Genomic DNA, 56577 nt, shown 5'->3' on the forward strand with positions numbered 1-56577 from the left:
GTCGACCACCCCGGCACGGGCGCGCGGCGCCGTCTGACGTACGCGGAGCTGGACGCGGCGGCCAACCGCGTCGCGCACCACCTCGTCGCCGCCGGGATACGACCGGGCGAGCACCTCGGGCTGCACCTGTACAACGGCGTCGAGTACCTCCAGACCGTGCTGGCGTGCCTGAAGGCGCGGATCGTCCCGGTGAACGTCAACTACCGGTACGTGGAGGAGGAGTTGACCTACCTGTACCGGGACGCCGATCTGGTGGCGCTGGTCTTCGACGCGGAGTTCACGGACCGGGTGGCGGCGGCGCTGCCCCGGGCCCCGAAGCTGCGGCACCTGCTGCGGGTGGGAGAACCGGGAGCCGAGACGTCCCAAGCCGCTGTGAACGCGGTGCCGTTCGCGGAGGCGGAGGCTTCGGGGTCGCCCGGGCGCGGCTTCCCGGCGCGCTCGGGCGACGACCAGTTCATCATCTACACCGGCGGGACCACCGGCATGCCCAAGGGGGTGATGTGGCGTCAGGAGGATCTGTTCTTCTCCGGGCTCGGCGGCGGGGCGCCGACGGGCGAGCCGGTGCACAAGCCGCAGGAGCTCGCCGAGCGCGTCGCGGCCGGCGGCTCGGGCATCACCTTCTTCCCCACTCCCCCGCTCATGCACGGCACCTCCACCCTCACGGCGTTCATCGGCTTCAACTTCGGTCAGCGCATCGTGCTGCACCGCAAGTTCGTGCCCGAGGAAGTGCTGCGCACGGTCGAGACGGAGCGGGTCACCAGCATGTCGCTGGTCGGTGACGCCATGCTGCGCCCGCTCATCGACGCGCTGAGCGGCCCCATGAAGGGCACGGACTGCTCCTCGATGTTCAGCGTGTCGTCCTCGGGCGCGATCATGTCGGAGACCGTGCGCCGGCAGTTCCTCGCCCTCGTCCCGAACGTGATGCTCCTGAACAACTTCGGCTCCTCCGAGTCCGGCTTCAACGGCACCGCGACCGCGGACTCCGGCCCCGAACGCGGCTTCCGCATCCGGGTCAACTCCCGTACCCGGGTCGTCGATCCGGCGACGTACGAGTCCATCGCCGTCGGTGAGACCGGCCGGGTCGCGCAGTGCGGACACGTGCCGCTGGGCTACTACAACGACCCGCGGAAGACCGCCGAGACGTTCTTCGAGAAGGACGGCGAGCGGTGGGTGCTGCTCGGCGACATGGCGACCGTCGACGAGGAGGGCGTGGTCACCGTCCTCGGCCGCGGCTCGCAGTGCATCAACACCGGTGGCGAGAAGGTGTATCCGGAGGAGGTCGAGCAGGCGCTCAAGTCCCATCCGGACGTGTACGACGCGCTGGTGGCCGGGGTGCCGGACGTCCGCTGGGGCAACCACGTGGCGGCCGTGGTGGAGCTGCGCACGGGCGCGGTGCGGCCGTCCCTGGAGGACATCCAGGCCCACTGCCGCACCCACCTCGCCGGGTACAAGATCCCGCGCCAGCTGGTGATCGCCGACACCATCCGGCGCTCACCGAGCGGCAAGGCCGACTACCGGTGGGCGCGGGAGGTGGCGGTGGTCCAGGACCGCTGACGGCACCGGCCGCCGCGCCGAGGCCGGCGGCGGCGCGCACGGGGGCCGCCGGGACGGGCGGGCCCGCTCACACGTGGCCGTCGAAGCGCTCCCGCAGCTCCCGCTTGAGGATCTTCCCGCTGGCGTTGCGCGGCAGTCCCTCCACGAACAGCACCCGCTTCGGCGCTTTGAAGGAGGCGAGCTTGTCGCGGGCGTGGGCGATGAGTTCGGCCTCGGTGACCTCGCCGCGCGGGACGACGACCGCGGTGACCGCCTCGATCCAGCGCTCGTCGGGCAGGCCGACGACAGCGACCTCGGCGACCTGCTCGTGGGTGTACAGCGCGTCCTCGACCTGGCGGGAGGCGACCAGCACGCCACCGGAGTTGATGACGTCCTTGACCCGGTCGACGATGGTGAAGTAGCCGTGGGCGTCGCGCACCGCGAGGTCGCCGGAGTGGAACCAGCCGTCGCGGAAGGCGTCGGCCGTCTCCTCGGGCTTGTCCCAGTAGCCCTCGCACAACTGCGGTGAGCGGTAGACGATCTCACCGGGGGTGCCGTCGGGGACGTCCTTGCCGTCCTCGTCGACGACCCTGGCGTCCACGAAGAGGACCGTACGGCCGCAGGAGTCCATCCGGCCCTTGTGCTCGCCGGGGGCGAGGACCGTGGCCAGCGGGCCGATCTCGCTCTGGCCGAAGCAGTTGTAGAAGTCCAGCTTCGGCAGGCGCTCGCGCAGCCGTTCCAGGACCGGGACCGGCATGACCGACGCCCCGTAGTAGGCCTTGCGCAGGCCGCCGAGGTCGCGGGTGGTGAAGTCGGGGCGGTCGGCCAGGCCGATCCACACCGTCGGCGGCGCGAACAGGCTGTCCACGCTCCCCGCCTCGATCAGGTCGAACAGCGTGTCGCCGTCCGGCGCGTCGACGATGACGTTCGTCGCGCCGACCGCCAGGTAGGGCAGCAGGAAGACGTGCAGCTGCGCCGAGTGGTAGAGCGGGAGGGAGTGCACCGGGCGGTCGCCCGCGCTCAGGTCGAGGGCCGTGATCGCGCTCAGGTACTCGTGGACCAGGGCGCGGTGGGTCATCATCGCGCCCTTGGGCAGGGCCGTCGTGCCCGAGGTGTAGAGCAGCTGGACCAGGTCCTCGGCCCGCGGCTCCGGGCCGTCGTAGGCCGGTGCCGCCGCCTGCCGTGCCAGCAGGGAGTCGTCGCTGTCGCGCAGCGCGAGCGTACGGACTCCGGCGGGCAGCCGCCCGGCCAGGTCCGGGTCCGTCAGGACCAGCGCGCTGCCCGACTGAGCGACGAGGTACGCGAGGTCGTCGCCGGTCAGGTTCTGGTTGACCGGCACGTGCACCAGACCCGCGCGGGCGCAGGCGAGGAAGGCGATCAGGTAGGCGTCGGAGTTGTGGCCGTAGGCGCCGACCCGGTCGCCGGGGGCGAGTCCCTCGTCGAGCAGGACGCTCGCCGCGCGGGAGACGGCCGTGTCGAGTTCGTCGTAGGTCCAGGCGCGGTCGCGGTAGTTCACCGCGACGCGCGCCGGGGTGCGACGGGCGCTGCGCCGCAGCACCCCGTCGACCGTGCTCCCGTGTCCAGACGTCATGGGACCTGATCCTGCGTGCGCGGAAGAAGGAGGTCAAGCGGCTCGTCACACCGCCCGGGTCCGGCCCTCCCAGTAAGGATCGCGCAGCCGTCGTTTGTAGAGCTTGCCGTTGGGGTCGCGGGGCATCTCCGTGACGAAGTCGACCGTCCTCGGTCGTTTGTAGCCGGCGAGCCGTCCGGCGCAGTGGCCGAGGATCGCGGCGGCGAGGTCCGGGCCGGGTTCGTGTCCGGGGGCCGGTTCGACGACCGCCTTGACCTCCTCGCCCCAGTCGTCGTGCGGGATGCCGAAGGCGGCGGCGTCGGCGACGGCGGGGTGGGCGAGCAGCGCGGACTCGATCTCGGCCGGGTAGATGTTGACCCCACCGGAGATGATCATGTCGATCTTGCGGTCGCGCAGGAAGAGGTAGCCGTCCTCGTCGAGCAGGCCCAGGTCACCGACGGTGAAGAAGTCACCGATGCGGTTCTTGCGCGTCTTGGCCTCGTCCTTGTGATACGAGAAGCCGCCGGTGTTCATCTTCAGGTAGACGGTGCCGAGTTCACCGGGCGGGAGCCGGTTGCCGTCGTCGTCGAAGATCGCCAGTTCGCTGATGGGCCACGCCTTGCCGACGGTGCCGGGCTTCTTCAGCCAGTCCTCGGCGGTGGCGAAGGCGCCGCCGCCCTCGCTGGCCGCGTAGTACTCCTCCACGCAGTGGCCCCACCAGTCGATCATGGCGCGTTTGACGTGGTCGGGGCAGGGCGCGGCGCCGTGGATGGCGTGCCGCATGGTGGAGACGTCGTAGGACCGCCTGATGTCCTCGGGCAGCGCGAGCAGCCGGTGGAACTGGGTCGGGACCATGTGCGTGTGGGTGCACCGGTGGGCGTCGACGATCCGGAGCATGTCCTCGGGCGTCCACCGGTCCATCAGCACCAGGCGGTGGCCGATGTGCAGGGAGGCGCCCGCGAACTGGAGGACGGCCGTGTGGTAGAGCGGCGAACAGACGAGGTGGACGTTGTCGTCGTGGGGCCTGATGCCGAAGATGCCGAGGAAGCCGCCGAGGTAGGACTCCTCGGGGAGCTTGTCCGGCAGCGGGCGGCGGATGCCCCGGGGCCGTCCTGTGGTGCCCGAGGTGTAGTTCATGACCCACCCGAGGGTGCGGTCGGCGGGCGCCGACTCCGGTTGCCCCGCGAGGAGTTCGCCGTACGGGCGGAAGCCCTCGACCGTGCCGACGGCGTACCGGCGGCCGGCCGGCAGTCCGGCCTCGTCGGCGGCCCGGCGGGCGGTGTCCGCGAACCGTTCATGGGCGATCAGCACCTTGGCGCCGGAGTCGGCGACGATCCAGGCGATCTCGGGGGCGACGAAGTGGTGGTTGACGGGGACGAGGTAGAACCCGGCCTGGGTGGCGGCCAGGTAGGCGGTGAGGAACTCGGCCGAATTGGGCAGGACGACCGCGAAGGAGTCGCCGGGTCCGAGTCCGGCCGCGCGCAGTCCGTGCACCAGGCGGTTGGCGGCCGCGTGCAGGCGTCCGGCGGTCCACTGCTCGCCGTCGGGGGCGACGAGGACCGTGCGGTCGGGTTCGGCGGCGGCCTGGGCCCAGAATCCGGCGGGGGGTGTGCTCACGACTGTCCGCTCCTTCCGGCGATGCGGTTGATGCGGTCGACGGCCTGCTCGAAGCCGCGGGTGAGGTCGTCGAAGACGGCCTGGACCGGGCGTTCGCTGTTCATACGGCCGACGATCTGGCCGACGGGTGTACCGAGCAGGGGGTCGATCTCGTACTTCTGGATGCGGGAGACGGCGTCGGCGACCAGCAGGCCCTGGAGGGGCATGGGGAGGGTGCCGGGCCCGTCCGGGGCATCCCAGGCGTCGGTCCACTCGGTGCGGAGCTGGCGCGCGGGCTTCCCGGTCAGGGCCCGGGAGCGGACGGTGTCGCCGGAGCCTGCGGCGAGCAGTTTGCGGGTCAGGGCGGGCGAGGAGAGGTCGGCCTCGGTGGTGGTGAGCCACAGCGAGCCCAGCCACACGCCCTGGGCGCCGAGCGCGAGGGCGGCGGCGATCTGCCGGCCGCTGCCGATGCCGCCGGCGGCGAGGACCGGCAGCGGGTCGACGGCCTCGACGACCTCGGGGGTCAGCACCATGGAGGCGATCTCCCCGGTGTGACCGCCGCCCTCGTAGCCCTGGGCGACGACGATGTCGATGCCGGCGTCCTGGTGCTTGCGGGCGTGCCGGGCACTGCCGGCCAGCGCGGCCACGAGCACGCCCCGGTCGTGGGCACGCGCCACGACGTCCGCGGGCGGCGAGCCGAGGGCGTTGGCGAGCAGCCGGATGGGGTGCTCGAAGGCGACGTCGAGCTGGGTGCGGGCGACCTGCTCCATCCAGCCGGTGATGCGCCAGCCGGACGCCTCGCCCTCCGCGAGCTCGGGCACCCCGTACTTGGCGAGGGTGTCGGTGACGAACCGCCGGTGCCCCTCGGGGATCATCGCCTCGACGTCGGCCTCCGTCACGCCCTCGACCTTCTTCGCGGGCATGACGACATCGAGGCCGTAGGGCCTGCCGTCGAGATGGGCCTCGATCCAGTCGAGGTCGCGCTTGAGGTCGTCCGGGTCGGTGTAGCGGACCGCGCCGAGCACGCCGAAGCCGCCGGCCCGGCTGATGGCCGCGGCGACGGCGGGGAACGGCGTGAAGCCGAAGACGGCGTGCTCGACGCCCAGTTTCCTGCTCAGCTCCGTCTGCATGGGCGCAGGATGCCGCAGCCGTCCCGCCGACGGAAGACCTTTTCTGATGCTCCGTCAGATTTCTGGCCGCGGGTCCGCGCGGACCAGGGTGTGCAGATGGCCTTCGACGGGGAAGGCCGGCGGAGCCGCGGGCTGCGCAGCGGCGAAGGCGAACCCGGCCTTCACCGCGACGCGGCAGGATGCGGCGTTGTCCTGCCGGTGCAGGAGGTCGAGCCGGGTCAGCCCGTCGCCGGCGAAGGCGGTGAACGCCCAGTGCGCGAGTGCGCCCAGGGCCCGCGGGGCCACCGACCGGCCCCGGGCGTGCGCCGCCGTCCAGTAGCCGACCTCGGCGCACGGGGCGCCGGCGACGGGCCGCTTCAGGACCACGTGTCCCGACGGCCGTCCGTCGGCGCCGTCCGTCCCCGCCTCCAGGACAGCGAACGCGAACCGGTCACCCGCCGCCCACCCCCGTTCCTGCGCCCGGACCCAGCGCGCCGCGCCCTCCTCGTCGTCCACCGCCCCGCTGGTCCAGCGGCGCAGCGCCTGGTCGCGGTACACCTCGACCAGGCCGGGAGCGTCGGACCGGTCCCACGGGCGCAGGCGCAGGGCCGGCGCCGTGGGCGTGGCGGGCGCCTCCAGTCGTACGGCTGTCATGTCCATCGGCCGATCGTAGGCGCGCGGACGCCAGGACCCGATCAGCCGCACGTCCTCCGCCGCGGCCGGCCCGCGTCCCGTCGACGGTCAGTCCTCGCCCTCCTCCAGCACGGCCATCGCCGCGTTGTGTCCCGGCACCCCGCTGACCCCGCCGCCGCGCACCGCGCCGGCCCCGCAGAGCAGCACGTTGGCATGCCGGGTCTCCACACCCCAGCGGCCGGTGCCCTCCTGGACGTACGGCCAGGACAGGTCGCGGTGGAAGATGTTGCCGCCGGGCAGCCGCAGGTCGCGCTCCAGGTCCAGCGGGGTCTTCGCCTCCAGGCACGGGCGGCCGTCGGCGTCGGTGGCGAGACAGTCGGCGAGGGGTTCGCCGAGGTGGGCGTCGAGCTGGGCCAGCGTCGACTTCAGCAGCTCCGCGCGGACGGCGTCGTTGTCGCGGGCGAACAGGCGGGCCGGGGTGTGCAGACCGAAGAGGGTGAGGGTCTGGTAGCCCTGCCGGACCAGGTCCGGGCCGAGGATCGTCGGGTCGGTGAGGGAGTGGCAGTAGATCTCGGAGGGCGGCGCGGTCGGCAGGTCACCCGCGGCCGCCTGGGCGTGCGCGGCGCCCAGTTGTTCGTAACCCTCGGCGATGTGGAAGGTCCCGGCGAACGCCTCGCGCGGGTCGACGGAGCTGTCGCGCAGCCTCGGCAGCCGCTTGAGCAGCATGTTCACCTTGAGCTGTGCGCCCTCCGCCGGAGCGGGCGGGGTGTCGCCGGTGAGGGCGGCCAGGTGCTGCGGGGAGGCGTTGACCAGGACGTGCCGGGCCTCGGCGACACCCTCTCCGTCGGCCGTGCGGTAGATGACCTCGGCGGTGCGCCCGTCCGTGTCGATCCGCAGCGCCTCGTGCCCGGTCGCGAGGACGGCACCGGCCTGGCGCGCCGCGGCGGCCAGGGCGTCGGTCAGGGCGCCCATGCCGCCGACGGGGACGTCCCAGGCGCCGGTGCCGCCACCGATCACGTGGTACAGGAAGCAGCGGTTCTGCTTCAGCGAGGGATCGTGGGCGTCGGCGAAGGTGCCGATCAGCCCGTCGGTGAGGACGACACCGCGGACCAGGTCGTCGGCGAAGTTCTCCTCGACGGCGACTCCCAGGGGCTCCTCGAACAGCATCCGCCAGGCGTCCTCGTCGTCGACCCGGCGGCGCAGTTCCTCGCGGGTCGGCAGCGGTTCGGTCAGGGTCGGGAACACGCGTTCGGCGACCCGGCCCGTCATGGCGTAGAAGCGCTGCCACGCCTCGTACTCGCCCGGGCCGCCGGTGAGTCGCGCGAAGGCCTCCCGGTTGCGCCGTTCGCCACTGGCGACGAGCAGGCCGGTGGGCCGTCCGTCGCGTTCCACGGGCGTGTACGAGGAGATCGTCCGCCCGCGTACCCGGAAGTCCAGGCCCAGATCGCGCACGATCTTCTTCGGCAACAGGCTGACCAGGTAGGAGTAGCGCGACAGCCGTGCGTCGACGCCGGCGAACGGTCGGGTGGAGACGGCGGCGCCGCCAGTGCGCGCCAGCCGCTCCAGCACCAGCACGGAGCGTCCGGCACGGGCCAGATAGGCGGCGGCGACCAGGCCGTTGTGCCCTCCGCCGACGATGACGGCGTCGTAACCGCGGTGTCCCTCATGAGCAGGCATGGTCCTTGGTAACACGAAGTGATCTAGGTCGGCCAGAGGGCGGACGCCGGGGTCAGCGGCCGCCCGACGTCCGCTGCTGCCGCAGCACCGCCACCCTGCGGTACAGCTCGACCGCCTCCGCGCCGCGGCCGAGTTGTTCCAGGCAGTGGGCCTCGTCGTTGCGGCTGGCCAGGGTGTCGGGGTGGTCGGCGCCCAGCACCCGCTCACGGGCCGACGCCACCCTCCGGTACTCGGCCAGCGCGTCCGGCCAGCGGCCGAGCCAGCCCAGACCGACGGCGACCTCACGCCGGCTGACCAGGGTGTCCGGATGGTCCGCGCCCAGCACCCGCTCGCGGATCGCGCACACGTCACGGGACTCGGCGAGGGCCTCCTCCCAGCGGCCGAGGCGGCCGAGGTTGACGCCGAGTCCGTGCCGGGCGCGCAGCGCCTCGGGGTGGCTCGGGCCGTGGACGCGGGTGCGGTCGTCGACGAGGTCGCGGTAGAGGGTGAGCGCCTCCGCGCTGCGGCCCAGGCGGCCGAGGCTGATGCCGGTCTCATGGCGGGCGGCGAGGGTGTCGGGGTGGTCCGGGCCGAGGGCCCGGGCGCGGGCCTCGGCGACCTCGCGGTACGTCTGGAGCGCCTCCGGCCAGCGGCCCAGCTGACCGAGCGCGTAGGCGACCTCGTAACGGGTCACCAGGGTGTCCGGGTGCTCGGCGCCGAGCACCCGGCCGCGGGCGACGGCCACCTCGCAGGCCATGCGGTACGAGTCCTCCAGGCGCCCGAGCCTGCTGAGGTTGAAGGCGAGGTTGTGGCGGCAGCGCAGGGTGTCGGGGTGGTCGGGGCCCATGGTGTGCTCCCGGGCGGCGAGCACCGCGCTGTAGACCTGGTGCGCGTCGAAGTGGCGGCCCAGCTGTCCCAGCACGTAGGCCATCTCCTGGCGGACGGCGAGCGAGTCGGGGTGGTCGGCGCCGAGCGCCTGGGTACGGGCCGCGGCGACCTGCTTGTACGCGCGCAGCGCGTCGGCGGCGCGCCCGGTGCGGCTGAGGGTGAAGGCGACCTCGTAGCGGCTGGCGAGCGTGTCGGGGTGGTCGGGGCCGAGGAGGTGTTCGCGTTCGGCGGCGACCGCGCGGTGCACCTCGCCGGCCTCGCTCCAGCGGCCGAGGCGGCCCAGGCTGAGCCCGGCGTTGTGCCGTCCGGCGAGCGCGGTGAGTGTTCCCGGGCCGGGGGCGGGCGGCGCGTCCGGCCGGGGCCGCGCGGGCCCGCCGGTGGCCGGGCGCGCGATCCACTCGCCGGTGAGCGCGGCTCCGGCGTCCGGGGGCGTGGCGCGCGGCCCGGCGTCGGCCGCCTTGTGACCGGTGGTCATGCCCCGGGTCCAGGACGGCAGGCGTGGCTCGCGGGCGGCCGGCTCGGACGGCCGCGGTGCGGGCCGGGAGGTCACCACGGTCGGCACGTACGTCGGTGTGGTGCGGCCCGCGCTGATCCGGCGGCCCAGCTCGCGGGCGTCGTACGGTCGTTGCTCGGGCTGCTTGGCGAGCAGGTCCAGGATGATCCGCTCGAAGTACTCGGGCAGTTCGGCGCGGTGGCTGCGCGGCGGCCGGGGCGGGGTGTCCCGGTGGCCGATCAGGACCGCCCAGGCGTCGTCGAGGTCGAACGGCGGAGCCCCGGTGGCGATCTCGTACAGCACGCAGCCGAGCGAGTACAGGTCGCTGCGCTGGTCGACCTCGGTACCGCCGATCTGCTCCGGCGACATGTAGTGCGGGGTGCCCATCGCGATGCCGGTGCCGGTCAGCCGGGAGGTGAAGCCGATGTCGTGGCCCAGACGCGCTATGCCGAAGTCGCAGATCTTCGCCGTCCCGTCGGTGAGCCGGACGATGTTGGCGGGCTTCAGGTCGCGGTGCACGATGCCCTGCCGGTGCGTGTAGGCGAGCGCGGCGGCGACCTGGTCGGCGATCTCGACCACGTCCGCGACGGGCAGCGGGTGATTCTTGTTGTCCTCCAGCAGCTGACAGAGGTTGCGGCCCTCCAGCAGCTCCATGACCAGGAACAGGACACCGTCGAACTCGCCGAAGTCGTGGACCACGGTCACCCCGCGGTGCTGGAGGCCCGCGGCCACCCGGGCCTCGCGCCGGAACCGCTCCCGCAGCACCCGGGTGAAGGACTGGTCGTGCGACGGCCCGATCGGCTTGAGGCACTTCACGGCGACCTGCCTGCCCAGGGACTCGTCGCGCGCCCGCCACACCTCGCCCATGCCACCGCGCCCGATCAGGTCGAGCAGCCGGTACCGGCCCTGGATCAGCCTGCTCTCCGCCATGTCGTACGGTCGCCCCCGTTCGCCCCGCCCTCCCCTGGCTCGTCCAGTATGGCGACCTATCGCCCGGCTTTGTACGGTGCGGGGCGAGCGTCGGGGCCGAGCCGTGCCATCGCGCGCAGGATGTGTTTGGGCGGGAGTTGCCAGCGCAGACGTGCGGGAACGCAGCGCAACAGGGTGCCGGTGGCACGCAGCCGGCGGGTGACCGTGTCGGCCGCCGGGGCCGGTCTGCCGTACAACGTGTGGGCGTACGGCGGCAGAGCGGCGTACGCCAGCTGCGCCACGCGCCGCCACAGCACCTCGCGCGCCGGGACGAGGAGAGGGTGCGTCGGCGGGCGGAGCAGGAAGTCGTCCACCGCGTGCGCCTCGGGCCCGGCGGCGAGTCGGGGGCGCGTCTTCTCGAAGTAGGCCGCCATCTCGGCCCGATTCGCGGGGACGGCGTCCGGGTCGAGGCCCACCAGGCGCGCGCCGACGCGGTGTTCGGCCAGATAGCGGTCGGCCTGGGCGTCGGTGAGCGGGTAGCCGGAGCGCCGCAGGACGTGCAGATAGGAGTCGACCTCGGCGCAGTGCACCCACAGCAGCAGCTCGGGTTCGTCGACTCCGTAGCGCTCCCCGGTCTCCGGGTCGGTCGCCGACAGCATGGTGTGGATCTTCCGGACCCGGGCGCCCGCCCGCTCGGCGGCCTCGGTGGTGCCGTACGTCGTCGTGCCGACGAAGTTCGCGGTGCGCATCAGCCGGCCCCATGCGTCCCGGTAAAAGTCGGAGTTCTGCATGACCCCGCGCACCGCGCGCGGATGCAGCGCCTGGAGGTACAGGGCGCGGATCCCGGCGACCCACATCATGGGGTCGCCGTGCAGCTGCCAGGTCACGGATCCCGGGCCGAACAGCCCGGGGTCGGGTGTGGATCGGGACTCCATGCCCGCAGGCTAACGCCGTACCCGGGGCATACCCAGCCCTATCCACGAGATGATCTCCCGCTGGATCTCGTTGTTGCCGCCGCCGAAGGTGAAGATCACCGCCGAGCGGTAGCCGCGTTCCAGTTCGCCGTGCAGGACCGCGCCCGCCGAGCCGTCCTGGAGCGCGCCCGGGGCCGCCACGATCTCCAGGAGCCAGGCGTAGGCGTCCCGGCGGGCCTCGGAACCGTAGACCTTGACGGCGGAGGCGTCCTGCGGGGTGAGGGTGCCGTTCTGGACGGCGGTCACCATCTGCCAGTTCAGGAGCTTGAGGGCGTCCAGCCGGACGTGGGTCCGTGCGAGCAGACGGCGCACCCACGGCAGGTCGACGACCCGGCGGCCGTCGGCGAGCTTGGTCTCCGTGGCCCAGCGCTGGACGTCGTGCAGGGCGCGGACGGCCATGGTGCCGTGCGCGGCGAGGGTCACGCGCTCGTGGTTGAGCTGGTTGGTGATCAGCCGCCAGCCCTGGTTCTCGGCGCCGACGCGGCGGGAGACGGGGACGCGGACGTTCTCGTAGTAGCTCGCCGTCGTGTCGTGTCCGGCGAGGGTGTTGATGAGGGTGCAGGAGTAGCCGGGGTCGGTGGTCGGCACCAGCAGCATCGTGATGCCCTTGTGGGGCGGGGCGCCGGGGTCGGTGCGCACGGCGAGCCAGACCCAGTCGGCGGTGTCGCCGTTGGTGGTCCAGATCTTCTGGCCGTCGACGACGTACTCCTCGCCGTCGCGCACCGCGCGCGTGCGCAGGGCGGCCAGGTCCGTGCCCGCGTCGGGCTCGCTGTAGCCGATGGCGAAGTCGATCTCGCCGGACAGGACGCGCGGCAGGAAGTAGGACTTCTGCTCCTCGGTGCCGAACTGCATGATCGTCGGGCCGACGGTGTTGAGGGCCATCAGCGGCAGCGGCACGCCGGCCTGGGCCGCCTCGTCGAAGAAGATGAACTGCTCCATCGCCGTCAGGCCGCGCCCGCCGTACTCCTTCGGCCAGCCCACTCCGAGCCAGCCGTCCGCGCCGAGCCGCCGGACGGTCTCGCGGTAGAACCGCTTCTGGGCGGCCGGGTCGGTGTGCCGGGTGGAGGCGTCGTCCGGCACCAGTCCGGCGAAGTAGGCACGCAGTTCGGTACGCAGCCGCTGCTGCTCGGGCGTGTGATCGAGGTGCACGGCGCCTCCAGGGTCCCTGTGACCGGTCCTGACGGCGCACACCGTAGAACGTGTTGCAGAAATTGGGAACCGTGCTCACGGCACGCGTGGCCGCGCGCGGGACGCGGGACAGGGGCTCAGGCCGGCGCGGCCCTCGAGCTCACGTCGGCACCCTCGGGCTCAACGTCGGCGGGGCCACGGAACTCACGTCGACACGGCCACGAAGCTCACGTCAGCGTGGCCATGAAATCCGTGCAGGCCCGGGCGCACGCGCGGCAGGCCGCCGCGGCTCCCTCCGCTCCCGGCTGCTCGTCGAACAGATGCGCGCACTCCAGGCACACGGTCCGGCACCACTCCAGCTGGATCCGGATGCCGGGCTCGTCCACGTCGCCGTTCTGCTCGGCCAGCAGGCGGCAGGTGGCGTCACACACTTCCGCGCACATGATCCCCTTACGTCGTACGAGTTCCCGCTCCACGCTTCCGCCCGGATCGACCAGACTCGCGCTCAGGGCACAGGCCCGGGCGCACTCCGCGCACGCCTGCGCACACGCGAACCGGTCCTCCAGGAAGCGGAACAGCTCCTGCTGGGATGTCGTCGAGGTCACCCCCTGCGGGTAGCCGCCGCGGTCGCCGTCAAACACGGCACCCCGGAGGCTGTTCCGAAATGCGTGATTCGCCCCGTCTTCATGGGGTATTCGGACTACATGATGGATACCGCAACCATGCAGATAGCGGAACAAAGCGGGTGGCTCACCCTCGGACCGTTCCTGGCGGGTGTGGTGGTCGTGGCCATGCTGCTGGGCGGGTTCTGGATGGGCTACATCGTGCGACGGCGCGAGTCGCCTCCGCCGCGCCCCGAGGAACAGCCGCACCTGCCGCCGGGCGGCGCGGTGCGCGAGGTCCAGGAGAACCGAGAACCCGACGAGATGCCCCAGGGCACAGGCCGGGTACTGCCGCACGATCTGCACGGCTTCGGCAACCTCGGCACCCGTCCCAGCGCGTCCACGACACGCCCCCGCTGGAGCAGGGGCACCAGCGGGTCCTTCGGCGGCGGCGGACTGGGCGGGCACTGACCTCCGACATCTGCGCCGGGCAGGCCGGGAAACCCTCTCCGGGGTCTCCCGGCCTGCTGGGCACGCAGGGCAGACGCGGTCTCCTGGGCAGCACCCAGCACCGCCTCCGGGTGCGGGCAATCCGAACAGGTCCAGCGGCGCCAGACCGGTCCCCCGGTGGTCGCCGTGCGGCGCCCCCCCAGCACGTCGCCGTTCCACAGGTCGCCGTGCGGACTGGTGGGCTGCTCGGCGGGCTCCGCGAGGTCGGGCAGCCAGGCGCAGACCCGCTCGATCGCGCCCGCGTCGGCCCGGTCCGGGGTCCCGTCGTCGACCGCCGCCCGCAGACAGGGCAGCACCCGGTGCCCGGCGTACCACCGCGGCCGGTCGGCGCCGGTGACGTCGCGCGTCGGGGCGAGCCCGATGTACGTGTCTTCGGGGCCCCCGGGCGGCGCGGCACCGAAAAGAGCGGGCGCTCCGGCCGCGTGCAGCACGGCCGGGCCTCGGCCGAACCGGGCCGCCGCCGCGCGCGCTCGGCCGTCCGGCCAAGACCGGGTCTGTAACCAGCCACTGGCCGGCATGGCCGTGCACGGCCGTGACGCGGACCACTCCCGCGTCCGCCGGACGGCGCAGTCCGGCCGCCTCGGCCCGTACCGCGCCGGGGTCGTCGCCACGTGCCCGTCGTCGAGGACGACCTCGGTCAGCGTTCCGCCGCGGCCGCCCGCCGCCCAGTGATCCGGTCCGCCACGGTGCCAGGACCGTCGCCGGGACCGGCCCTGATGCGCCGGTGCGGGAGGCGCGCGGGGCGGGGATACGTACGGGAGCAGCTACGACCGGTCCGGCGCCGGGCCGGACCGGATCCTCCGGGCTTCGGCACCGTGCTGAGAGGCACAAGGCACGAGCCGCAGGGCGCCGCGCCGCCGTCCGTGGGCGCGGCAGCCAGGCCTGCGCACCGCGATCCGACCGCGCTGGTCACGTCGGCCCCCGCGGGGCACGGGCGTCCGCTCGGGTCACGACCGTCACGCGGGTCGCGACCGTCCGTGTGCGCCGCGCCGTGCGTGTCGTCCGGCGGCGCGGATCTTCTACGGGTGTTCCCTAGACTTCGAGCGTCCGGCGCACCGGGGCGGGACGCCCCGGGGCCGTCCGGCGGTGAGGCGTCAGGGTGCCGGTCGGCCGAATGGCGCGCAGCTCGTCGAGGGGAAGTCGCGGTATGGCCGACAACGAAGCGGCGAAGCTGCCGCGCAAGACGTACGAGCGGGAACTGCTGCGGCTCCAGACGGAGTTGGTGAGACTCCAGGAGTGGGTGCGGGCGGAGGGCGCCCGGCTGGTCGTCGTCTTCGAGGGGCGGGACGCGGCAGGCAAGGGCGGCACCATCAAGCGGATCTCGGAGCACCTCAACCCCCGCGGCGCCCGGATCGCCGCGCTGCCGAAGCCGACCGAGCGCGAGCGCACCCAGTGGTACTTCCAGCGGTACGTGGAGCACCTGCCGGCCGCCGGCGAGATCGTGCTGTTCGACCGGTCCTGGTACAACCGAGCCGGTGTCGAGCAGGTGATGGGGTTCTGCACCAAGGAGGAGCACCAGCTCTTCCTGCGCCAGTGCCCGATCTTCGAGCGGATGCTCGTCGAGGACGGGATCCTGCTGCGCAAGTACTGGTTCTCGGTGAGCGACACCGAACAGCAGGAGCGTTTCCGGCGCCGGCTGGAGGACCCGCTGCGGCGCTGGAAGCTCTCCCCGATGGACCTGGAGTCGATCAGCCGCTGGGAGGCGTACTCCCGGGCCAAGGACGAGATGCTGGTGCACACCGACGTCCGGGAGGCGCCCTGGTACGTCGTCGAGAGCGACGACAAGCGCCGGGCCCGCCTGAACACCATCGCCCATCTGCTGAGCACCCTGCCGTACCGCGACGTTCCGCCGCCGGTCCTGGAGCTCCCGCCGCGGCCGCCGTCGACCGGTTACACGCGGCCGCCGCGCGATCTGCAGACCTACGTCCCGGACCACACGGCGAGCCTGTGACCCCGGCCCACCCGGTCGTCGACTACGGACAGGTTCGGGCAGCGGACGGACAGTAAGCGACAACCCGGCACGAGGGCGGCCGGAAAGCGCTGGGATGTCCTGAACCGTTGCGCAGGATGGGGTGGTGGGACGTGGCCGACCTGGTGGAGGCTGAACCGGCACGGACGGCGGGCGCGGCACGGCAGAAACGGTGCCGCTGCGACACCCCGGCAGGTGAGGACGGGGCCGAGGAGCGGTTCCGGGGACTGCTGGAGGCCGCGCCCGACGCCATGGTGATCGTCGACGACAGCGGGGCCATCAAGCTCGTCAACGCCCAGACCGAGGCCCTGTTCGGCTACCACCGCAAGGAACTGCTCGACCACCCCGTCGAGTTGCTGATCCCGCAGCGCTTCCGGGCCCAGCACACACAGCACCGCGGGGGCTACACGGCCAACCGGCAGGTGCGTCCGATGGGGGCCGGGCTCGAACTGCACGGGGTGCGCAAGGACGGCACCGAGTTCCCCGTCGAGATCAGTCTGAGCCCACTGGAGACCGAGGAGGGACTGCTGGTCTCCGCCGCGGTGCGCGACGTCAGCGACCGCAAGGCCGCGGAGGCGCGCATCAACGAACTCGCCGCGCTCGTCGAGTCGTCCCAGGACGCGATCCTCGCCAAGACCCTCGACGGGTACATCACCTACTGGAACGCGGCCGCCCAACGGCTGTACGGGTACACCGCGGAGGAGGCGATCGGCCGGCACGTGTCGCTGCTGGCCCCGTCCGAGCGGGAGGACGAGATCAGCGCGCTGCTGGAGCGGCTGCGCCACGGTGAGAAGGTCGAGCACTTCGAGACGCTGCGGGTGACCAGGACTGGCGGACTGCTGGACGTCGACGTCACCCTCTGGCCCACCCGGGACACCCACGGCACGGTGGTCGGCGCCTGCGCCATCGTGCGGGACATCAGCGACCGCAAGCGCGCCGAGGCCGAGCTGACCGCCCTGTACGAGCAGCAGCGGCACATCGCGCTCACCTTGCAGCGCAGCCTCATGGGCACCCCGCCCGCCCTCCCCGGGCTGGCCACGGCGAGCCGCTACCGGCCGGCCACCCAGGGCGCCGGCGTCGGCGGCGACTGGTTCGACCTCATCCCGCTGGGCGCCGACCGGGTCGGCGTGCTGATCGGCGACGTGATGGGTCGCGGTCTGGAAGCGGCCGCGGTCATGGGCCAGTTGCGCTCGGCGGCCCACGCGCTGGCCAAGACCGGTATGCAGCCCCGTCAGCTCATGCAGGCCCTGGACACCTGTGTGGCCGACCTGGACGTGCCCGACCAACTGGTCACCTGCTGCTACCTCGTCATCGCCCCCGACGCGGGCACCGTCACCGTCTGCTCGGCCGGCCATCTGCCGGTCCTCGTCGCCGGGACGGGGGACGGGATCCGCGAACTCCCCTCGCCGGTCAACGCGCCGCTCGGGGTGGGCGGCATCCTCTACGAACAGTCCAGCAGCGAGATACCGCCCGGGGCCACCCTGGTGCTCTACACGGACGGCCTGATCGAGACGCCCGGCAGCGACATCGAGGTCCGGGTGGGCGAACTGACCGTCGTACTGGACCGGTTCTTCGACGGGACGCCGTGTCTGGAGGCCGCGGCGGACCATGTGCTCGCGAGTCTGCTGCCGGACGCCGAGAGCCACAACGACGACGTCACGCTGCTGCTGGCGCAGTTGCCGGCCGCGCCGCTCGCGGCCCTCGCCACCGATCTGCCGGCCGAGGCGGCTTCGGTGCCCGAGGGCCGTGCGTTCCTGCACAAGGCGCTGACCTCGTGGAACTGTACGGCGAACGCCGACGACGCCCTGCTGCTGCTGTCGGAGACCCTCACCAACGCCGTCCAGCACGCGGAGGGCCCCCTCGGGGTGCATCTGCACCGCACCGTCACCGACCTCACCGTCGAGGTCAGCGACCGCAGCCCGCAACTCCCCCAGCCCCGGCTGGCGGCCGAGGACGAGGAGTCCGGCCGGGGCCTGATCCTCGTCCGCACCCTCGCAAACGACTGGGGCGTCCGGCCGACCGACCAGGGCAAGACGACCTGGTTCTCGCTGAAGCTGTGAGGCGGGGGCCCGGCGCGGTCAGGCGGAGAGCTGGCTCCCCCGGTCCAGGACCCCTCGCGCCGGGTGCGGCAGGATGCGGCGCTCCCCGCGGGCCACGGCCAGGGCGTCCAGATGGGCCTGGATGTACGGCACGGCCACGGTCTCCAGCTCGCCTTCCACGAAGGCGGGCTGGACGTTCACCTCGAAGACGACCCCGCCGTTCTCCACCGCCAGGTCGACGCCCGCGAAGGGCAGCCCGACCGACTCGGTGGCGGCGACGGCCAGTTCCGCGAGGCGCGGCGGAAGCTCCCGTGGAGTCAGATGGACGGGGGTGGCGCCCCGGCAGGTGTTGCAGGGCGTGTCGGGTTCGGGCTGGAGGTGCTCGCGGGCGTGCACGATCCGGCCGTCGAGGACGAACACCCGGAACTGGTGCCGCATGCCGTCGGCGGTGATGTTCCCCGCGTCACGCGACAGCAGCCAGTCGGAGTCGCGCCGGACGTAGAAGTCGGCGGCGCTCTCCAACTGGGCCTCGGTGGTGATGTGGAAGGTGTCGTTGCCGCCGGTACCGACGACGGGCCGGGCCCAGACATCGCCACCGAGCCGGTCGAACACGGCCGCCGCCTCGGACCTGCCCGGCCGGGACAGGACGACGGTCTCCATCTGGGCGACGCCGTCACGGGCGAAGCGTTCCACGGTGAGGTTCTTCTCGGTGGCCGTCCGCCAGGCGGCCGGCCCGGTGCCGAGGGTCACCACCTCGTGCTCCTCCAGCAGGTCCTGGAACGCGGCGAGTTCGTGGCGGCGGTGGGGCTGGATCTCGTAGAGCACGACCACGTCGGGAAGGACGTCCGTCGCCTCCTCGGGGACCCGCAGCCGTAAGCGGCCTCCGTCGAGGCTGCCGCGGCCCGTTCCGCCGGTCCCGAAGTGCCGGGCGTCGATCCGGACCGGCGGGGCGCCGGTGAGCAGTTCCACGGCCTGTGCCAGGTACTCCCGGCAGCCTTCGGTGGACGTGGGGTCGGCGATCAGGGCGATGCACGGTCGGGACACAGCGGCCTCCAGGGACTCTCGACGCGCGCTCGTACCGCGGGACACCCGGCTGCGCGGCACGAGCGGATTCACGGGGGTGGTGCCTGTCGCGCGGGTGGTCGTGGGCACCCTCCGCTCCGAAGGGCCGCCGCGTGCCGGTGTGCGGGCCGCGGGCCCGCCCGGTCGGCGCCGCGCCGGGATGGCCGGTGACCACGTGGTGGGGCTGGGCTCTGCCGTATCCCCGTCACAGAGCCGTGGGGCGACACTGTAGGCGCCCGGCGAGAGGCCGTACCAGGGCGCACGGGATTACCGCCCCCTGCTCCCGCCTCTGCGCCGTCCGCACCCACCCGTGCGCCCTGTCGTACCGCGATGACGGGGCCGGGAGCGGCGGCGCCGCTCCCGGCCCGGTCGACTCAGCCGTCCCACGTCCAGTCGGCGACCTCCGGAAGGTCGGTGCCGTGTTCACGGATCCAGTCGTGGTGGCGCTGGCGCACGTCCACCATCCGCTGGCGTACGGCCGCCGCCCGCACCGCGAGCCCCGGGACGCGGTCGATGACGTCCATGACCAGGCGGTAGCGGTCGAGGTCGTTGCGGACGACCATGTCGAACGGTGTGGTCGTGGTGCCGATCTCCTTGTATCCCCGTACGTGCAGATGCCGGTGGCCGGTACGGCGGTAGGCGAGCCGGTGGATCAGCCACGGGTAGCCGTGGTAGGCGAACACCACGGGCCGGTCGGCGGTGAACAGGCCGTCGTACTCGAAGTCGGCCATGCCGTGCGGGTGTTCCTCACTCGGCAGCAGCCGGGCGATGTCGACGACGTTCACCACGCGCACCGCCAGCTCCGGCAGGTGACGGCGCAGCAGCCAGGCCGCCGCCAGCACCTCCTGGGTGGGCACGTCCCCGGCGCAGGCGAGCACCACGTCGGGCTCGCGGGACCCGTCCTCGGTGCCGGCCCACTCCCAGATGCCGGCGCCGCGGGCGCAGTGGACGCGGGCCTGCTCCATCGACAGCCAGTCGAAGCAGGGCTGTTTGCCTGCCACGATCACGTTGACGTAGTCGCGGCTGCGCAGCGCGTGGTCCGCGACCGACAGCAGGGTGTTGGCGTCCGGCGGGAAGTAGACCCGTACCGCCTCCGGGCTCTTGTTGAGGATGTGGTCGACGAAACCGGGGTCCTGGTGGGAGAAGCCGTTGTGGTCCTGGCGCCACACGTGCGAGGTGAGCAGGTAGTTGAGGGAGGCGATCGGCGCGCGCCAGGGCAACCGGCGGGTGACACGCAGCCACTTGATGTGCTGGTTCACCATCGAGTCGACGATGTGCACGAACGCCTCGTAGCAGGAGAACAGACCGTGCCGGCCGGTCAGCAGGTAGCCCTCCAGCCAGCCCTGGCAGGTGTGTTCGGACAGGATCTCCATCACCCGGCCGTGCCGGTCGAGGTGTTCGTCGACCTGGAGGGTCTGCGCCTGCCAGGCCTTGCCGCTGGCCGCGTAGACCGCGTCGAGGCGGTTGGAGGCGGTCTCGTCGGGGCCGACCAGGCGGAAGTCGCGCCGCTCGGCGGTGGCCTCCATGACGTCCCGGAGCACCTCGCCCAGCACCCGGGTGGGTTCGTGCAGGGTGCGGCCGGGCTTGTCGACGGGGACGGCGTACGTCTCCAGGGCGGGCAGGGGCAGTTCGCGCAGCAGCAGTCCGCCGTTGGCGTGCGGGGTGGCGCCGAGCCTGCGGGTGCCCTCCGGGACGCAGGCCAGGACGTCCGGGCGGGGCCTGCCGTGCCCGTCGAACAGCTCCTCGGGGCGGTAGGAACGCAGCCACTCCTCCAACTGCCGCAGATGCTCCGGGTTGTCCCGGACGGCGGCGAGCGGGACCTGGTGGGCGCGCCAGGTGCCCTCCACCGGCACTCCGTCGACCTTCGCCGGTCCGGTCCAGCCCTTCGGGGTGCGCAGCACGATGACCGGCCAGCGGGGCCGCTCGGTGGCGTGGTCCTCGCGTGCGGCGCGCTGGATCGCGGCGATGCGGTCCAGGGCGCGGTCCATGGCCTCGGCCATCGCCCGGTGGACGCCGGCCGGGGTGTCGCCGGTGACGTGGACCGGGTCGTGGCCGTAGCCCCGCAGGAGTTCGTCGAGCTCGGACTCGGGGATACGGGCGAGCACCGTCGGGTTGGCGATCTTGTAGCCGTTGAGGTGGAGGATCGGCAGGACGGCGCCGTCGTCGCGGGGGTCCAGGAACTTGTTGGAGTGCCAGGAGGTCGCCAGCGGTCCGGTCTCCGCCTCGCCGTCGCCGATCACGCAGGTGACGAGCAGGTCGGGGTTGTCGAGTGCGGCTCCGTAGGCGTGCGACAGCGCGTAGCCGAGTTCGCCGCCCTCGTGGATGGAGCCGGGGGTCTCGGGCGCGACGTGGCTGGGTACGCCACCCGGGAACGAGAACTGTTTGAACAGACGCGCCATGCCGGCCGCGTCCCGTGTGATGTCCGGGTACGTCTCGGAGTACGAGCCCTCGAGCCAGGAGTTGGCGACCACCGCGGGCCCGCCGTGGCCGGGCCCCCACACGCACAGGGCGTGCAGGTCACGGGCCCGGATCACGCGGTTGAGGTGGGTGTACACGAGGTTCAGGCCGGGCGAGGTGCCCCAGTGGCCGAGCAGCCGCGGCTTGATGTGCTCGGGGCGCAGCGGTTCGGTCAGCAGGGGGTTGGCCATGAGGTAGATCTGGCCTACGGCCAGGTAGTTCGCGGCGCGCCAGTGGGCGTCCAGCGTCCTGACCTCGTCGTCGGAGAGCGGGACGGACGCCTGCTGCGTGTCGACGGACATCGCGGGTTCCCTTCCGGAAGGGTGTCCGGCCGGAGCTGCCGGTCCGCTACCCACCCTTCCTCGTCCGCCCCACCCCCGCCCGACCCGACCGCCCCATCCGGCCGAACCGCACGGGCCACACGGGGGCCGAATGAGCGAGCGGCACTACGCCCCTTCGAAGGGCCGCCCGATCCACGCAGCCCCTTCGGGCAGGCCGGGCGGAGCGCCGGACCCACCCGGTCGGCCTACGCCGCCGGACCACACCACACAGGGTCCGCACCGCGCAGACCAGGCCGTCCCCACCCCCGCCGGACCACACCGCACCGCCCAGGACCGGAACGCGTCGCCGCGACGTGGCTCGCGGCGGCCCGGCTGGGCCGCCGCGCCAGGGCCACGGCTCGCCCGCCTGCCGCAGGAGCCCCGGCCGACCCGAATCAGCCCCCCGCTCCTCGCGCGCGCATCGGTCAGGTGCTCCCCAGGCGCTCGGCGCGTCCCGGCCGCACGCTGGTCGCAGTCGTGCGGCCCGGGGCGCCCGACCGCCGCGCCGGTGTCCCCGTCGTGAGCGTACGGTGAAGAGGAGGTGCGAGCCCATGAGCGGTGAGAACGGCGTCAGGAGGCACCGCCTGTGGCGGTGGCGGAAGAGCCCGCTGCGTCGGCGTGAGGACATCGTCGAGGCGTGGGTCGTGCTGTTCGTCTGGGTCGCCGTCGTGGTGGGCGGGGTGCTCGCCGGGCTGGTGACGGCGTGGGCCGCCGACGACGCGTTCGCCCGTCAGCGCGCCGAACGGTACTCCGTCGAAGCCGTCCTCCTCACGGATGTCGCGCCACCCGTGGCCGGGGCGGAGGGCACCCATGAACGCGTCGCGACGAAGGTCCGCTTCACGGCGGCCGACGGCTCCGTCCGCACGGACCGGGCCCTGGTCGACCCGGGGCTGAAGGCCGGTACCACGGTCGAGGTCTGGCTGAACGCCCGGGACGAGCTCAGTGTCGAGCCGCCGAGCATGGCGGCGGCGTCGTTCGAGGCGGCCGTGATCGGCACGGGCGCGGGGCTGGCCCTGGCCTCGCTGGTCCTCGGCGCCGGGGCGGTCGCCAAGTGGCGGCTCGACCGGCGGCGCATCGACGAGTGGGGCCGGGAATGGGACCTCGTGGGGCCGCGGTGGGGTCACAAGACCGGCTGAGGTGCGCTTGGCCGCCGGGGACCGCCCTCACGCGCTCCGGCCGAGGTCGAGCCGTCCCACGTGGGCCACGTTGGCCCGGTCCTCCGCGTCACCGGCCTCGGCCGCGAACCACGCGTCGAGGATCTCCGTCAGCAACGGCCCGGACGTCAGCCGCAGGCTCAACGCCAGGACGTTGGCGTCGTTCCAGCGGCGCGCGCCGTCCGCCGTGTACGCGTCCACGCACAGGGCGGCCCGTACACCCGGCACCTTGTTCGCGGCGATCGACGCGCCCGTCCCGGTCCAGCAGCAGACCACGGCCTGGTCCGCCGTCCCGGCGGCCACCTCCCCGGCCGCCGCCGCCGAGCACACCGCCCACCGGGCGTCGTCGCCGGGACGCAGCGCGCCATGCGTCACCACGTCGTGGCCGCGCCGGCGCAACTCGGTGACGACGGAGCGGGCCACGGGTTCGTCCAGGTCCGAGGAGACAGAGATCCGCATGCCCGGAGGCTACCGCCGCGACGAGGGGGGACGCCGGTCGGTTCCGTCCGGCGGCGTCGGTACGGGTGACCGGCGCCGTCCCAAGGTCGATACTGCGAGGAAGGAGTTCCCGCGCGCCCGCCGACCGCACTGGACGACCTGACCTGACGACGCCTCGACGAAGTCTCTGACCAGCGCGAACACCGGTCAGAGGGCCAGCTGCCAGCCCTATCAGGAGGTACCCGTGAAGATGCTCATCAACGTTCCGGAGACGGTGGTCGCGGACGCGCTGCGGGGCATGGCGGCCGCCCATCCGGAGCTGACCGTCGACGTGGAGAACCGCGTGATCGTACGGCGGGACGCCCCCGTGGCCGGGCAGGTCGCCCTGGTCTCCGGCGGCGGGTCGGGGCACGAGCCGCTGCACGGCGGTTTCGTCGGTCCCGGAATGCTGTCCGCGGCCTGCCCGGGCGAGGTGTTCACCTCACCGGTGCCTGACCAGATGGTGCGGGCGGCGGCCGCCGTGGACAGCGGGGCCGGGGTGCTGTTCATCGTGAAGAACTACACCGGCGACGTCCTCAACTTCGACATGGCGGCCGAGCTCGCCGAGGACGAGGGCATACGGGTCGCGAGGGTCCTGGTCAACGACGATGTCGCGGTCACCGACAGCCTGTACACGGCCGGCCGGCGCGGCACCGGGGCCACCCTGTTCGTGGAGAAGATCGCCGGCGCGGCCGCCGCGGAGGGGCGGCCTCTGGAGGAGGTGGAGTCGCTCGCCCGGCAGGTCAACGAGAGGTCCCGCAGTTTCGGGGTGGCGCTCAGCTCGGTCACCACGCCCGCCAAGGGCAGCCCGACCTTCGACCTGCCGGCGGGCGAGCTGGAGCTGGGCATCGGCATCCACGGCGAGCCGGGCCGCGAGCGACGGGCGATGATGACGTCGGGCGAGATCGCCGACTTCGCCGTCCACGCCCTCCTGGAGGACATGCCCACCCGCGGTCCCGTCCTCGCGCTGGTCAACGGCATGGGTGCGACGCCGCTGCTGGAGCTGTACGGCTTCAACGCCGAGGTGCACCGGGTGCTGCGGGAACGCGGTGTGTCCGTCGCCCGCACGCTGGTCGGCAACTACGTGACCTCGCTCGACATGGCGGGCGCCTCGGTGACGCTGTGCCAGATCGACGAGGAACTGCTGCGACTGTGGGACGCACCGGTGAACACGCCGGGTCTGCGCTGGGGCGTCTGACCCGGTGGGAGCGACGGCCGACGTACCTACCACGCAAGGAGTTCCCGTGCTCGACGCCGACTTCTTCCGCCGCTGGATGACAGCGACCGCCGCCGCCGTCGACCGGGAGGCCGAGCGGCTCACCGCCCTCGACTCGCCCATCGGCGACGCCGACCACGGCAGCAATCTCCAGCGCGGGTTCACCGCGGTGACGGCCACGCTGGAGAAGGAGGCGCCACGGACTCCCGGCGCCGTCCTGACCCTCGCCGGCCGACAGCTCATCTCCACCGTCGGCGGTGCCTCCGGCCCGTTGTACGGGACGCTGCTGCGCCGCACCGGCAAGACGCTCGGCGACGCGGTCGAGGTGGACGAGGAACAGTTCGCGACGGCGCTGCGCACGGGCGTGGACGCCGTGATGGCGCTCGGCGGTGCCGCGCCGGGCGACAAGACCATGATCGACGCCCTGGTGCCGGCCGTCGACGCCCTCGGTGACGGTTTCGCCGCCGCGCGCGCCGCCGCCGAACAGGGCGCGGAGGCGACGGTCCCGCTCCAGGCCCGCAAGGGCCGGGCCAGTTATCTGGGCGAGCGCAGCATCGGGCACCAGGACCCGGGTGCCACCTCGTCGGCGCTGCTGATCGCCTCACTCGCGGAGGCGAACGGTGAGTGACGAGAAGCTGGTCGGGATCGTGCTGGTGTCGCACAGCGCGCAGGTGGCCGCGTCGGTGGCCGAGCTGGCGAAGGGACTGACGGGCGGCGGTGTCACGGTGCCCGTCGCCGCCGCGGGCGGCACCGAGGGTGGCGGGCTCGGCACGAGCGCCGAGCTGATCGCCGCCGCGGCGGCGTCCGTCGACCGGGGCGCCGGGGTCGCCGTGCTCACCGACCTCGGCAGTGCCGTGCTGACGGTGAAGGCGCTGCTCGCGGAGGGGGACGAGCTGCCCGACGACACCCGTCTGGTCGACGCCCCGTTCGTCGAGGGGGCGGTGGCCGCGGTCGTGACGGCGGCCACCGGTGCCGACCTCGGCGCGGTGGAGGCGGCCGCGGCGGAGGCGTACTCCTACCGGAAGGTGTGAGCGCGACCGCGGCGCGTACGGCGGCGGGGAGCGAGGCGCGGGCACCGCTGGGCCAAGCCCTCCGCCGGCACCGTGATCGGCGCGCGCGGGACGGCGTCGACGGCGTGGTCCCGCGCGTGGACGGCGGCTGTCAGGCGGTCTGACGGCCGCTCAGCCGCCCTGTACGAACAGTCGCGCCAGCCGCTCGCCCGTGGCCACCGCGGCCGCGTGGTCCTCGATCGGCTTCACCTGGGCGTCCTTGAAGACGATGTAGGTGACGCCGGAGGGCGTGCCGCCGGCGTGCGGGTCGGGCGAGATGCCGAGCGCCTGGGCGGTGGCGTAGGACGCCTCGCCGATGATGCCGGCCGGACCGGTGTCGCCGACCACCGCGTACTGGACCCGGTCGCCGTGGACGACGGCCGCGACCGAGCCGCCGTGCACGCCATGGGCGCGGTAGTCCCAGACGGGGCTCGCGGTGGGTACGACGATGTAGGGCAGTTCCTCGGCGCTCAGATAGCTCCCGTCGGACTGCGTGAACGCGGTACTGGCGGAGAACAGCCCGTCGGCGCTGTCGTTGCAGTGCGGCCCCGGCCGTCCGTCGCAGTCGATGTCCATGTCCGCCGTCCAGTGGACGGCGGTGTCGGTGCCGCAGACGGGCACGGTGGCGGGCGCGCCCTCGTCGGTGCGGTACAGGCCGTCGGAGACCTGGGCGCAGTCACGGACCCGGGCCAGCAGGTCGGCGGCGCTGACGGCGCCCTCGCCGAGCGACGCCACCCGCTGCCGCGCGGCGGCCTCCCCGGGGGCGTCGGCCGGGGGCAGCGTCGGGGCCAGCAGGGCGAGGCCGGCCGCAGCCAGCGTCAGCGACCGGGCACGCACGATGAAGGACCCTCTCGTGGGGGACGTGACGAACACCCGGCCTAATGTGAGGCCGGCCGGAGCGCTCGTCCACCCCGAATGGGCCGTACGGTCCAAGCCTTCTGACGGTGCGACAGGGGACCCGGGGCCGGAACCCTTTCAGGCTCCGGCCGCCCGGGCACCCGCGCCGGCGCGGGATCAGCGACGACAGCGGTCCGCGCCACAGGCGTGAACTCCCCGACTCACCGGACGAGTTCAGCCATGAGGAACTTCAGCATACGTAACTCTCCCGGCCCGTCACCCAGGACGGCACTCTTGACCGTCCTCCCGCCCGCCCGGCTCCCCCGCCGTCCCGTCCCCCCGTCCGCTCCGCCGGCCGACCGCCCGGCTGAGCGACCGTCCTCGTGACCGCCCTCTTGATGGAACGGCGACACCGGGGCCATATTGGTCCGGACCATTGCCGCCGTGCCAGGCCGGGAGGCGAGTCGTGCGACGCGTACTGCCGCTCTGCGGACTTCTGCTCGTCGCGTCCTGCGGCTGGGCGGGGGCCGACGACGGCGAGAGCGGCCGGCTGCCCGGCGCTCCGACCGGAGTCACCGCCGCCGCGGGCAGCGCGACCAGCGTGCACGTCATGTGGAACGCGGTCGCCGCGGCCGAGGGCGTCGGCGGGTACGAGGTGTACCGCGGCCCCACGAAGGTGACGGACGTTCCCGCCTCCTCGCACATGGTGGACGTCACCCGGCTGCGCCCGTCCACCACGTACGTCTTCACCGTGCGCGCCCGGGACTCCGCCGGGCGGCTCGGGCCGCGCAGCCGCGAGGTGCGCGCCACGACGCCGGCGGCCGTCGCCGCCGACCGCTCGGCCCCGACCCGTCCGGGCGGCCTCGCCGGACGCGCGGCGGGCAGCCGGGCGGTCCAACTGTCGTGGTCGGCGTCGACGGACGACCGCGACGTGGTCTCGTACGACGTCTACCAGGGCGGCGTGAAGATCCACAGCGTCGGCGGGGGCCAGACCGCGACGGTCGTCACGGGGCTGCGGCCGGGCACGCGTTACGCCTTCACCGTCCGGGCCCGGGACGCTGCCGACAACCTCTCGCCCGCCGGCGGGACCGTCCGCCTCACCACCGCGCCGGGCACCGACGACGGACGCGACACCGCGCCGTCCGACTTCCGCGCGACCACCCACGCGGCCGACGGAGCGTACTACCTCGACCTGTCCTGGGTGCCGCCGCGCACGGACGGCGTGGTCACGGAGTACCAGATCCAGCTCGACGGCCGGCCGGCCACCTCCCTGGTCTGGGGCGGGAACCCACCGCGCGGCCGGGCGGCCTACAGCTTCTACGTGGGACGGGAGGCGGGGGTCCGCCATCGGGTACGGCTGCGGGCCAGGCTGCCGGACGGGACCTGGGGCGGCCTCTCGGCCGAGGCGACGGCGACGACGGGGGCGGGCGGCACGGCCGCGCCGTGAGGCCGCCCGGGGTTGCGCCGTCCGAAGGACGCCGTCACCTGTATGGGGCGGCCGGAGTGCGGGCCGTGTCCAGGGCACGTTGGCTGCACTTCAGGGGGCACGGCCTTCCCGATCCTCGACGGCGCCAGGGATGTGCCGCCGACCGTGCCGCCGGAGGACAACCGATGCGCACTACCCACTTTCTCCTCCGCGCCGGCCTGACCGTCACCGCCGCCGCGACGCTGCCGCTCGCCCTGGCTCCCGCGCCGGCCCTGGCCCGGGGCCCGGGCATCTCTGTGAGCACGACGGGATCCACCGTCTCGGTGACCACCAGCGCGTGCGCGCAGCTCAACGGCAGTTGGGGCACCGCGTCGCTGCTCACCAGCAACCAGGGGGCCTTCTCCGAGGGCCGTCAGGTGGCGCTGTCCGGCACGAGCGTCGGCCAGTCCGCGGCCTGGTCGAACGTCACCCCGGGCACCTACACGGTGGCCGTCACCTGCTCGAACAGCTCCACGGCGGGCACCCAGACGGTGGTCGTGTCCGGGTCCACCGGTCCCTCCGCTCCGTCCGCCCCGGCGGCGCCGACCGGCGCGCCGCCGCCCCCCTCCCCGCCCGGTGGCGTCCTGGGCGGTCTCGGCGGTACCACCCGGGACTACGGCGACCTGACGATGGCGGCGGGCGGCGCCCTGGTGGGCGGCGGTGTCGTCGCCGTCGCCTGGATCCTGCGCCGGCGGTCGAAGCCGCACCGGTTCTAGCCGGCGGCCCCGCGCACGACCCCGCGCACCGGCGCGGCCGCGCTCATGTCCGCTCGTCGCGCTCCAGCTCCGCGAACTCCTCCAGCGCGTGGGTGAGCCAGTGGGTCCAGAAGGTCTCCAGATCGATGCCCGCCCGCAGCACGAGATGCCGCAGCCGGTCCTCCGCGCTGTCCCTGCCGGGCGGGAAGTCGCGCTCCTCGATCTCCTCGTACTCGGCCAACTGCCGCCGGTGCAGGTCGAGATGACGGCGCAGATCGGCCGCCAGGCCGGCGGTTCCCACCACGGCCGCGGCGCGCAGCCGCAGCAGCAGCGTGTCGCGGTGCGGTTTGGGGTCCTGCTCGGCGGCGGTCCAGCGGGCCAGTTCGGCGCGGCCCGCGGGCAGTACCTCGTAGGTCTTCTTCTGCCCGCGGGCCGGCTGCTCGGCGGGCAGCGCGCGGATGTACCCCTCGGTCTCCAGTCGGCCCAGCTCGCGGTAGATCTGCTGGTGCGTGGCCGACCAGAAGTAGCCGATCGACCTGTCGAACCGGCGGGTCAGATCCAGCCCGGCCGACGGCTTCTCGAGCAGGGCGGTGAGGATCGCGTGCGGGAGTGACATGGAGTCATCCTAGGGAGCGGCCGGGCCGCTCCCGGGACAGTTCCTAGAGGGCCGCCGCCAGCTCCGTGCCCTGCTTGACGGCACGCTTGGCGTCGAGCTCGGCGGCCACGTCGGCGCCGCCGATGAGGTGCACCTCGCGCCCGGCGGCGAGCAGTTCCTCGTACAGGCCACGGCGCGGTTCCTGTCCGGTGCACAGCACGATCGTGTCGACGGCCAGGACGGTGCTCTCGTCGCCGACGGTGATGTGCAGTCCGGCGTCGTCGATCCGGTCGTAGGTCACGCCCGGGACCATCGTCACGCCGCGGTGTTTCAGCTCGGCGCGGTGGATCCAGCCGGTGGTCTTGCCGAGCCCTGCGCCGACCTTGCTGGTCTTGCGCTGGAGCAGGTGGACGGTGCGCGGCGGGGCGGGCCGCTCGGGAGCGGCCAGGCCGCCGGGCGAGTTGTAGTCCATGTCGACACCCCACTGGCGGAAGTACGTCGCCGGGTCCTCGCTCGCCTTGTCGCCGCCGTCGGTGAGGTACTCGGCGACGTCGAAGCCGATGCCGCCCGCGCCGAGGATCGCGACGCGCTCGCCGACGGGGGCGTTGTCGCGCAGCACGTCCAGGTAGCCGACGACGCTGGGGTGGTCGACGCCGGGGATGTCCGGGGTGCGCGGGGTGACGCCGGTGGCGACGACCACCTCGTCGTGGTCGGCGAGGTCCTCGACGCCGACCCAGCCGCCGAGGCGTACGTCGACGCCGTGCGCGTCGAGCTGGTGGCGGAAGTAGCGCAGCGTCTCGTCGAACTCCTGCTTGCCGGGGACCTTGCGGGCCACGTTGAGCTGGCCGCCGATCTCGTTCGCCGCGTCGAACAGGGTGACGGCGTGGCCGCGTTCGGCCGCGCTCACCGCGCAGGCCAGACCGGCCGGTCCGGCGCCGACGACGGCGACGCGCTTGCGCAGCCGGGTCGGTGAGAGGACGAGTTCGGTCTCGTGGCAGGCGCGCGGATTGACGAGGCAGGAGGTGATCTGCCCGCTGAAGGTGTGGTCGAGGCAGGCCTGGTTGCAGCCGATGCAGGTGTTGATGGCCTCGGGACGCCCGGCCGCGGCCTTGGCGACGAAGTCCGGGTCGGCGAGCATCGGGCGGGCCATCGACACCATGTCGGCGCAGCCGTCCGCGAGCAACTGCTCGGCGAGTTCGGGGGTGTTGATGCGGTTCGTCGTCACGAGCGGCACGGAGACCGCGCCCATCAGCTTCTTGGTGACCCAGGTGTACGCGCCGCGCGGCACGGAGGTGGCGATGGTGGGGATACGGGCCTCGTGCCAGCCGATGCCGGTGTTGATGATCGTCGCCCCGGCGGCCTCGACGGCCCTGGCGAGCGTGACCACCTCGTCGAGCGAGGAGCCGCCGGGCACCAGGTCCAGCATGGACAGCCGGTAGATGACGATGAAGTCGTCGCCGACCGCCTCGCGCACCCGGCGCACGATCTCCACCGGGAAGCGCGTGCGGTTCTCGTACGAGCCGCCCCAGCGGTCGGTGCGGTGGTTGGTCCGCGCGGCGATGAACTCGTTGATGAGGTAGCCCTCGGAGCCCATGATCTCGACGCCGTCGTAGCCGGCCTGCCGGGCGAGGCGGGCGGCGCGGGCGTAGTCGTCGATCGTCCGCTCGACGTCGGCGTCGGTGAGCTCGCGCGGCGGGAAGGGGCTGATGGGCGCCTGCTCGGGGCTCGGCGCGACCAGGTCGGGGTGGTAGGCGTACCGGCCGAAGTGCAGGATCTGCATCGCGATCCGGCCGCCCTCGCGATGCACGGCCTCGGTGATCTCGCGGTGCTGCCCGGCCTCGGCCTCGGTGGTGAGCTTCGCGCCGCCCTCGTACGGGCGTCCCTCGTCGTTGGGCGCGATGCCGCCGGTGACGATCAGGCCCACTCCCCCGCGGGCCCGGGCGGCGTAGAACGCGGCCATGCGCTCGAAGCCGCGCTCGGCCTCCTCCAGGCCGACGTGCATGGAGCCCATCAGGACACGGTTGGGCAGGGTGGTGAAGCCCAGGTCGAGCGGGCTCAGCAGGTGCGGGTAACGGCTCATCGGGGCCTCCGTGGGCGGTGTCGTCACCTCCTGTTGTAGAGGACCGGCCAACGTTTTTGCAACTAGTTGCATAACCGATCGGGGCCTGTGTCGCGGACGTCACGTGACCGGGAGCGCGCGGGGGCGCGGAGGGAGCGCGCGGGGAGCAGCCCGGGGAGGGTGCGCAGCGACGCGCAGGGGCGAGCGGAGGCCGGGCGCGGGGCGGGGCGGACGGTGCCGGACGGCCTGGACCGGAGCGTGCGGCTCGCGTCGCCGTCCGCGGCCACGCCCCGGTCCACGCTCCGGTCCTACGGCGGGCCTCGCTCGGCCCGCCCGACGGTCGGCCGACCCTAGATGCTCTCCAGCCTGAGGTGCAGTTCCCGCTCCTGGTCGCCCGAGGCGCCGCTCAGGTTCTGCACGGCGAACAGGGAGTCCAGGGTCGTACGGAACCGGTCGATCGCCCAGTAGCCGCCCTGTACGTCGGCCGTGACGTGCCCGGCGAGCCGGGCCGGGTGGTCGCAGGCGTGCGTGTCGGCCACGTCGAACGTGCCGAGCCACACCATGGGCCGTGTCTCGTGGAGCTGTGTCGGTACGTCCTCGGCGCACCTGTCGGACTCGAAACACGCGCACAGCGTGTCGAACACGATCCGGGCGTCCTCCTTGCTGCAATCGCTGATCGCGACGGAGACGGATTCCGAGTGCGGTCCTTCACTGTCCATCGTGATCGCTCCTCTCGTCACCAGGTGGTGGTGCCGCGGGTTCCCCGTGACACCACACCCCATCCCAAGAAAAGCACCACCCGCGACGAGCGACCACCGGCGACGCCCGGCCGCGACCCGGTTCCGGACCGGCTCCGACCCCCGGCCGGCCGGCCGCCCGTCATCCGCCCGTCCACCCTTGCACCCTTACGCCCGACCGTCCGCCTGCGGTCCGCCCGTCCGTTCGGCGGCTAGCCGCGCGTGAAGCGGTACGTCTTGCTGTCCGTCAGCACACAGAAGCCCGGGGACACGACGATGACGCGCAGTGTGCCGGTCCGGCGGTCGTAGTCGATGCCCTCCGCCTCGAACGTGCCCGAGCACGAGCTGCGCAACGGCAGCTGCCGCAGGGCGGTGACATGGCCGACGACGTCGGTCGTGCCGTTCGGCTCGGCGGACAGGTCGATCTGGAGCAGCGGCTTGGTCACGCCGAACAGGGTGCCCGCCGGGTCGTCGGAGGAGCACAGCAGCCGCGTCGGGCCGGCGAAGTCACAGCCCTGGACGTCGCGTACGGCGTGGTCCAGGTTGACGGTGGAGACCTGCGGGAGGTTCGCGGAGGGCGAGGTGGCCGGGTTGACACCCGGGGTGGGGAAGACCAGCAGCCGGCTCATGGTGCCGTACTCCCCCGACAGCATCCACTGGCCACCCGGTGAGATCGCGGCCCACGAGTTGTTGAGCGCCTCGCCGGCGCCGAGCGTGTGCACGTACTCGGACCAGCCACCGCCCGGCGCCTGCACCCGGAACATCTTCGCGCCGCCCGAGTCGCGCTGGTAGGGCTCGACGTAGTAGCCGTCGTAGGAGGCGTCGGGGTCGCCGACGTGGTTCCAGCCGCGGCTGGAGACACCGATGGGGATCGTGCCGATGCCCGTGTAGTGGTTCGGGCTTCCGGCGGGGACTTCCACCGAGGTCAGGCCCTGGCTCTCGGTGAGCGGGTCGGCGCGGTCGGAGCCGACCTCCGTCCATGTGTCGGCCGCGGCGGCGGGCGGCGCGGCGGACAGGGTGACGACGGTGGCGGTGGCGAGGGCGATCAGACCCGTCAGGGCGACGTGACAACGTTGCCGGGCGAGACGCGGGCGCAGGGGCATCGGGACGGCTCCTCCGTGGGGGGTGGGACGCGTTCGGCCGACAGTCTGGCGTGGCGTCATGGTCATGTACAGACCAACCCGAGGAACGGTTGCCGTCACGTACCGGAACGACCGCTGTCCGTTCGGCGACGCACCGTGCGCGGCCGGACACCCCCCGAGGTATCCGTGTCGAGGGATGGTGCAGGAGGGCGCGGGTGGCGTACGAGAAGGGTTGAGCGCGATAGAACAAGGGGAGTCGGCATGGGCGACGGCGTGCCGCGTGAACGGTCGGAGGCGGTGCGTGGGATGAGTGCAGCCGGATCACCGGTGGACCAGGACGGCGAACCGGTAGGTGGGCCGGAGCAGCCGAGCGGGCTGCTCGACGTGCTCAACGTGGCCTCGGTGGTGCTGGACACCGAGGGGCGCATCGCGCTGTGGAGCCCGCAGGCCGAGGAGCTGTTCGGCTATCCGGCGCACGAGGCGCTGGGCCGGTTCGCGGCCCACATCATGGTGCACGAGGAACACGTCGACCTGGTCGTCAAACTGTTCGCCGACGTCATGGCCACCGGTGAGGGCTGGGCCGGGGCGTTCCCGATCCGCCGCAAGGACGGCAGCACCCGGCTGGTGGAGTTCCGCAACATGCGGCTGCTGGACGAGCGGGGCGACGTCTTCGCCCTGGGACTGGCGACCGACCAGTCGACCGTGCGCCGGCTGGAACGTGACGTGGCACTGTCGTCCCGGATGGTGGAGCAGTCCCCGACCGGGCTGGCCGTCCTCGACACCGACCTGCGGTTCGTGTCGGTCAACCCGGCCCTGGAGCGGATCGACGGCATCCCCGCCAAGGAGCACCTCGGGCGGTCGGTGCACGAGGTGCTGCCCCTTCAGGACGCCGACGTCCTGGTGGCGGAGGCACGGCAGGTGCTGAGCACCGGTCTGCCGGTCATCGACCGGCACATCGTGGGCCGCACCCCGGCCGATCCGGACACGGACCGCACCTGGGCGGTCTCCCTGTACCGGCTGGAGGACGCCCGCGGCACCGTGCTGGGGGTGGCCGCCTCGACGGTCGACATCACCGAGCAGTACCAGGCGCAGATCGAGGCGGAGGCCGCCCGGCGGCGGCTGGCCGTCATCGCCGACGCCTCGGCCCGGATCGGCACCACGCTGGAACTGGAGCGCACGGCCTGCGAACTGGCCGACGTGGCGGTGCCCGAGCTCGCCGACATCGCGGCCGTGGATCTGCTGGAGACGGTGATGGAGGGCCGCGACAGCGGCCTGGGCCCCGCCGAGGCCGCCGTCATCCGGGCACTGGCCGTACGGGCCGACGACGCCCCCGAGGTCCTTCGGGCCGCCGACCCGACCGGCCGGGTGACCCGCTACGGACCCGACCGGCTCATCACGCAGTGCGTGCGTACCGGCGATCCGGTCATGGTGGCGCAGGTCAAGGACGAGGACCTGGCCAGGATCGCCCGCTCCCCCGAGATGACGGAGGTGCTGGCCCGGGCGGGTGTCCACTCGTATCTGGCCGTGCCGCTGATCGCGCGGGGCCAGGTGCTCGGCGCCCTCGACCTCAAACGCTTCCGCAATCCGCTGCCCTTCGACGAGGACGACCTGTTGCTCGCCCGGGAGCTGGCCTCCCGGGCGGCCGTGCAGATCGACAACGCCCGCTGGTACCAGAACGCCCGCGACACCGCGCTCACGCTCCAGCGCAGCCTGCTGCCCAGTCATCCGTCCGTCACCGGCGGCCTCGAGGTCGCCTCCCGCTACCAGCCCGCGGGCGCCACCACCGAGGTCGGCGGCGACTGGTTCGACGTCATCCCGCTGGGCGACGACAAGACGGCGCTCGTGGTGGGCGATGTGATGGGCAGCGGCATCAGCGCCGCCGCCACCATGGGCCGGCTGCGCACCGCGACCAACACCCTGGCCGCGCTCGACCTCGACCCTGCGGTGCTCCTGCAACATCTGGACCGGATCACCGCGGAACTCGACCACTCCATCGCGACCTGTGTCTACGCCGTCCACGACCCCCGGCGGCGGCAGTGCCTGATCGCCAACGCGGGACACCTGCCCCCGGCCAGACTGCGCCCCGGACACCCGGCCGAGCTGCTCGACCTGCCGACGGGCGTACCGCTGGGCGTGGGCGGCGTCGAGTTCACGACCGTCACCGTCGGCTTCGACCCCGGGGACCAGCTCGTCCTGTACACCGACGGGCTCGTGGAGACGCGCCGGCACTCGATCGACGAACGCCTCGACACGCTGCTCACCCTCCTCGACGACGCCTCGCGCCCGTTGGAGAACCTCTGCGACCACCTGCTGCGCACCCTGCACCACCCCGACAACCACGACGACGTGGCGATCCTCGTCGCACGGGCCCGCCAGGAGCCCTCGCCGACCACCGTGTGAGGAGAGCGGGAACCCGGCACGCCGTGGACGGAACCGGCGGAAAGGGTCCTCAGCCGGCGTCCACGAGGTGCCGTCCTCGCTCCGGACGGTAACCCGGTCGCCCTCCACCGTCCCGGCCGCGTGCACGGCTGCCGGACCCGTACGACCTCCCGGTCGGTGTCGCGGTCCTTGACGGTCGTCTCCCCGTGCGCCGCCCCGCCGCACGGTCCGGAGCGAGCCCGCCGAAGCCGGGCCGGCCGCCGGGACTACCGGGCGAGGGCGGCGCGGACGAGGCCGCGGCCGGGACCTCGCCGGTGGGCCACCCGAGGCCGCCGCGTAGGCGACGGTGCCGCCCAGCGCCGAGGCGATGGCCCTGGCAGCGGTGCTCACCCGCCGTCCGCCTCCGGGCGGAGCGCCGTCGGAGCCCCCGTACGGAGGCCGCCCGGCGGGTGCTCCCGTTCCGCGCCGCCCGGACCCTCGGCTCGGACGCCACCCTCCGCGGCGACGACTCGGGCTCCGGGTCGGCCGCGCCCGAGAAGCACGAGAAGCCCTCCTGGTCAGCACGGTGGCCTGACGCCGACCGGTTGCCGGGGCGCGCGTCGCGGGGCCTCCCACCTACCCGCCCTTGACCCCGATCACCACGTGCGCGTGCAGCTCCTCGGACTCCGCCAGGGAGGCGGTCAGACCGGCGCGGGTGAAGGCCTCGACGGCCGCCGGAGCCTGGCGCTCGCTCGTCTCCACGAACAGACAGCCGCCGGGGGCGAGCCAGTCGGGCGCCTCGGCGGCGACGCGGCGCAGCAGGTCGAGGCCGTCGGCGCCACCGTCGAGGGCGGCCAACGGTTCGTGGTCGCGCGCCTCGGCCGGCAGCAGGGGGACCTCGTCGGTGGGGACGTACGGCACGTTGGCGGCGAGGACGTCCACACGGCCCCGCAGGCTGTCCGGCAGCGCCTCGAAGAGGTCGCCCGCATGGACGTGCCCATCGATGTTGCGGCGGGCGCAGCGCACGGCGACCGGGTCGATGTCGGCCGCGTGCAGTTCCACCGGGCCCAGTGCGCCGGCCAGCGCCGCGCCGACCGCACCGGAGCCGCAGCACAGGTCCACGACGACGGCGGCCCGCGGAACCCGGACGAGGGCCTGGGTGACGAGGAACTCGGTACGGCGGCGGGGCACGAACACCCCGGGTTCCACGGCGATGCGCAGCCCGTGGAACCCGGCCCAGCCGAGGACGTGTTCGAGGGGCAGGCCCGCGACGCGGCGGTCCACCATGGCGGTGAGCTCGTCCGGCGTGCGGGCGGTGGCGAGGAGCAACTCCGCCTCGTCCTCGGCGAAGACGCACCCGGCGGCGCGCAGCGCGGTGACCACCGGGGAACGGGAGACGGACAACGAGGGAGTGGGTGAGGGCATGGAGCCGAGAGCCTTTCGGAAGCCGAAGGGCGCTCTCGCGGTCAGCCGCAGTCGGTGGACCGCGCCGTCGCGACGAGGTGAGAGCACCCGATCTGACCAGCGGTAATGGGTCTCACCTCCTCGTTCTCACCAGGCCGGGGTCGTCCACAGCCGGATCGCCACCCTACCCCAACGGCCAGGTCCGCACGGTCTCTTCGGACCGTGGGTCGGCTGGCGCGCCCCAGGTGGCCCGGCAGCCGTCCCGCTCCTCCGTGCGGCCGAGCGGCGCGGGCGGGACGAGCGAGGGTCCGGGGTGCGACCTGGCCGCGTCTCACGGCCTCGACAAGACCGTCAGCCGTCGGGTCGTCGCGCCGGAGCGGGCCGGTCCGATCGAGCGCCGCCGCGACCCGGACGACCCTCGCGTCCGGGTTCCGCGGTCGCTGTGACCGGTAGGCCGCTGTGACCGGACTCCCGCGTCGTCCTGGTCGTAGCCGGTCGCACCTGGTCGCAGACGCTCACCCGCCGCCACGGACGGCTGACCGCACCCCCGTGTCCCGGCGCGGGCGAAGGACGCGGCGCGGGCGCGACCCCGCGCGTCGCCCGGGGCCGCCGACCGACACGACCGCCCGCTACGACACCGCCACCGCCCGCCCCTCCGTCAGCCGCTCCGGCGCTCGCGCCGCCATGAAGGCCGTTCTGAGCCGCAGCCGGAAGCCCAGGGACTCGTACAGCCGGATGGCGCCCGTGTTGCCGGCTCCGGTGTGCAGGAACGGGGTCTCGCCGCGGGTGCGGATGCCATGGCCGACGGCGCGGATCAGCCGGGTCGCCAGGCCCTGGCCGCGGACCGACGGGTCGGTGCAGACCGCGCTGATCTCGGTCCAGCCGGGCGGGTGCAGCCGCTCCCCCGCCATGGCGACGAGGACGCCGTCGCGCCGGATGCCGAGATAGGTACCGAGTTCGACGGTACGGGTCTGGAAGGGGCCGGGCTGGGTGCGGGCGACCAGGTCGAGCATCTCGGGCACGTCGGCCGTGCCGAGGCGGACCGCCTCCGGGTCCGGCGCGGTGCTCATGCCCTCGTCCACCAGCTGGACGCCGGCCACGTGGAAGGTGATCTCCCAGTCGGGCGGGACCTGCCCGCGGAAGCCGAGCAGCGGGACCTCGGCCCCGGGGCCGGCGAGTGCGGCGAGGTCCGCCCAGTCGTCGGCGTCCGGCTCGTCGGGCAGGGCCTGCCAGGGCGAGACGTCGACGGGATAGCGCAGCACCCGGCCGCGCCGCTCGGCGAACCGGGCGTGCGGGCCGGTGAGGGAGGCGAGGGCCGGGTTGTCGAGGACGTGCCGCTGCCTCGGCTCGGGGATGGTCAGGGGGGTGTCCTGGGGAGTGCTCATACGGCGACCTCGATCACGACCTTGCCGCGGGCGTGGCCCTCCTCGACGGTACGCAGCGCCTCTCCGGCCCGCTCCAGCGGGAACGTCAGGGTGACGTGCGGGTCGAGGGAGCCGTCGACCACGAGGTCCGCCACCGCCGCCAGGACGGCCGCGGTGCGCGCCCGCTCGACGCGGGCGCCGCCCAGGCGCACGACCTCCTGCTCCGGCGCCCCGGCGGTGATCAGCCGGGTGCGGTCGGTCAGTGAGGTGCGGTCGGTCAGCAGGGTCGCCGCGTCGGCGAGCACCTGGCCGCCGACGAGGTCGTAGACGCCGTCGAAGCCGTCCGGGGCGGCCGCGCGGGCCCGCTCGGCCCAGTCCGGTCCCGAGGACACGTGGACGGCGCCGATGGACTCGACGAAGTCCTTCTTGGCCGCGCCCGCGACCCCGACGACGCGCAGCCCGAGGGCGCGGGCGATCTGCACGACGGCCGAGCCGACTCCGCCACCCGCTCCGGTGACCAGGAGGGTCGCGCCGGCGGGCAGCCCGAGCTGGCGGACCCCGTCGTAGGCGGTCGCGGCGGCCACCGGCAGGGTGGCGGCGTCGGTGTGCGACAGGCCGGCCGGCTTGTGCGCGGTGACCGCGGCGGGCAGCAGCGCGTACTCGGCGTAACCGCCGGCTGCCGTGTTGCCGAAGACCTCGTCACCGACGGAGAAGCCGGTCACGCCTTCTCCGGTCTCCTCGACGACTCCGGAGACCTCGTTGCCCAGGACGACGGGGAACTCCCGCTCCGCGCTCTCACCGGGCCGCCGGAAGCCCGTGCGCTGCTTCCAGTCGACGGGGTTCACGCCCGCCGCGCGGACCGCGACGAGGATCTGGCCGGGGCCGGGGCGGGGCCGGTCCACCTCGGCCGGCTCCTGCGTCTCCGGGCCTCCGTACCGGGTGAAGACGTACGCCTTCGGCATCTGCTCCCACTCTCCTTCACTGTCGCCGTGCCACCCCTCGTGCGGATCGATCCGGTGGACGGCACGCCTCGTGCAAGGGAGATCGCCGGTCGGCTATTCCCGGGCGCGGGAGAGTTCATACCGCCGTCACGATCGCGGGCGGAACACCGCCGGAGGCCCTCACGGTCGCGGGCGGCGCGCCTCCGGGGCCCTCACGATCGTCGCGGGCGGAACACCGCCGGGGCGCGCCTGACGTGCGCGTACGCGGGATGGGGCGCGGGCCGCCAGCGCGGGCGCGCGACCCGCTGGAGCCCGCCGGGGCTCGCGCGCCCCTCGCGGCGCCCGCCCCCGCGCGCACACGGTCCGCGAACGGCCCGTCCGCCGCGAGGGGCGCGGCCCGCGATCGATATCGCCCGAAAGGGGTACGAAACTGATGTGGCTCTCGCGCGTGGCGCGGGGGGAGTGACACACCGGGCCTCCGGTACCGCTCCCTCCGGCCCCTCGGCTCCGGTGACGGGGAGGAGGTCGGTCGACATGCGGACCCGGACACGGCTTCGGCGCCTGCGGCGCAGTGCGCTGCGGCGCAGGTCGGACGTCATCGAGGTGTGGACGGCGCTGCTCGTCACCGTCCTGCTGCTGGTGGGCGCGCCCCTCGGCGGGGCGTTCGCCGGCTGGTGGGCGCACGGCGAGGCGCGGGCGCTCGCCGCGGCCGAGCGGGCGGAACGCCATCGGGTGCGCGCCGAGATAACCGGCCGGACACCCGACACGCAGCCGTACATGGAGGCGGCGACCACTCCGCACACGTATCGCGTCGCCGTGCGCTGGTCGGAGCCGGACGGCCGGGTGCGGACGGCCACGGCACGTGTGCCGGCCGGGGCGCACCGCGGTGACCTGGTCGACGTGTGGCTGGACCCGCGGGGCAGGAGCGTCGCCGCGCCGTCGACCCGGACGGCGGTCTGGCAGCACACGTTCTGCGCGGGGGCCTGCGGCACGGCCGCGGCCGTCGCCCTGGTGCTCCTCGGGCAGGGGGCGGTCCGCCGGGTGGCCCTGCGGCACCGGCTGGCCGAGTGGGAGCGGGACTGGGCCCGGACCGAGCCGGAGTGGACGCGCCGGCATCGCACGTGACCTCTGCGGCACCCGCGATTGAACCGTTTCACAGCGCCCTGGCGCGCGTTTCGCCGCGACACGTACGGTGTGATCGTCCGCACGCTCCGTTCGCACCGAAGGCGGTCCTCGATGGCCCTGTTCGACCTTCCCCTCGACGAGCTCCGTGAGTACCGCAGCGAGTCCGCCGAACCGGAGGACTTCGACGCGTTCTGGTCGAAGACGCTCCAGGAGGCACGCGGACACGACCTGGACGCCCGCTTCGAGCCGGTCGACACGGGCCTGGCCACGGTGCGGGTGTACGACGTGACGTTCGCCGGGTTCGGAGGCCATCCGGTGAAGGGCTGGCTGACGTTGCCCGCCGGGGCCGGGGAACCGCTGCCGCTGGTGGTCGAGTTCGTCGGGTACGGCGGCGGGCGCGGACTGCCGCACGAGCACCTGCTGTGGGCGTCGACGGGCCGCGCCCACTTCGTCATGGACACCCGCGGCCAGGGCAGCGCCTGGGGCGGCGGTGGCGGCACCGCCGACCCGGTGGGCGGTGCGCCCGCCTACCCCGGGTTCATGACCCGGGGCATCGACGCGCCGGAGAACTACTACTACCGGCGGGTGTTCACCGACGCCGTCCGGGCCGTCGAGGCCGCCCGGTCGCATCCGCTCACCGACGCGTCCCGGACGGTGGCGCTCGGCGCGAGCCAGGGCGGCGGCATCACCATCGCCGTGGGCGGCCTGGTCCCGGATCTGGTCGCCGTAGCCCCTGATGTGCCGTTCCTGTGCGACTACCCGCGCGCCGCGACCCTGACGGACCGTCACCCCTACCGGGAGATCGGGCTCTTCCTCAAGACGCACCGCGGTCGTGCCGCGGACGCCCTGCGCACCCTCTCCTACTTCGACGGTGTGCACTTCGCGGCCCGCGGCCGGGCCCCCGCGCTCTTCTCGGCGGCCTTGGAGGACCAGACCTGCCCGCCCTCGACGGTCTTCGCGGCCTTCAACGCCTGGGCGCCCGACGACAAGGTGATCGAGGTGTACGACTTCAACGACCACGAGGGCGGCGGCCCGTACCAGGAGGCGACCGAGCTGCGCTGGCTGCGGTCGTACGCCTGAACCGGCTGGGACGCGCCGGACGAAGGGAGTCCCCCGTTCCTGGGCGGGCCGCACCCGCACCGGCCTTCGGGCGAGTCGACCCTCTGGCCGCCGTGCGGTCTTTCCGCCACTCTTCCCTCCAGTCCGACCAGTCGGTACGTTCTGGGGGCCCGGATCGCCGCGTCGCGGCCCGGGGTTCCGGCGGACGACGGAGGACGTATGCCCGAGCAGCACGAGCCACAGGTCCACGGCCACTGCGACGCGCGGTTCGCGCCGGTGCGCACGGCGTTCGAGGAGAACTTCCGGGAGCGGGGCGAACTCGGCGCCGCGGTGACCGTCACGGTCGACGGCGTGACCGTGGCCGATCTGTGGGGCGGCTGGGCCGACGCGGCGCGCACCCGGTCGTGGGAACGGGACACGCTGGTCAACGTGTGGTCGACGTCGAAGGGCCCGGTGGCGCTGTGCGCGCACATCCTCGCCGACCGCGGGCTGCTGGACCCCGACGCGCCGGTGGCCACGTACTGGCCGGAGTTCGCGGCCGCGGGCAAGGAGAGGGTTCTCGTACGGCACCTGCTGTCGCACCGCGCGGGCCTGTCCGGCCTGCGGGAGCCGCACACGCTCGACGACCTCTACGACTGGGAGCTGACGACCCGTCGGCTCGCGGCAACCGAGCCGTGGTGGGAGCCGGGGACGCAATCCGGGTATCACGCGCTGACGTACGGCTTCCTGGTCGGCGAGGTGGTCCGGCGGGTCTCGGGCCTGCTGCCGGGCGCGTTCCTGGAGCGGGAGGTGACCGGGCCGCTCGGGATCGACTTCACCGTCGGACTGCCCGAGAAGGAGGCCGGACGGGCGGCCGAGCTGGTGCACCCGCCGGCTGCCGCGAGCAGCGAACAGGCGGCGATCTTCGCCCAGTTGGCGCCCGCGGCACTCGCCGCGCTGACCAACCCGGTGGCGGGGGCGGCCGAGGCCAACACACCCGCGTGGCGGGCCGCCGAGATCCCCGCCGCGAACGGCCACGGCACGGCCCGCGCCGTGGCCGCGCTGTACGGGATCCTGGCCGGCCAGGACTCCCGCACCGGGCGACGGGTCCTCTCCCCCGAGGCCGCCGAGCGGGTGCGCGAAGGGCAGGGCAGTTGCCGCGATCTGGTCCTGGGGGCCGGTTTCGCCCACGAGACGGAGATCGGGCTGGGGCTGTGGCTCAGCGGCCCGAACGGATCGTACGGACCCAACCCGAGGGCTTTCGGACACGACGGCTTCGGCGGTTCCTGTGGTCTGGCCGACCCGGAGGCCGGGCTGTCGCTCGGTTATGTGATGAACCGGATGGGGCCTCATATCGCCGACGACCCGCGGAAAATGGCGCTGCTCGACGCCGTGTACAGCGTGGTGTGACGGGCGATCCGTGCGGGCCGGTTTCGGCCGAACTCGCGGGCCCACCTTCCCTGGTGGTTTAGACCAATGCTAGATCTGGTCGCGCACCGAGCCCGCACGGCTACGTCTTGTCACCGACAGGAGGCGCGGCATGGCCCGCACCACCCCCCACGACCACGGCCACGACCACGAAACCGGCCACGACCTCGACCACGGCCCCGGACACCCCCTCAACCATGACCCCGCGCGGACCGAGGACCGGCCCCTCTACTGGCGCATCGCCACGGAACTGCTGGGCGAGCTGCGCGACGGGACCGTCCCGCCCGGCGAACGGCTGCCGGGCGAGCGGCGGCTCGCCGAGCACTTCGGGGTCAGCCGGGAGACCGTCAGGCAGGCGCTGGAGGTGCTGCGGCACGACGGCCTGGTCGCCACCGACCGGCGCGGCAGCCACGCCACCCTGCCGGGCCAAACCCTGGAGGACCCGGCCTCGCTCGCCTTCCCGGTCGGCGCCCGGGCCGCGGACCCCGGCGCCGTGGACCGGGCCAGCGTCACCTGGGAGCCGCCCTCGCCGGAGCACGCCGAGGCGCTGGGCCTCGCCCCGCACCGGCCGACCCTCGTCCACCGCTACGAGTCGGCCGGAGCCGACGGAGGCGGGCGGCGCACGGCGGTGACGTCGTTCTCCGCCGTGGCGCTGTCCGAGGTCGAGGAGCTCGCCCGCTACCGCGACCGCGCCGACGGCACCGCGGCGGCCCAACTGCGCCGGGCCTACGACTGGATGCGCAGGGCGGGGCTGACCCTGCACCACCGGGACTCCATCACCCGGCTGGAGGGGGCACCCTCGATGCGGGTGACACGGCGCGTCCATGACCAGTACGCCCGCCCCCTGGAGATCACCGACCTGGTCGTGGACGCCCGGCAGGACGCACTGGTCTACGAGTTCACCCTGCCCGCGGCCGGCTGACGGCCGACCGGGCGGCGCACCACGCCACTCCGCGGGGGCGGCGGGGTGGCGCGGTACGCCACTACGCCGCGCCCTCGGCTCAGGGGCGGGGCCCCGGATGCGGCCGCTCGGCCGTGACCAGCCGCGCGCGCGGGCTTCCGTCGCGCCGCCGCCCGAACTCGGGCAGCGCCCGCAGGCCCACCCGCATCCCGGCCCGCTCCAACTCCCGCAACGCGTCGCCGAGCCGGAAGGCGCGGTAGTACATGACGAACGGCGGGCGCCACACGGCGTTGCGCACCCGCATACCCGCGTCGAACCCCCACAGCGTCCAGAACGCCGGGGACGACGGGCGGGGCGGCGCGACCACCGGGAACACGAAGCGGCCGCCGGGCCGCAGCACGGAGTGGACCTGGGCGAACAGGCCCGGCAGCTCCCGGGGCAGGAAGTGGCCGAAGGCCCCGAGACTCACCACGAGGTCGAAGGAGGGGCCGAACGGCAGGGCGCGGGCGTCGGCCCGCACCCAGGAGACCCGCACCCCGGGGTCCGCCGTACGCCTGCGGGCCTCGGCGAGCATGCCCGCGCTGAAGTCGACGCCGGTGACGCTCCCGCGGCACACGCGGACCAGGACGTCCGTCCCGGCGCCCGTGCCGCAGCACAGGTCCAGTCCGTCGTCGACGGGCCCGTCCGCCTCCAGCGCGGCGGCCATCGCGTCGAGGACGGAGTCCGGGGTGCGGAAGGGGGTGTGGTCGAACTTGGGCGCGAGCAGGTCGTAGCCGTGTTCGACGGAGGACAGCGCCTGGACGGCGAGTTCGCGCAGGGTGGGACCTTCGGGGCTGAACATCAGGGCCAGCCTAGAGGAACCGGTTCATGGACACGCTCGGCCGCGGGTGACTACCCTGGTCACCACTACTCAACTAATTGACTATGAGGTGATCCGATGCGCGCGTTCCGTGAGGCCGTCGAGGCGGGCGATCTCGACGCCGTGGAGGCGTTGCTGGCCGAGGACGTGGTCTTCACCAGCCCTGCCGTGTTCAAGCCGTACCCGGGCAAGGCGATCACCGCGGCGATCCTGCGCGCGGTCAGCCAGGTCTTCGAGGACTTCCGCTACGAACGCGAACTCACCGGGGCCGACGGCCGCGACCACGCGCTGGTCTTCGCCGCGCGGGTGGGCGACCGTGAGCTCACCGGCTGCGACTTCATCCACGTCGGCGACGACGGCCTGATCGACGAACTGACGGTCATGGTCCGCCCGCTGTCCGGCGCCCAGGCCCTGGCGGCGGCCATGGGCGCACGCTTCGAACAGATCGCGAAGGAGGCGGAGGCGCGCTCCGTCTGAGCAGGCCTCTTCGCCCGGCTCTCAGCCCGGCGGGCCTACGGGTTTCCCCGGCTCTGAGTCCGGCGGGTCGGCGGGCTTCCCCGGCTCTCGGACCGGCGAGTCGGCGGGGCGGCGGCGCTCGCCGACCGCCTCGGGCCCGGTGCGCGGGGTCCGGGGCCGGTCCGGCGGAGCGCTCCTCGGACCCGGCCGGCAGGCGGCGAGCCGACGTTCCAGGAAGCGGCGTTCCGCCGCGTTCTCCACCAGGTCCAGCGCGTCCTCGTACGCCTCGGCGGCCCGCGCGGTCCGCCCCGCGCGGCGCAGCAGGTCGGCGCGGGTGGCCGGGAGCAGGTGGTAGCCGGCGAGATCGCCCTCCCGCTCCAGTTCGGCCACCAGTTCAAGGCCCCGCTCCGGGCCCTCGGCCATGCCCACGGCGACCGCGCGGTTGAGCCGGACCACGGCCGAGGGCACCAGGCGGTGGAGTTCGCCGTAGAGGCCCGCGATGTCGGCCCAGTCGGTCTCGGCCGCCGTGGCCGCGGTGGTGTGACAGGCCGCGATGGCCGCCTGGATCTGGTACGGGCCGGGCCGGCCGCGGCGCAGCGCGCCCTCCAGGAGGCCGGCGCCCTCCTCGACGGCGGCCCGGTCCCAGCGCGAGCGGTCCTGGTCCTCCAGCGTGACCAGGTCGCCGGCCGGGTCGACGCGGGTGCCGCGGCGCGCGTCGTGCAGGAGCAGGAGCGCGAGCAGGCCGAGCACCTCGGGCTCGTCGGGCATGAGGCGGGCGAGCAGCCGGGCCAGCCGTATCGCCTCCGCGCACAGGTCCGTACGGACCAGGTCGGCGCCGGCCGTCGCCGCGTACCCCTCGTTGAAGAGCAGGTAGAGCACGGCGAGGACGCCGGTCGTGCGCTCGGGCAGCAGATGCGCGGGCGGTACCCGGTAGGGGATGCCGGCGTGCCGGATCTTGCGCTTGGCGCGGACCAGGCGCTGCGCCATCGTCGCCTCCGGGACGAGGAAGGCGCGGGCGATCTCGGTCGTACTGAGGCCCGCGAGCGTCCGCAGGGTCAGGGCCACCCGGGCCTCGGCCGGCAGGGCGGGGTGGCAGCAGGTGAAGATCAGCCGCAGCCGGTCGTCGTGCACTCCGCTGTCGTCGTCGGGGCCGTCCGGGTCCTCGGTCCGCGCGAGCACGGCCGCCTCCTCGAGTCTGCGCGCCCCGACCGCCTCCCGCCGCAGTACGTCGAGGGCGCGGTTGCGGGCGGTGGTGGTCAGCCAGGCGCCCGGGCGGCGCGGCACGCCGTCGCGCCGCCATCCGTCGAGTGCCCGGGCGAAGGCGTCCTGGGCGCACTCCTCGGCGAGGTCCCAGTCGCCGGTCAGCCGGATGAGACCGGCCACGATCTGGCCCCACTCCTCGCGGAAGACGGCGGCCACCGCCTCCTCGACCTCGTGCCGCGTCACTCCCACACCGGCCGCACCTCCACCATGCCGCCGCCCAGCGCCGCGCAGTGCCGGGCGGCGAGGGCGACGGCCTCGTCGAGGTCGGCCGCCTCGACGAGGTCGAGCCCCGCCACGTAGGCGGCGGAGTCGGTGAACGGTCCGTCGGCGAGCAGGATCTCGCCGTCGTCGGCGCGCACGGTGGTGGCGTCGGCGGGCGGGCGCAGCCAGATCCCGCCGGGCATCCGGCGGGGGCGGCTTCGCTCGCCGTCGGCCGGCGCGCAGACGAGGAGCGCGTACCTCACGACAGGCCGTCCCCGGCGGCCGAGACGTGCTCGTGGGCGATCAGCCAGCGGTCCGCGACGGCGCGGTAGCCGGTGCTCACGTGCAGGGTCAGGGTCCGCGCGGTGCCGTCGGCGCGGTCGGCGTCGATCCGGACCAGGGCGTGGGCGAAGGCGACGCTCTCGTCGACGCGGAGGCGGAAGGAGAGCACCTCACGGCGCACCGGGCCGAGGAGGTCGGCGTAGGCGCCCTGCTGGGCCTTGCGGAGGGCTTCCCTGTCGAGCGGTTCCGGGCCGCTGTCCGGCAGGACGACCGACGTGTCGGGCGCGTAGCAGGCCAGTGCCCGGTCGACGTCCCGGTCGCGTGCGGCCTCGGTCAGTTCGGAGTCGAGGCGGCGGATCCGCGTCTCGGCCTCCTCCTCGCCCGCCATCGGCCAGAAGGGGCGCACCTCCATGGCGCCGAGGGCGGCCACCGGATGCCTCGCGGCGGCCTCGACCGCCTCCTCCAGACTCGCGCACTCCAGGATGTCGTAGCCGGCGACGTACTCCTTCGTCTCCGCGAACGGTCCGTCGGTGCGCAGCACCTCGCCGCCGCGCATCCGTACGGTGACGGCTTCGGCGGGCGGCGCGAGGCGGTGCCCGTGCAGTCGTACGCCGCGGTCGCCGAGGTCCTCCACCCAGGGTTCGACGGGCGCCATGCCCGAGGCGTCGGCGGTGTCGTCGCCACAGACGAGCAGCATGTACTTCATGGGTCCTCCGGTCGTCACTTGGTTCCTCCACCCCACCGACGAACGCCGGCGGCACGGATCGACACCACGCCGGAAGAAAGTTTCCCGGAGACGCCGGGCGCCCGGGGCCGGGTCGTCACGCCTCGGCGTCGACCTCCCGGACGAGCTCGATCGCCCGGCCCAGCGTGGCGAGCCGGGCGTCCAGCGTCCGGCCCGCCGGGTACAGCCGTACGGTGTCCACGCCGGCGTCCCGCCACACCCGCAGCCGTCGGCGGACCATGGCCTCGGTGCCGATCAGCGTCGTGCCCAGCACCATCTCGTCGGTGACCAGACCGGCCGCGCCGTCCCGGTCGCCCGACTGCCAGCGCTCGCGCACCTCGGCGGCCACCTCCGCCCAGCCCTGGCGGCTGTAGGCCCGGTTGTAGAAGTTGGTCGACGACGAGCCCATGCCGCCCAGGCTGAAGGCGAGTTCCTTCTTGCGGTCGGCCACCATCGCGCCGAGCGCGTCCTCGTCGGGGGCGAACGCGACCTCGGCGCCCTGGCAGACGTCGAGGTCGGCCCGGGCGCGCCCGCGTCGGGCGAGTCCCTCGTCGAGCGGGGCGAAGTAGGCCCCGGCCGCGCCCTCGGGCACGAAGCTGGTGCCGAGCCAGCCGTCGGCGACCTCTCCGGTGAGCCGCAGCATGGCCGGTGACAGGGCGGCGAGGTAGACGGGGACGGGGTGTTCGGCCCGCGCCGAGAGGCGCATCGGGACCGCGTCGCCGCCGGGCAGCGGGATGTGGAACTCCGTGCCCGAGTAGGAGAGTTTGCCGCCGTCGAGCACGCGCCGCACGATCTCCACGGTCTCCCGCATCCGGGCCAGCGGCTTGGCGAACGGGACGCCGTGCAGGCCCTCGATCACCTGCGGGCCGGACGCGCCGAGTCCCAGCAGGAAGCGCCCGCCGGAGAGGTTCGACAGGGTGATCGCGGTCTGCGCGACGGCCACCGGGGTGCGGGTGCCGATCTGGATGACGCCGGAGCCCAGCAGCATCCGGTCGGTGCGGGCCGCGTAGTAGCCGAGGGCGGAGGGCGCGTCGGAGCCCCAGGCCTCCGCGACCCAGCAGACGTCGAGACCGAGCTTCTCGGCCTCGACGACGAAGTCGGTCCGCTCGGACCAGGGTGTGCCGCCCGAGGCCTCGACGGTGGTCGCGGTGCGCATCAGTCGTCCTCCGCCCGCTTCTTGATGTGGTTCAGGGTGGCGGTCATGTTCTGCTCGAACTCGCGCAGCCGCACGAACACGATCTTCTGTTCCTTCTCCGGCATGTGGTCGATGGCGACGGACAGTCCGGAGCGGCCGGGACCCATCTGCATCCACTGCGACAGTTCGGTGCCGCCCTCGCCCGCGTGCAGCCGGAAACGCCAGACCGCCGACGGGTCGGCGGGGTCCTGTACGGCCCAGGCGAGGACGCGGCCGGGCTCGCACTCGATGACGTACGAGGTGGTCGACCACTCGCCGAAGGACTCGTGCCTGCTGCGGCCGAGGAAGCGGGCCCCGACGGCCGGCCGGGTGGCGCCGTCGAGCCACTCGATCGACTGGAGTTCGTCGCTCATGCTCGGCATCAGCCCGACGTCGGAGACGAGCTCCCACACCCGCTCGGGTGGTGCGTCGATCCAGGTCCGCACCTCGACGGTGGGTGTGTCCGTGTAGCGCGCGCCCGTCCACTTCACGCCGGTCGGCCTCCTCATCAAGGGGTCTGGCCTTCAGAGTTGCGTCATTGGACTCACTCGTCAAGGGAGCTCGCGGCATCGGCGTGGCCGGGCGTGTCGAATCGGCGCCGGATCTCCGGCCGGTGCCTCAGACGCTCCGGATAGCCCGGGCCCATCCGCATCGAGGTGTCCTCGGCCCGCAGCGGCTCCCGGCAGGCGGCGCAGACCACCTCGGCCTCGGTGTCGTGCCCGCAGCTCCGGTGCCGAAGGACGACCGGAGCGCCCTCCTCCCCCGCGAGCCACCGGTCGCCCCACCGGGACATCACGGCGAGCACACCGAAGAAGTCCCGCCCCTTCTCCGTCAGCACGTAGTCGTAGCGCCGGGGTTGCTCCTGATAGGGCCGCTTGTCCAGCATGCCCTCGGCGACCAGCAGGCGCAGCCGGTCGGCGAGCGTGTTGCGCGCGATGCCCAGTTCCTGCTGGAACTCGTCGAAGCGACGGATCCCGTAGAAGGCCTCGCGCAGCACCAGGGGCGTCCAGGCGTCACCGAGCAGGTCCATGGTCCTGGCGATGGAGCACGGCCAGTTCGAAAAGGATGTTCGCCGCATGTCGTAACGATAGCCAACCGTCAACTTCACTTCTTTCCTTAAGAGTTGACGCACCCCTCCGCACCTGCCATGGTCTGGACCAGTTGGCATCTCGGCTGCGCTCAGGTGCCCTTGGACCCACCCTCACCCCCCACCTCACCGCCAAGGAGTGACGTCCATGATGTCCACCCTTCGCTTCAGCCCGTTCCGCCGCAGACGCCTCGCCCTCGACCGTCTGGCCTTCGCCGCCGCACTCGCCGCCCTGCTGACCGCGCTGCTGACCGTCACGCCCGCGCGCGCGGCGGACGGCCAGATCAGCGGCCTGGCCGGAAAGTGCGTCGACGTGGCGGGCGCGAGCAACGCCAACGGGACCGCCGTACAGCTCTACGACTGCAACGGCACCGGCGCCCAGATCTGGTCCAACCCGGGCGACGGCACCCTGCGCGCGCTCGGCAAGTGTCTCGACGTCGTCGACCGGAGCACCGCCGACGGGGCCGCGGTCCAGCTGTGGGACTGCGCCGGCAGCGCCAACCAGCAGTGGGTGGTCACCGCGGCCCGCGACATAGTGAACCCGGCCGCGAACAAGTGCCTCGACGTGCGGGACAACAACAGCGCCAACAGCACCCGGCTGCAGATCTGGACGTGCTCGGGCGGCGCGAACCAGAAGTGGAACGCGCCCGCGAGCGGTGGCGGCGGCAATCCCTCGGGCTTCGTGGTGAGCGAGGCGCAGTTCAACCAGATGTTCCCGGGCCGCAACGGCTTCTACACCTACAGCGGGCTGACCGCCGCGCTGTCGGCCTACCCGGGCTTCGCCAAGACCGGCTCCGACACGGTCAAGAAGCAGGAGGCGGCCGCCTTCCTGGCCAACGTCAACCACGAGACCGGCGGACTGGTCCACGTCGTCGAGCAGAACACCGCCAACTACCCGCATTACTGCGACTGGAGCCAATCCTACGGCTGCCCGGCCGGCCAGGCCGCCTACTACGGCCGCGGCCCGATCCAGCTGTCCTGGAACTTCAACTACAAGGCCGCGGGCGACGCTCTGGGCATCGACCTGCTGAACAACCCCTGGCAGGTGGAGAACAACTCCTCCGTCGCCTGGAAGACCGGCCTGTGGTACTGGAACACCCAGTCCGGCCCCGGCACCATGACCCCGCACAACGCCATGGTCAACGGCGCCGGCTTCGGCCAGACCATCCGCTCCATCAACGGCTCCCTCGAATGCGACGGCAGGAACCCCGCCCAGGTCCAGAGCCGCGTCGACGCCTACCAGCGCTTCACCCAGATCCTCGGGGTCAGCCCCGGCGCCAACCTCTACTGCTGACGCGGGCGGTCCCGCAAGGAGACGTGATGCACAACCTGAGGTCTCTCACCAAGGGCCTGCTCGGGGTCCTCGGCGCGCTGACGCTCGTCGTCGCGGTCCCGACGAGCGCCCACGCGAGCGTGCTCCAACTGCTGCCGCAGAACGCCGACGGCCTGGAGCAGAGCTTCTCCCCGGCCTACGACTACGACGGCGACGGCTGCTACGCCACGGCGGCCATCGGCGCCGACGGCACCATCAACCCCGGCCTGAAGCTCGGCGGTGACGTCAACGGGCACTGTCACGACTACGCCCAGCTGGCCAACGCCAACACCTACTCGCGGGAGAAGTGCAACAACGGCTGGTGCGCGGTGGTGTACGCCAGCTACTTCGAGAAGGACCAGGCCACCCTCGGGCCGGCCGCGATCGGGCACACCCACGACTGGGAGCACGTCGTGGTGTGGATCAACAACAACGAGGTCCAGTACGTGTCGGTGTCGCAGCACAGCGGCTACCAGGTGGCCGCCCGCTCGGCCGTGCGTTTCGACGGCACCCACCCGAAGATCGTCTACCACAAGGACGGCGTCTCGACGCACTGCTTCCGCTTCGCCAACACCAACGACGACCCGCCGGAGAACGCGACCGGCGGCTGGTTCTACCCGCGCCTCGTCGGCTGGGACGGCTACCCGGCCGGTTTCCGCGACAAGTTGCTGAGCGCGAACTTCGGCAGCGCCACCATCAAGATCAAGGACGGGGACTTCGCGTACGCCCTGTCCCACTCCATGCCGTCGGGCATCCCGTTCGACCCGAACGCCTGACGCCAGGACGCGAGCGGGGGCCGGGGGGTGTGATCCCCCGGCCCCCGCTCGGCGTTTCCCGTCCCCTCCCGTCCACGCTCATCGACTCCCACCAACTCCCGTCGAGTCCCATCGACTTCTGTCGACTTCCGTCGACGCGGGAGCCGGTGTCCGGCTCAGGGCCGCGGGCGGACCGGCAGGACGCGGACGCTGTTGCCCACGAAGCTGGCGTCGCGCGCGAGTGCGGCCTCCGGCACGGCGAGGTCGAGGTCCGGGAAACGGGTGAACAGCCGCTCCAGCGCCGTGGTCGCCTCCAGTCGGGCCAGCGGGGCGCCCAGACAGTAGTGGGCGCCGTGGCCGAGCGAGAGACTGCGCACGGCACCGGCCCGGCGGGGCCTGGTGACGTCGAAGCGGTCGGCGTCGGGCCCGTGGGTGGCCGGATCGCGTCCCGCGGCGGAGTAGCCGGCCAGGACCGGCGTGCCCCGGGGGATGACGGTGCCGTCGAGTGTCAGGTCCCGCACCGGGTAGCGGAACGGGAAGTAGCTGACGGGCGCGTCCCAGCGCAGCGTCTCCTCGACGACGTCGGCCCAGTCCGCCGTCCCCTCCCGCACGCGGGCGAGCTGTTCACGGTGGCCGCACAGGGCGCGTACGGCGTTGGTGATGAGGTTGAGCGTGGTCTCGTGCCCGGCGATGATCATCAGTACCAGGGTGCCGATCAGCTCGGCCGGGCTGAGCCGGTCACCGTCCTCGTCCCGGGCCGCGATCAGCGCGCTGGTCAGGTCGTCGCCGGGCCGCTCGGCCTTGGCGGCGGCGATCTCGGCCAGGACGGCGACGAGTTCACGGTTGGCGGCGACGGCCTGCTCGGGGCCGATGTCGGTCGCCACCACCTGGTTCGACAGGTGGTGCAGCCGGTCGCGGTACTCGGCGCCGACGCCGAACAGTTCGCCGATCACGCCCATCGGCAGCGGCAGCGCGAAGTACCGGCGCAGGTCGGCGACCCCCTCCGCGTCCGCGACGGCGGCCCGGTCGAGATCGTCGAGCAGCGTCTCGGTCAACTCCTCGACCCAAGGGCGGAGTTCCTCGACGCGCCGGGTGGTGAAGGCCCGGCTGACCAGGGACCGCAGGCGCCGGTGGTCGTCGCCGTCGGCGGTGGTCATGCCCTGCACGGTCGCGAAGGTCAGCAGCGGCCAGCCCGCGCCGACCCGCCCCTCGCGCAGCGCCGTGAAGTGGCTCGCGTTCTTGGCGACTTCAGGGTGTGCCAGGAACTCCCTGAGCGCCTCGTGGCCGAGGACGGCCATCCCCTCGATCTCCCCCGGCAGAACGACCGGGGCGACGGCACCTCGCGCGAGCAGCCGGGCGTTGCCGGCGTGCGGGCAGCCGCCGGAAGGGTCCATGCGATGGGGCGTGACAGGCCGGTGGTCCACGGACGACTCCTGGTCGCAGGGGGTGGGTTCGACGCCGTACGGCGATCGATTCTGCCCGTTCACGGCAGGACACGCAGCACCTCGGCGAAGGCCCTGAGGCGGGGTGGCCGCGTTGCTGACCGTCGGGGCGCGGCGGAGCGGCGACCCCTCGGTGTCGATCCCGTCCGGCGGGAGCCCGAACCCGGCGATCCGGCCGCGCCGCTCCATGTCCACGCCAGGGCGGACCTCGCCATCGGCGAGTCCGCCGCCCGCACGGGCCGCCCCCATGAACCTCCCGCAGGGCGCCCGGGACCGGCCCCGACCAGGACCGGTCCGGTCCGACCGGCGACCGCCGACGCGCCCCGCAGCGGCGGAACCTCGGCGGTGGCAGGCCCCGATGAGCCGTACGTCACTGCCGCGACCGCCCATCAGGTGGTACAGTGCATGCAGCACTTGTGTACGCCCTGTTGTAGGCGCCGGTGCTGTTCCTCCTCACCTCGCTGATTCGCCCACCGTGTCCCGGTCGGCGCGACAGCTTCCCGCAACACCTCGCGTGCGAACCGTTTTCCGCGGTCACAGGCGTTCCCGCCCTGCCCGAGGTGCTGTTCCCGCCGCCCGGAGACGCGCATGCCCGCCTCTCCCCCGCGGTCCCTCCCCTTCCTTCCGCATGTCCCATGCCTGCCGTCCTCGAAAGGACCGCCCCTCATGACCACCACACTCGAACACCCTCCCCTGCGGCAGCAGGACCCCGCCGCCCCGACCGTCTCCGGTGTCCTCGACATCGACGCCGGCGGGAAGGGGTACCTGCGGGCCGCGAACTGCCTGCCCACGTCCGACGACCCCCAGGTCTCCCCCGCGCTGATCCGCCGTCACGGCCTGCGCAAGGGCGACCTCGTCGAAGGCGTACGCGGCGACCGGCGCGCACTGGCCTCGGTCGAGCGCGTCGACGGCCGCACCCCCGACGAGCTGCGCCGCCGCCGGGCCTTCGGCGACCTCACCCCGCTGCACCCTCGCGAGCGGCTCCGCCTCGAACACCCCGCGTCCGGGCTCGCCGGCCGGGTCGCCGACCTGATCACCCCCGTCGGCAAGGGTCAGCGCGGGCTCATCGTGGCGCCGCCCAAGACCGGCAAGACCGTACTGATCCAGCAGATCGCCGCCGCGGTCGCCGGAAACCATCCGGAGTGCCGCCTGATGGTGGTGCTGCTCGACGAGCGCCCCGAGGAGGTCACCGACATGCGGCGCTCCGTGCGCGGCGAGGTGTACGCCTCGACCTTCGACCGGACGCCCCGGCAGCACATCGCGCTCGCCGAACTCGTCATCGAGCGGGCCAAGCGACTCGTCGAGGCCGGCGAGGACGTCGTCGTGCTCCTCGACTCCCTGACCCGCCTGTGCCGGGCGCACAACAACGCCGCCTCCGCCGGTGGCCGCACCCTCAGCGGCGGTGTCGACGCGGCCGCGCTGCACGGCCCGAAGCGGCTCTTCGGCGCCGCCCGCCTGGCCGAGGAGGGCGGCTCGCTCACCATCCTCGCCACCGCCCTGGTCGAGACCGGCTCGCGCGCCGACGACCTGTTCTTCGAGGAGCTCAAGAGCACCGGCAACATGGAGCTCCGCCTGGACCGCGAACTGGCCTCGCGCCGGGTGTTCCCGGCCGTCGACATCACCCCGTCCGGCACCCGTCGCGAGGAACTCCTCCTGTCCCCGGCCGAGTTGACGGTCGTCCGGGGCCTGCGCCGCGCCCTGCTGTCCCGCGACGGCCACACGAACCTGGAGACCCTCCTGGAACGGCTGCGCGCGACCCCCGACAACGCCACGTTCCTGCGGCGGATCCAGCCGACGCTGCCCACCGGCTGACGCGGCGGCGCGAGGCGGCCAGACCGGGCCCGGCGTGCGGCATCCGGGTGCTCGCGTGTCGCGTTCGGCCCTGGCAGCGCGCCACCGGGACAGTCCGTTCCTACGTTTGCGGTATGACAATCGGATTCCCCTCTCGGACGGTCCTGTCGACCTGCGCGCTCTGTGTGGCGGGCGTCCTCGCCCTCACGCCCGTCGCGGCGGCCGCCGAGGCCGCGGCGAACCCCGGTGCGGCGGGGCGGGCGCCGGCGGCGGCGGTGCGGCCCGATCCGCTCAAGGGGTCCGGCACCCAGGTCCGGCCCCGCGCCGGGGCGCCCGAGGTCCCGGACGTCTCCGCGCTGTCCTGGGTGGTGGCCGACGCCAAGAGCGGTGCCGTGCTCGCCGCGCACGACGCGCACCGCAAACTACCGCCCGCCAGCACCCTGAAGACCCTGTTCGCGCTGACGGTGCTGCCGCTCCTGCCCGCGGGCATCCAGCACACCGTCAAGGCGCGGGAACTGGAGGGCATCGGACCCGGCAGCAGCCTCGTCGGGGTCGACGCGGGGCACACCTACCGGGTCTCCGACCTGTGGCACGGGGTGTTCCTCAACTCCGGCAACGACGCCGTGCACGTACTGGCCGCGCTCAGCGGGGGCTGGGACGCCACGTCCTCCCTCATGCAGGACAAGGCCCGCGCCCTCGGCGCCCGCGACACCCACGTCCGCTCACCCGACGGCTACGACGCACCGGGCCAGGTGTCGTCCGCGTTCGACCTGGCCGTCTTCGGCCGGGCAGGGCTGCGCAACGCCGAGTTCGCGCGGTACTGCAGCACGGTCGAGGCCACCTTCCCGGAGGGCGACGGCTGGTCGTACGGGATCCAGAACACCAACCGGCTGCTCACCGGCGAGGACGACGTAGCCCCGTATCCGGGGCTGATCGGTGTCAAGAACGGCTACACCAGCAACGCCGGCAACACCCTCGTCGCCGCGGCCGAGAAGGGCGGACGCACGCTGGTCGTCACGGTGATGAACCCTCAGGCGGACGGCGGCTTCACCGTGTACGAGGAGGCGCGCGAGCTGCTCGACTGGGGGTTCGCGGCGGCCGGCCGGGTCGATCCCGTGGGGTCGCTGGACGCGCTCCGGGTCACACCGCAGGCCGGTCCCGTCGCACTGCCGGTCGCGGCGGCCGTCGCCCCCGACGGCGGACCCGGCTGGCCGGAGACCTGGGCGATCTCGGCGGCCGCCGGTCTCGGCGCGGGGGCGGTGGCACTGGCACTGCGGTCCAAGGGCACCCGCACACCCGGCGACTGACCGAGGGGCAGCCACAGCAGCAGGCCCAGCGTGATCCATGCGTAGGTGCTGCCGCCGAGGAAGCCGTCCACGCCGGAGGAGTCGTCGAACCAGAGCCACACCACGCTGGTGCACAGCACCGCGTAGAGGGCACCCGCCACCCGCGGGTGCCCTCTGCGGACGAGCAGGACGAAGGACGGCAGCAGCCACACCAGGTGATGCACCCAGGTGATCGGACTGACCAGACAGGCCGTCAGTCCGGTGAGCGCGAAGGCCGCCTGCCAGTCGCCTGCCGCCACGGCCCGCCGCGCCCGGAACACCCACACACCCAGGACGAGCAGGACCACCGTCGCCCAGGCCGCCCGGTCCAGGACGCCCGCACGGGCGAGAATGCCTTGCAGCGACTGGTTCGAGACATAGTCGAGACGGCCCACCCGGGTGGTGTCCCACATCGCCTCGGTCCAGTAGAAGCGCGAGGGGCCCGGCGCCACCCAGGCGGCCAGCGCCGTCGCCGCGACCGCCACCGCCGTCGCCACCGCCGCGGCGCGCCAGCGGCGGGCCACCAGCAGCAG

The 56577-nt window shown here is 73.4% G+C and carries 48 protein-coding genes and 1 pseudogene (2 of these 49 cut by a window edge); 20 read left to right on the top strand and 29 right to left on the bottom strand.

All coding sequences use genetic code 11. The features are described from left to right. Window positions 1-1554, top strand: the 3' portion of a protein-coding gene (locus tag ACWCQK_RS14705; RefSeq protein ID WP_451155486.1) for an acyl-CoA synthetase. It extends 72 nt beyond the left edge of the window; 1554 of the gene's 1626 nt are visible here — the last part of the coding sequence; the start codon falls outside the window, past its left edge; the stop codon is at window positions 1552-1554. A 67-nt stretch (window positions 1555-1621) separates the two neighbouring features. Here ACWCQK_RS14705 and ACWCQK_RS14710 read toward each other — a convergent pair whose 3' ends face one another. The 9 genes from ACWCQK_RS14710 to ACWCQK_RS14750 form a co-directional block, all read right to left on the bottom strand. Further along, window positions 1622-3124: an acyl-CoA synthetase gene (locus ACWCQK_RS14710; protein ID WP_451155487.1), complete on the bottom strand. Its 1503-nt coding sequence runs from the start codon at window positions 3122-3124 to the stop codon at window positions 1622-1624. A 45-nt stretch (window positions 3125-3169) separates the two neighbouring features. Further along, window positions 3170-4720 (bottom strand): acyl-CoA synthetase, encoded by a 1551-nt coding sequence (locus ACWCQK_RS14715; RefSeq protein ID WP_451155488.1) that lies wholly within the window; start codon window positions 4718-4720, stop codon window positions 3170-3172. Further along, complete coding sequence (locus tag ACWCQK_RS14720; protein WP_451155489.1) at window positions 4717-5829, bottom strand: NAD(P)H-dependent flavin oxidoreductase; 1113 nt, start codon at window positions 5827-5829, stop codon at window positions 4717-4719. The genes ACWCQK_RS14715 and ACWCQK_RS14720 overlap by 4 nt, the downstream gene beginning before the upstream one ends. A 54-nt stretch (window positions 5830-5883) precedes the next feature. Further along, complete coding sequence (locus ACWCQK_RS14725; RefSeq protein ID WP_451155490.1) at window positions 5884-6468, bottom strand: GNAT family N-acetyltransferase; 585 nt, start codon at window positions 6466-6468, stop codon at window positions 5884-5886. Window positions 6469-6549: 81 nt separating this feature from the next. Then, window positions 6550-8118: a phytoene desaturase family protein gene (locus tag ACWCQK_RS14730; protein WP_451155491.1), complete on the bottom strand. Its 1569-nt coding sequence runs from the start codon at window positions 8116-8118 to the stop codon at window positions 6550-6552. 52 nt (window positions 8119-8170) lie between these two features. Continuing rightward, window positions 8171-10408, bottom strand: coding sequence for a tetratricopeptide repeat protein (locus tag ACWCQK_RS14735; RefSeq protein ID WP_451155492.1), 2238 nt, complete (start codon window positions 10406-10408; stop codon window positions 8171-8173). A gap of 56 nt (window positions 10409-10464) precedes the next feature. Continuing rightward, the gene (locus ACWCQK_RS14740) at window positions 10465-11322 is read right to left on the bottom strand and encodes an oxygenase MpaB family protein (RefSeq protein ID WP_451155493.1); all 858 of its coding nucleotides are present in this window, start codon (window positions 11320-11322) and stop codon (window positions 10465-10467) included. Window positions 11323-11331: 9 nt separating this feature from the next. After that, window positions 11332-12510, bottom strand: coding sequence for an acyl-CoA dehydrogenase family protein (locus tag ACWCQK_RS14745; protein WP_451155494.1), 1179 nt, complete (start codon window positions 12508-12510; stop codon window positions 11332-11334). Between the two features lie 206 nt (window positions 12511-12716). Next, entirely contained in the window at window positions 12717-13094 is a 378-nt protein-coding gene (locus tag ACWCQK_RS14750; RefSeq protein ID WP_451155495.1) for a ferredoxin, read from the bottom strand. 99 nt (window positions 13095-13193) lie between these two features. Between ACWCQK_RS14750 and ACWCQK_RS14755 the strand changes: the two genes are divergently transcribed. The 3 genes from ACWCQK_RS14755 (at window position 13194) to ACWCQK_RS14765 (ending at window position 17630) form a co-directional block, all read left to right on the top strand. Beyond that, on the top strand, window positions 13194-13562 hold the full coding sequence (locus tag ACWCQK_RS14755) for a DUF6479 family protein (protein ID WP_451155496.1): 369 nt from the start codon (window positions 13194-13196) through the stop codon (window positions 13560-13562). A gap of 1186 nt (window positions 13563-14748) precedes the next feature. Continuing rightward, on the top strand, window positions 14749-15552 hold the full coding sequence (gene ppk2, locus ACWCQK_RS14760; RefSeq protein ID WP_451155497.1) for a polyphosphate kinase 2: 804 nt from the start codon (window positions 14749-14751) through the stop codon (window positions 15550-15552). Window positions 15553-15668: 116 nt separating this feature from the next. Continuing rightward, window positions 15669-17630 (top strand): PAS domain S-box protein, encoded by a 1962-nt coding sequence (locus ACWCQK_RS14765; RefSeq protein WP_451155498.1) that lies wholly within the window; start codon window positions 15669-15671, stop codon window positions 17628-17630. A gap of 18 nt (window positions 17631-17648) precedes the next feature. Here ACWCQK_RS14765 and ACWCQK_RS14770 read toward each other — a convergent pair whose 3' ends face one another. Together ACWCQK_RS14770 and ACWCQK_RS14775 are read right to left on the bottom strand one after the other, a co-directional pair. Further along, a complete protein-coding gene (locus ACWCQK_RS14770; protein ID WP_451155499.1) occupies window positions 17649-18653 on the bottom strand; it encodes an ATP-grasp domain-containing protein in 1005 nt (334 codons plus the stop codon). A gap of 392 nt (window positions 18654-19045) precedes the next feature. Beyond that, complete coding sequence (locus ACWCQK_RS14775; protein ID WP_451155500.1) at window positions 19046-21430, bottom strand: phosphoketolase family protein; 2385 nt, start codon at window positions 21428-21430, stop codon at window positions 19046-19048. A 569-nt stretch (window positions 21431-21999) separates the two neighbouring features. Between ACWCQK_RS14775 and ACWCQK_RS14780 the strand changes: the two genes are divergently transcribed. Next, window positions 22000-22584: an Rv1733c family protein gene (locus ACWCQK_RS14780; protein WP_451155501.1), complete on the top strand. Its 585-nt coding sequence runs from the start codon at window positions 22000-22002 to the stop codon at window positions 22582-22584. Window positions 22585-22611: 27 nt separating this feature from the next. Here the strand turns inward: ACWCQK_RS14780 and ACWCQK_RS14785 are convergent, their stop codons facing one another. Beyond that, a complete protein-coding gene (locus ACWCQK_RS14785; RefSeq protein WP_451155502.1) occupies window positions 22612-23061 on the bottom strand; it encodes an RpiB/LacA/LacB family sugar-phosphate isomerase in 450 nt (149 codons plus the stop codon). Window positions 23062-23284: 223 nt separating this feature from the next. Here ACWCQK_RS14785 and dhaK point away from each other — a divergent pair, with 223 nt between their 5' ends. The 3 genes from dhaK to ACWCQK_RS14800 are packed head-to-tail and all read left to right on the top strand — an operon-like array spanning window position 23285 to window position 25326. Next, window positions 23285-24277, top strand: coding sequence for a dihydroxyacetone kinase subunit DhaK (gene dhaK, locus ACWCQK_RS14790; RefSeq protein WP_451155503.1), 993 nt, complete (start codon window positions 23285-23287; stop codon window positions 24275-24277). A 46-nt stretch (window positions 24278-24323) separates the two neighbouring features. Then, window positions 24324-24923: a dihydroxyacetone kinase subunit DhaL gene (gene dhaL, locus ACWCQK_RS14795; protein WP_451155504.1), complete on the top strand. Its 600-nt coding sequence runs from the start codon at window positions 24324-24326 to the stop codon at window positions 24921-24923. Then, window positions 24916-25326, top strand: a complete 411-nt coding sequence (locus ACWCQK_RS14800) for a PTS-dependent dihydroxyacetone kinase phosphotransferase subunit DhaM (RefSeq protein ID WP_451155505.1) — start codon at window positions 24916-24918, stop codon at window positions 25324-25326. Before dhaL ends, ACWCQK_RS14800 begins: the two co-directional genes overlap by 8 nt. A 150-nt stretch (window positions 25327-25476) precedes the next feature. Here ACWCQK_RS14800 and ACWCQK_RS14805 read toward each other — a convergent pair whose 3' ends face one another. Next, a complete protein-coding gene (locus tag ACWCQK_RS14805) occupies window positions 25477-26181 on the bottom strand; it encodes a glycoside hydrolase family 75 protein (RefSeq protein ID WP_451155702.1) in 705 nt (234 codons plus the stop codon). A 466-nt stretch (window positions 26182-26647) separates the two neighbouring features. Here ACWCQK_RS14805 and ACWCQK_RS14810 point away from each other — a divergent pair, with 466 nt between their 5' ends. Both ACWCQK_RS14810 and ACWCQK_RS14815 read left to right on the top strand, forming a co-directional pair. Then, a complete protein-coding gene (locus tag ACWCQK_RS14810; RefSeq protein WP_451155506.1) occupies window positions 26648-27628 on the top strand; it encodes a fibronectin type III domain-containing protein in 981 nt (326 codons plus the stop codon). A gap of 164 nt (window positions 27629-27792) precedes the next feature. Further along, window positions 27793-28362, top strand: coding sequence for a hypothetical protein (locus ACWCQK_RS14815; RefSeq protein WP_451155507.1), 570 nt, complete (start codon window positions 27793-27795; stop codon window positions 28360-28362). A 43-nt stretch (window positions 28363-28405) separates the two neighbouring features. Here ACWCQK_RS14815 and ACWCQK_RS14820 read toward each other — a convergent pair whose 3' ends face one another. The 4 genes from ACWCQK_RS14820 to ACWCQK_RS14835 all read right to left on the bottom strand — a co-directional run bounded on the left by ACWCQK_RS14820 (window position 28406) and on the right by ACWCQK_RS14835 (window position 32835). Next, window positions 28406-28957 (bottom strand): PadR family transcriptional regulator, encoded by a 552-nt coding sequence (locus ACWCQK_RS14820; RefSeq protein WP_451155508.1) that lies wholly within the window; start codon window positions 28955-28957, stop codon window positions 28406-28408. Window positions 28958-29000: 43 nt separating this feature from the next. Next, a complete protein-coding gene (locus ACWCQK_RS14825) occupies window positions 29001-31016 on the bottom strand; it encodes an oxidoreductase (protein ID WP_451155509.1) in 2016 nt (671 codons plus the stop codon). Window positions 31017-31345: 329 nt separating this feature from the next. Continuing rightward, complete coding sequence (locus ACWCQK_RS14830; protein WP_451155510.1) at window positions 31346-31714, bottom strand: hypothetical protein; 369 nt, start codon at window positions 31712-31714, stop codon at window positions 31346-31348. 230 nt (window positions 31715-31944) lie between these two features. Further along, complete coding sequence (locus ACWCQK_RS14835) at window positions 31945-32835, bottom strand: hypothetical protein (protein WP_451155511.1); 891 nt, start codon at window positions 32833-32835, stop codon at window positions 31945-31947. A 285-nt stretch (window positions 32836-33120) separates the two neighbouring features. On the opposite strand from ACWCQK_RS14835, the gene ACWCQK_RS14840 reads away from it, so the two are divergent. Further along, complete coding sequence (locus ACWCQK_RS14840) at window positions 33121-35214, top strand: SpoIIE family protein phosphatase (RefSeq protein ID WP_451155512.1); 2094 nt, start codon at window positions 33121-33123, stop codon at window positions 35212-35214. A gap of 594 nt (window positions 35215-35808) precedes the next feature. Here ACWCQK_RS14840 and ACWCQK_RS14845 read toward each other — a convergent pair. The 3 genes from ACWCQK_RS14845 to ACWCQK_RS14855 all read right to left on the bottom strand — a co-directional run bounded on the left by ACWCQK_RS14845 (window position 35809) and on the right by ACWCQK_RS14855 (window position 38902). Further along, on the bottom strand, window positions 35809-36597 hold the full coding sequence (locus tag ACWCQK_RS14845) for a putative protein N(5)-glutamine methyltransferase (protein WP_451155513.1): 789 nt from the start codon (window positions 36595-36597) through the stop codon (window positions 35809-35811). Between the two features lie 608 nt (window positions 36598-37205). Then, on the bottom strand, window positions 37206-37961 hold the full coding sequence (locus ACWCQK_RS14850; RefSeq protein ID WP_451155514.1) for a GNAT family N-acetyltransferase: 756 nt from the start codon (window positions 37959-37961) through the stop codon (window positions 37206-37208). Next, the gene (locus tag ACWCQK_RS14855; RefSeq protein WP_451155515.1) at window positions 37958-38902 is read right to left on the bottom strand and encodes a quinone oxidoreductase family protein; all 945 of its coding nucleotides are present in this window, start codon (window positions 38900-38902) and stop codon (window positions 37958-37960) included. The genes ACWCQK_RS14850 and ACWCQK_RS14855 overlap by 4 nt, the downstream gene beginning before the upstream one ends. A 513-nt stretch (window positions 38903-39415) precedes the next feature. Here ACWCQK_RS14855 and ACWCQK_RS14860 point away from each other — a divergent pair. The 4 genes from ACWCQK_RS14860 (at window position 39416) to ACWCQK_RS14875 (ending at window position 43394) form a co-directional block, all read left to right on the top strand. Next, the gene (locus tag ACWCQK_RS14860) at window positions 39416-40006 is read left to right on the top strand and encodes an Rv1733c family protein (RefSeq protein WP_451155516.1); all 591 of its coding nucleotides are present in this window, start codon (window positions 39416-39418) and stop codon (window positions 40004-40006) included. A 111-nt stretch (window positions 40007-40117) separates the two neighbouring features. After that, entirely contained in the window at window positions 40118-41086 is a 969-nt protein-coding gene (locus ACWCQK_RS14865) for an acetylxylan esterase (protein WP_451155517.1), read from the top strand. A gap of 198 nt (window positions 41087-41284) precedes the next feature. After that, the gene (locus ACWCQK_RS14870) at window positions 41285-42454 is read left to right on the top strand and encodes a serine hydrolase domain-containing protein (RefSeq protein ID WP_451155518.1); all 1170 of its coding nucleotides are present in this window, start codon (window positions 41285-41287) and stop codon (window positions 42452-42454) included. A 130-nt stretch (window positions 42455-42584) separates the two neighbouring features. Beyond that, window positions 42585-43394, top strand: a complete 810-nt coding sequence (locus tag ACWCQK_RS14875) for a GntR family transcriptional regulator (RefSeq protein ID WP_451155519.1) — start codon at window positions 42585-42587, stop codon at window positions 43392-43394. A 79-nt stretch (window positions 43395-43473) separates the two neighbouring features. Here the strand turns inward: ACWCQK_RS14875 and ACWCQK_RS14880 are convergent, their stop codons facing one another. Further along, window positions 43474-44214, bottom strand: a complete 741-nt coding sequence (locus tag ACWCQK_RS14880) for a class I SAM-dependent methyltransferase (protein WP_451155520.1) — start codon at window positions 44212-44214, stop codon at window positions 43474-43476. A gap of 96 nt (window positions 44215-44310) precedes the next feature. On the opposite strand from ACWCQK_RS14880, the gene ACWCQK_RS14885 reads away from it, so the two are divergent. Continuing rightward, window positions 44311-44709 (top strand): nuclear transport factor 2 family protein, encoded by a 399-nt coding sequence (locus ACWCQK_RS14885; protein ID WP_451155521.1) that lies wholly within the window; start codon window positions 44311-44313, stop codon window positions 44707-44709. A 21-nt stretch (window positions 44710-44730) separates the two neighbouring features. On the opposite strand, the gene ACWCQK_RS14890 is transcribed toward ACWCQK_RS14885, so the two are convergent. The 6 genes from ACWCQK_RS14890 to ACWCQK_RS14915 all read right to left on the bottom strand — a co-directional run bounded on the left by ACWCQK_RS14890 (window position 44731) and on the right by ACWCQK_RS14915 (window position 49410). Continuing rightward, window positions 44731-46134, bottom strand: a complete 1404-nt coding sequence (locus ACWCQK_RS14890; RefSeq protein ID WP_451155703.1) for an RNA polymerase sigma factor — start codon at window positions 46132-46134, stop codon at window positions 44731-44733. Then, window positions 46131-46415 (bottom strand): YciI family protein, encoded by a 285-nt coding sequence (locus tag ACWCQK_RS14895; RefSeq protein WP_451155522.1) that lies wholly within the window; start codon window positions 46413-46415, stop codon window positions 46131-46133. Before ACWCQK_RS14895 ends, ACWCQK_RS14890 begins: the two co-directional genes overlap by 4 nt. Then, a complete protein-coding gene (locus ACWCQK_RS14900; protein ID WP_451155523.1) occupies window positions 46412-47158 on the bottom strand; it encodes a YciI family protein in 747 nt (248 codons plus the stop codon). The genes ACWCQK_RS14895 and ACWCQK_RS14900 overlap by 4 nt, the downstream gene beginning before the upstream one ends. A 97-nt stretch (window positions 47159-47255) precedes the next feature. Then, window positions 47256-48314 carry an LLM class flavin-dependent oxidoreductase gene (locus ACWCQK_RS14905; protein ID WP_451155524.1) on the bottom strand — a complete coding sequence of 353 codons (1059 nt, stop codon included), beginning with the start codon at window positions 48312-48314 and terminating at the stop codon, window positions 47256-47258. Then, window positions 48314-48823 carry an SRPBCC family protein gene (locus ACWCQK_RS14910; protein WP_451155525.1) on the bottom strand — a complete coding sequence of 170 codons (510 nt, stop codon included), beginning with the start codon at window positions 48821-48823 and terminating at the stop codon, window positions 48314-48316. The genes ACWCQK_RS14905 and ACWCQK_RS14910 overlap by 1 nt, the downstream gene beginning before the upstream one ends. Window positions 48824-48876: 53 nt before the next feature. Continuing rightward, the gene (locus ACWCQK_RS14915; protein WP_451155526.1) at window positions 48877-49410 is read right to left on the bottom strand and encodes a winged helix-turn-helix transcriptional regulator; all 534 of its coding nucleotides are present in this window, start codon (window positions 49408-49410) and stop codon (window positions 48877-48879) included. Between the two features lie 160 nt (window positions 49411-49570). Here ACWCQK_RS14915 and ACWCQK_RS14920 point away from each other — a divergent pair, with 160 nt between their 5' ends. Beyond that, the gene (locus tag ACWCQK_RS14920) at window positions 49571-50713 is read left to right on the top strand and encodes a glycoside hydrolase family 19 protein (RefSeq protein WP_451155704.1); all 1143 of its coding nucleotides are present in this window, start codon (window positions 49571-49573) and stop codon (window positions 50711-50713) included. A 26-nt stretch (window positions 50714-50739) separates the two neighbouring features. Beyond that, window positions 50740-51507: an NPP1 family protein gene (locus tag ACWCQK_RS14925; RefSeq protein WP_451155527.1), complete on the top strand. Its 768-nt coding sequence runs from the start codon at window positions 50740-50742 to the stop codon at window positions 51505-51507. A gap of 155 nt (window positions 51508-51662) precedes the next feature. On the opposite strand, the gene ACWCQK_RS14930 is transcribed toward ACWCQK_RS14925, so the two are convergent. Then, window positions 51663-52880, bottom strand: coding sequence for a cytochrome P450 family protein (locus tag ACWCQK_RS14930; RefSeq protein WP_451155528.1), 1218 nt, complete (start codon window positions 52878-52880; stop codon window positions 51663-51665). 714 nt (window positions 52881-53594) lie between these two features. On the opposite strand from ACWCQK_RS14930, the gene rho reads away from it, so the two are divergent. After that, on the top strand, window positions 53595-54740 hold the full coding sequence (rho, locus tag ACWCQK_RS14935; protein ID WP_451155529.1) for a transcription termination factor Rho: 1146 nt from the start codon (window positions 53595-53597) through the stop codon (window positions 54738-54740). Window positions 54741-54853: 113 nt separating this feature from the next. Beyond that, window positions 54854-55738: pseudogene (locus ACWCQK_RS14940) on the top strand (D-alanyl-D-alanine carboxypeptidase family protein); the annotation flags it as partial. 11 nt (window positions 55739-55749) lie between these two features. On the opposite strand, the gene ACWCQK_RS14945 reads toward ACWCQK_RS14940, so the two are convergent. After that, window positions 55750-56577: the 3' portion of a glycosyltransferase 87 family protein gene (locus ACWCQK_RS14945; RefSeq protein ID WP_451155530.1), read on the bottom strand. It continues 549 nt past the right edge of the window; the window shows 828 of its 1377 coding nt (coding positions 550-1377); the start codon falls outside the window, past its right edge; it ends in the stop codon at window positions 55750-55752.

It is taken from the genome of Streptomyces sp. NPDC002306 (assembly GCF_053593435.1).

Excerpts from the sequence above, each read along its gene's own strand:
- ACWCQK_RS14710 (WP_451155487.1), bottom strand. The coding sequence starts at position 3,124 with ATGACGTCTGGACACGGGAGCACGGTCGACGGGGTGCTGCGGCGCAGC.
- ACWCQK_RS14720 (WP_451155489.1), bottom strand. The coding sequence starts at position 5,829 with ATGCAGACGGAGCTGAGCAGGAAACTGGGCGTCGAGCACGCCGTCTTC.
- ACWCQK_RS14725 (WP_451155490.1), bottom strand. The coding sequence starts at position 6,468 with ATGGACATGACAGCCGTACGACTGGAGGCGCCCGCCACGCCCACGGCG.
- ACWCQK_RS14730 (WP_451155491.1), bottom strand. The coding sequence starts at position 8,118 with ATGCCTGCTCATGAGGGACACCGCGGTTACGACGCCGTCATCGTCGGC.
- ACWCQK_RS14735 (WP_451155492.1), bottom strand. The coding sequence starts at position 10,408 with ATGGCGGAGAGCAGGCTGATCCAGGGCCGGTACCGGCTGCTCGACCTG.
- ACWCQK_RS14740 (WP_451155493.1), bottom strand. The coding sequence starts at position 11,322 with ATGGAGTCCCGATCCACACCCGACCCCGGGCTGTTCGGCCCGGGATCC.
- ACWCQK_RS14755 (WP_451155496.1), top strand. The coding sequence starts at position 13,194 with ATGATGGATACCGCAACCATGCAGATAGCGGAACAAAGCGGGTGGCTC.
- ppk2 (WP_451155497.1), top strand. The coding sequence starts at position 14,749 with ATGGCCGACAACGAAGCGGCGAAGCTGCCGCGCAAGACGTACGAGCGG.
- ACWCQK_RS14765 (WP_451155498.1), top strand. The coding sequence starts at position 15,669 with ATGGGGTGGTGGGACGTGGCCGACCTGGTGGAGGCTGAACCGGCACGG.
- ACWCQK_RS14775 (WP_451155500.1), bottom strand. The coding sequence starts at position 21,430 with ATGTCCGTCGACACGCAGCAGGCGTCCGTCCCGCTCTCCGACGACGAG.
- ACWCQK_RS14780 (WP_451155501.1), top strand. The coding sequence starts at position 22,000 with ATGAGCGGTGAGAACGGCGTCAGGAGGCACCGCCTGTGGCGGTGGCGG.
- ACWCQK_RS14785 (WP_451155502.1), bottom strand. The coding sequence starts at position 23,061 with ATGCGGATCTCTGTCTCCTCGGACCTGGACGAACCCGTGGCCCGCTCC.
- ACWCQK_RS14815 (WP_451155507.1), top strand. The coding sequence starts at position 27,793 with ATGCGCACTACCCACTTTCTCCTCCGCGCCGGCCTGACCGTCACCGCC.
- ACWCQK_RS14820 (WP_451155508.1), bottom strand. The coding sequence starts at position 28,957 with ATGTCACTCCCGCACGCGATCCTCACCGCCCTGCTCGAGAAGCCGTCG.
- ACWCQK_RS14825 (WP_451155509.1), bottom strand. The coding sequence starts at position 31,016 with ATGAGCCGTTACCCGCACCTGCTGAGCCCGCTCGACCTGGGCTTCACC.
- ACWCQK_RS14830 (WP_451155510.1), bottom strand. The coding sequence starts at position 31,714 with ATGGACAGTGAAGGACCGCACTCGGAATCCGTCTCCGTCGCGATCAGC.
- ACWCQK_RS14835 (WP_451155511.1), bottom strand. The coding sequence starts at position 32,835 with ATGCCCCTGCGCCCGCGTCTCGCCCGGCAACGTTGTCACGTCGCCCTG.
- ACWCQK_RS14840 (WP_451155512.1), top strand. The coding sequence starts at position 33,121 with ATGAGTGCAGCCGGATCACCGGTGGACCAGGACGGCGAACCGGTAGGT.
- ACWCQK_RS14845 (WP_451155513.1), bottom strand. The coding sequence starts at position 36,597 with ATGCCCTCACCCACTCCCTCGTTGTCCGTCTCCCGTTCCCCGGTGGTC.
- ACWCQK_RS14850 (WP_451155514.1), bottom strand. The coding sequence starts at position 37,961 with ATGAGCACTCCCCAGGACACCCCCCTGACCATCCCCGAGCCGAGGCAG.
- ACWCQK_RS14855 (WP_451155515.1), bottom strand. The coding sequence starts at position 38,902 with ATGCCGAAGGCGTACGTCTTCACCCGGTACGGAGGCCCGGAGACGCAG.
- ACWCQK_RS14860 (WP_451155516.1), top strand. The coding sequence starts at position 39,416 with ATGCGGACCCGGACACGGCTTCGGCGCCTGCGGCGCAGTGCGCTGCGG.
- ACWCQK_RS14865 (WP_451155517.1), top strand. The coding sequence starts at position 40,118 with ATGGCCCTGTTCGACCTTCCCCTCGACGAGCTCCGTGAGTACCGCAGC.
- ACWCQK_RS14870 (WP_451155518.1), top strand. The coding sequence starts at position 41,285 with ATGCCCGAGCAGCACGAGCCACAGGTCCACGGCCACTGCGACGCGCGG.
- ACWCQK_RS14875 (WP_451155519.1), top strand. The coding sequence starts at position 42,585 with ATGGCCCGCACCACCCCCCACGACCACGGCCACGACCACGAAACCGGC.
- ACWCQK_RS14880 (WP_451155520.1), bottom strand. The coding sequence starts at position 44,214 with ATGTTCAGCCCCGAAGGTCCCACCCTGCGCGAACTCGCCGTCCAGGCG.
- ACWCQK_RS14885 (WP_451155521.1), top strand. The coding sequence starts at position 44,311 with ATGCGCGCGTTCCGTGAGGCCGTCGAGGCGGGCGATCTCGACGCCGTG.
- ACWCQK_RS14905 (WP_451155524.1), bottom strand. The coding sequence starts at position 48,314 with ATGCGCACCGCGACCACCGTCGAGGCCTCGGGCGGCACACCCTGGTCC.
- ACWCQK_RS14915 (WP_451155526.1), bottom strand. The coding sequence starts at position 49,410 with ATGCGGCGAACATCCTTTTCGAACTGGCCGTGCTCCATCGCCAGGACC.
- ACWCQK_RS14920 (WP_451155704.1), top strand. The coding sequence starts at position 49,571 with ATGTCCACCCTTCGCTTCAGCCCGTTCCGCCGCAGACGCCTCGCCCTC.
- ACWCQK_RS14925 (WP_451155527.1), top strand. The coding sequence starts at position 50,740 with ATGCACAACCTGAGGTCTCTCACCAAGGGCCTGCTCGGGGTCCTCGGC.
- ACWCQK_RS14930 (WP_451155528.1), bottom strand. The coding sequence starts at position 52,880 with ATGGACCCTTCCGGCGGCTGCCCGCACGCCGGCAACGCCCGGCTGCTC.
- rho (WP_451155529.1), top strand. The coding sequence starts at position 53,595 with ATGACCACCACACTCGAACACCCTCCCCTGCGGCAGCAGGACCCCGCC.